This is a genomic window from Bradyrhizobium frederickii (assembly GCF_004570865.1).
In the GTDB taxonomy this organism is placed as follows: domain Bacteria; phylum Pseudomonadota; class Alphaproteobacteria; order Rhizobiales; family Xanthobacteraceae; genus Bradyrhizobium; species Bradyrhizobium frederickii.
The window spans coordinates 113172-168998 of the sequence record NZ_SPQS01000019.1 but is presented as its reverse complement, the minus strand read 5'-3'; the positions used below and the strand labels follow the sequence as shown (position 1 = coordinate 168998).

The following is a 55827-nucleotide window of genomic DNA, read 5'->3' as shown; positions in this document are numbered from 1 at the left end:
GCTGGTCGGGCTCGAGGTGAACCTGCGGGGCCTCGCCTTCAAGGACGTGAAGCTGTCCAGCGAGACCGTGGACGGTAAGCAGGTGTTGGTGATCGAGGGCGTGATCGTCGGCGAGGGCAAGAAGCCGCTCGACATCCCGCGGCTGCGCTTTGCCGTGCGCGACGCGCAAGGAGCGGAGATCTACGCCTGGAATGCGGTGCTGGAGCAGACCGTGCTGCGGCCCGGCGAGCGCGCCTTCTTCCGCTCGCGTCTCGCCTCGCCGCCGCCGGAGGGCCGCAATATCGACGTTCGCTTCTTCAACCGGCGCGACATTGCCGGCGGCAGCGTATAATCGGGCTCGCAAGGCCCGCGCGGAGCTGATCCCAAGGTTCGTCCCATGCCGAAAATCCTGATTGCCGACGACGAGGATTCGATGCGCACGCTGGTGGCGCGCGCCATCGCCATGGACGGCCACGAGACCGTCACCGCGCAAGACGGCGCCGAGGCGCTGGAGATCCTGAGCCGCGAGGACGGCGCCTTCGACCTGTTGCTCACCGACATCCAGATGCCCGTCATGGACGGCATCGCGCTGGCGCTCTCCGCCGCGCGCGACTTTCCCGATCTGACCATCTTGCTGATGACCGGCTTTGCCGACCAGCGCGAGCGCGCCTCGAACCTCAAGGCGCTCGTGCACGACGTCGTGACAAAGCCGTTCTCGGTCGCCGACATCCGCACCGCGGTAGCGGACGCGCTGGCGGCGAAGAAGGGGTGAGGCCTCGTTACAGCTGCACTTGATCCGTCATCCTGAGGTGCGAGCGGCGCGATGCCCAGCATCGCGCCGGGAGCCTCGAAGGATGTACGGCCGAGCTGCCAGCCGGGCCGTCGCCCTTCGAGGCTCGCCGAAGAGGCGAGCACCTCAGGGTGACGGTGATGGGTTGCGCGCGCTGAGCCCGCTCAAAAATCCTTCAGCAGGCGCTCGATGTAATCGAGCTCGATCTGCGGGCGCGAGCTGTCGCCGAGGCGGCGGCGGAGCTCTTCGAGGATGCGCCGGACGCGCTGGGCGTCGATCTCGCCGGGGATCTTGACGGTGTAGTCGTCGCTGAGATCGCGGCCGTGAAGCGGGCGTCCCAGCGGATCAGTCTGATTGCCGCCGCTCTGCTGACGGCCGGCCCGATTGCCGGGACCATCGCCCTGCCCGTCGCCGTCGCCCTGCTGCATCGCTTCGGCCATCTTCTGCGCGCCCTTGCGCATCGCCTCGAGAGCCTTGCCCTGCGAGTCGACGGCACCGTCGGCATTGCCCTCGCCGAGCTTCGAGCCCGCATCGCCCATGGCGCCGTCGGCGGCGTCGAGGCTGCCGTCGTCATCGCCCTGGTCGCCGTCCTGATCGCCGCTCTGACCGGGGTCGCCCTGCTGGCCTTTCTGACCCTGCTGCCCCTTCTGGCCCTTTTGTCCCTTCTGGGCGAGACCGCGCTTGGCGAGCTCATCCTGCAGCTTCTTCAGGCGGTCGCGCAGCGACTGCTGATCCTGCTGGAGGTCCGACATCGACTGATCGCCCTGCTGCTTGCCGCGCGAGCGGTCACGCCGCGAATCCTGGCCCTGCTTGAAGGTCTTGTCGCGCAATTGCTGCTGCTTGCGGATCATGTCGCTGAGCTCGTTGAGCGCCTGCTCCATCTCGCTCTCGCCGGATTGCCCGGGCTGCGCCATCTGGAGACTTTCCATGATCTGCGCGAGCTGCTCGAGCATGCGCTGGGCCGCCTCGCGATTGCCCTCGCGCGCCGCCTTCTCGATCTGCCGCAGGAGGTCGTCCAGATCCCGTTGCGTGATGACGGAACGATCGCGACTGGAGGATTGGCTCCTTTCCGTGGCCCGCTTGTATTCCTCGAGCTTCTGAATGGCGTCGGACTGGTTGCTCAGGCTCTTGCCGGATTCCTTCTGCCTGAGGCTGTCGCCGGACTCCTGCATCGCCTTTTCCGCGCTGTCGAGCAGAGCATCGGGATCCTGGTCCTGCTGGGCCACGACGGGGCTAACGCCTCCCAACAGGAAGGCGAGGCAGGCGATCGACATCGCCTTCAAGACTGGCACGCGTGCTAGCTTCCGCATTTCCGGTCCCGCGTAAACTGGTTGGTCCTGTCGTCCCCCGCCTTGTTGGCACGGCTGTTCGCCGACTTCCGATAGGCCTGAAGCTGCTCGCGCAAGGTGTCCTGCTGCTGCGCCAGTTCCGCAAGCTGCTCGGGCGTCGCATGCTGAGTCTTTTGTCGCAGCTCGATCGCCTTGTCGAGAATGAGCTGGACCTCGGCGGGGAATGGCTGCCGCGCACCGAGCGGATTCTGTTCGGCGCGCCGTGCGAGATCGCGCACCTTGCCGGCCATGGCCTCGCGAAGCTTCTGCGTCAGCACCCTGATCTCGTCCTCGCTGGCACCGCGGTCCAGCGCCGCCTTGAGCGCATCCTGCGCCGAGCGCAGCGCGGCGTTGACGCTGCCGGCGACGCCATCGTCCTCGATGGTGACCGCGAAGGCCCACATGCTCGCCACCACGTTGCGCAGGGCATCGTCGGTGCGGGCGGCCTCGAGCTGGGTCGCGAGGCTGCGGAGGCCGAGATAGCAGCCGGCGTCCGGCGTGAACAATTCGGGTGCGATCATCAGGGCGTCGAGCGCGGTGTAGACGTCCGAATTCCTGTTGGCATCGAGCGCGAGGATGCGGCGCTGCTCGATCAGCGCGCGCGCCAGCGAGTTGGTGAAGAGACGCTCGGGCAGCCGCATGTTGAAGGGTTCGCTTCTGGCCTCGTTGCCGGCCTCGTCCTTGGCGGTGAGCGTCAGCGTGACGTCGGCGCCGGCATAGGGATCCTCGCTGAGATCCTTCACCGTCTGGCCGACGCCGTTGCGGGTGCGCGCGTTCGGCAGCACGAGCGGGAATTGCGGCGGCTGGAACAGCGGCCGCGGCGCGGCCTTGCTGTCGGAATCCTTGCTGCCATCCTTGACGGCATTTTTGGCGTCGTCGGGGCGCAAGCCGATCTGCGCCTCCGCGCCGGTCACGCCGTAATCGTCCTCGATCTTGTAGGAGAGCTGGAGCCCGCCGCGCGCCTGGCGCTCGGGATCCTTGGCGAGCACGATCGTCGGCGCACGGTCCGGCGTGGCCGCAAACGCCCATTGCGGCTGGCCGGAGGGCGCGCGCACATGCGCGGTGCCGTCAGCGCTGATGGTGAAATGCTTCTCGTTGGTTCCCTTGGGCGCGGCTTCCGTGGGCGCGGCCTCCTTGAGGCCGCCGGAGACGGTGACGTCGAGGCTGCCGCCGGAGGAGCGCACGATCAGGGTCGAGCCGGCGGGAACGGCAAGCGGGCCGGAGGCGGGCAGCGCCGCGGCCTCCTTGTTGGCGGCCGACAGAATGACCGGCGGCTTGCCGGTGTAGAGCGGCGGGGTCACCCAGGCGTCGACGCGAACATTGGCGGGCGCCAGCACGCCATTCCAGTCGAAGGCGGCCCCGAGCCGCATCGCGCGCTCGTCGCCGGCGGCGAAGAAGGTCGCGACCAGCATCACCATGACCAGCGCGCGCAGCGCCCAGGGATCATGCAGCGCGAGCCGCGGATGCGGCAGGCCGGCGCGGATGCGCCTGATCGAGGCCAGCGTCCGTTCGCGCTGCGCCTGCCACAGCGCCTGTGCGACCGGATCCTGCGAGGACAGCGTGTCCGTCAGCGTCGTGGCCGGGCGGTGACGGATGCCGGAGCCACGATCGAGCCGGCTCAGTGCCTCTTCGCGGCTCGGCCAGCGGAAGCGAATCAGGGGCAACAGCACCGCAATCGCAACGCCGGCGAAAACGACGAGACCGATGGCACGGGCCATGAAAGGCAACGCCAGCCACAGGCCGGCCCAGGACACCACCAGGAACAGGCCGACGACAGTCAGAAGCCGCGCCAGATGCGGCCAGGCACGCTCCCACGCGATGGCATAGAGGGCCCGGTCGAGGGCCTGCGCCAGCTTCAGCCGCGACAGATCATCACTGTTGCGGATCGGGTCTGACGGGTCGGGGACGCCGTTCATCAACTCTCCAGGTTGCCCGGTAGAGAGGAGCCTATCACAACGGCAGCACTGAGGCATCCGTTCCGGTACGGGAGATACCCCTTTTCCCGCATAACACGAGGACGTGACTGGCCCGGCCCAACCCCGTAATTTCCGCGCGCCACCACCGGGAAACGCAGGGAAGCAAGGGAACGCCATGGACAAGAAGATGCACGACAAGGGCCTGGAAGTCCGCAAAGCGGTGCTGGGCGAGGCCTATGTCAACAACGCCCTGAAGAACGTCGACGACTTCAACCGTCCGTTCCAGGAGATGCTGAACGAATATTGCTGGGGCACGGTGTGGGGCCGCGAGGAACTGCCGCGCAAGACCCGCAGCATGCTCAACATCGCCATGATTGCGATCCTCAACCGCCAGCACGAATTCCGCGCACATCTGAAGGGCGCGCTGACCAACGGCGTCACCCGCGACGAAATCCGCGAGATCCTGATGCAGGTCGCGATCTATGGCGGCATGCCCGCCGCGGTCGACAGCTTCCGCATCGCGCGCGAGGTGTTCGCGGAGATCGACGGCAAGGCGTGAGATGCAGCGCCAATCTCCGCTGTCGTCCCGAGGCGCGCGGAGCGCGAACCCGGGATCCATAACAACAGGGAGATGTGGTTACGGGGACTCGGAGTGACCGCTTTCGCGGAACGACTCCTCCCTCGGATTATGGGTCCCGGATCTGCGCGCGCTGAGGGCGCGCTTGTCCGGGACGACAGCGGGGATGGAGCAAGCACTTTCCCGACAACGAAAAAGAAAGAAACAAGGAAACACCATGGACATCGGATTCATCGGCCTCGGAAACATGGGATTGCCGATGGCGCGGCGGCTGATCGAGGCGGGGCACAGGCTCGTCGTGTTCGACACGCGCAACGAGGTCACAGGCAAGCTCGTGGCGCTCGGCGCGACGGCCGCGACATCGCCGAAGGACGTCGCCGACCAGGTCGAGACGGTGATGGCAAGCCTGCCCTCGCTGCAGGCTTCGCTCGAGGTTGCAACCGGGGCCAACGGCGTGATCGAGGGCAGCCGGGCAAAACGCTTCATCGACCTCTCCACCGTCGGCTCGGCGATGGCCGCGAAAATTCACGGCCTCCTCGCCAAACGCGACATCGTGCAGATCGACTGCCCCGTCTCCGGCGGCGTCGGCGGCGCCGAGAAGGGCACGCTGGCGGTCATGGTCTCCGGCCCGAAGACGGAGTTCGATCTGCTCAAGCCCGTCCTCGACGTGATCGGAAAAGTGTTCTTCATCGGCGAGAAGCCCGGGTCGGCACAGACCATGAAGCTCGCCAACAATTTCCTGTCGGCCACCGCGATCGTGGCGACGTCGGAGGCCGTGGTGATGGGCGTCAAGGCCGGGCTCGACCCCGCCGTGATGATCGACGTCATCAATGCCGGCTCGGGCATGAACACGGCGAGCCGCGACAAGTTTCCGCGCTCGGTGCTGCCGCGCAGCTTCGATTTCGGCTTCGCCACGGGACTAATGGTGAAGGACGTGCGGCTGGCGCTGGAGGAGATGAAGCAGCTCGGCCTGTCGATGGAGGTCGCCGACGCGGTCGGGCGGTTGTGGGAGACCGTGATAGCCGCGGAAGGCGCCGAGTCCGATTTCACCGCCGCGATCAAGCCGATCGAGAAGAAGGCGGGGGTTATCGTTGGTGGCAAGGGAGGATTGGCGGGGAAGTAGCGCGACATTCTCCGCTGTCGTCCCAGACAAGCGAAGCGCAGATCCTGGACCCATAATAATCACAGGACAAGGTTTGGCGAGGATTCGGAGTTACAGCTTAGCCGAACAACTCCGCCCTGTGGTTATGGGTCCCCGCTTTCGCCGCTTTCGCGGGGACGACACCGAATTTGTTCAGCTAGCGTCGCATCTCACGATCAGACTACGATACAATCACAGCCACGGCGCCGGCGTGTCCATCGCGATCAACTGCTCGACCTCGATGCGCGGGCGCACCACGGCGTACTGATCGTCCTTCACCAACACCTCGGGCACCAGCGGCCGGGTGTTGTAGGTGCCCGCCTGCACCGCGCCATAGGCACCGGCGGTCATGATGGCGAGGAGATCGCCGGGCGCGGGCGTCGGCAGCGTGCGGTCGAGCGCGAGGTAGTCGCCGGTCTCGCAGACCGGGCCGACGACATCGGCCATGATGGTGGCGGCGCCGCTGGCGGGCTGCTTCACCGGCAGGATGTCGTGATGCGCCTCGTACAGCGTCGGGCGAATGAGGTCGTTCATCGCAGCGTCGATGATGACGAAATTCTTGCCGTCGCCGTGCTTCACATAGATCACCTTGGCGACCAGGATGCCGGCATTGCCGACGATCATGCGGCCCGGCTCGAACATCAGCGTGCAGCCGAGATTGTGGCTGACGCGCTTGACCATGGCGGCATAGGCCGCCGGCTCCGGCGGCGCCTCACGGTTCATGTCATAGGGAATGCCGAGGCCGCCGCCGAAATCGACATGGGAGATGTTGTGGCCGTCGGCGCGCAGCGTCTGCACGAATTCGGAGAGGATGCGGAACGCGGTCTCCATGCCGGAGAGTTCGGTGATCTGGCTGCCGATATGCACGTCGGTGCCGGTCACCTCGATGCCGGGCAGCTTGGCGGCGCGGGCGTAGACCTCGCGGGCATGCACGATCGGGATGCCGAACTTGTTCTCGGACTTGCCGGTGGAGATCTTGGCGTGGGTGCCGGCATCGACATCGGGGTTGACGCGGAGCGAGATGCGCGCGGTCTTGCCCATCTCGGTCGCCAAGCGCGACAGCAGCTCCAGCTCGGGCTCGGATTCGACGTTGAGGCAGAGGATGTCGGCGGCGAGCGCGGCGCGGAGCTCCGTCTCGGTCTTGCCGACACCGGAGAACAGGATCTTGTTCGGCGGAATGCCGGCGGCCAGCGCGCGCTTCAACTCGCCGCCCGAGACCACGTCGGCGCCGGCGCCCAGCTTGGCCAGCGTGCGCAGCACCGACTGGTTGGAGTTCGCCTTCATGGCGTAGCAGACCAGCACCTTCTCGCCGGCGAAGGCATCGGTGAAGACGCGATAGTGCCGCTCCAGGGTTGCGGTCGAATAGCAATAGAACGGCGTGCCGACGGTCGCGGCCAGCTCGGACAGGTTCACCGCCTCGGCGTGCAGCACGCCGTTGCGGTAGTCGAAATGGTTCATGGCTTAGGCTCGGTTGTCCCGGCTTATTTCTTGGCGGGAGGTTCGTCCAGGAGCGGGTCGAGAATAAACGATTTCTTCCGGCCCTTGGCCGCCGCGGGCGCGGCATCCGCACCATAGGTGGGGTTGAACACGCTCGGCGTCCTCTGGGCTTCGGTCTCGGTATCGACAGGCGCGGCACCGTTGGCCGTGGACGCATTGGCGGTCGGCGGCAGATCGAGCGGACCCTTGCGGCCGCAGCCGGCAAGCGCAAGCGCCGTCAGGCTCAAGACAATGATGGCCCACCCCGAACCGGCCGGGCGAAACTTTGACGTCACGACGAAATCCCCACTACGCGGGCCGCACCATACAGAGATTGGCGCACTCTGGCGAGAGCCGGATGACCATGAAACATCTCCGAAATTTTACCCTCAGCCCAATTTTCGCTCCTTTTCCAGCCGCTTCGCCCACGCCTTGGCCTGGGACGCCACGTTCTTCGGCGCGGTGCCGCCGAAGCTGGTGCGGCTCTTCACCGACGATTCGACCGAGAGCACGCCGAACACGTCCTTGGTGATTTTGGGCTCGATCGCCTGCATCTCCTCGAGCGGCAGCTCGTGCAGCGCCACGCCGCCCTCGGCCGCCTTGGCGACGATGCGGCCGGTGACATGATGGGCCTCGCGGAACGGCATCTTCAGCGTCCGCACCAGCCAGTCGGCGAGATCGGTCGCGGTGGCATAGCCCTCGCCCGCAGCGGTCTTCATCCTGGCTTCGTCGGGGACAAGGTCGCGGACCATGCCGGTCATGGCGCGGATCGCGAGCGACAGCGCGGCAAATCCCTCCATGGCGCCCTGCTTGTCCTCCTGCATGTCCTTTTGATAGGCGAGCGGCAGGCCCTTCATCACGATCAACAGGCCGTTGAGTGCGCCGATGACGCGGCCGGTCTTGGCGCGCACCAGCTCGGCGGCATCCGGATTGCGCTTCTGCGGCATGATCGAGGAGCCGGTGGTGAACTTGTCGCTGAGCCGAATCATGCCGACCAGCGGCGAGGTCCAGATCACGATCTCCTCGGCAAAGCGCGACATGTGCACCGCGCAGATCGAGGCCGCCGACAGCGTCTCCAGCACGAAGTCGCGGTCGGAGACGGCATCGAGCGAGTTCGCCATCGGACGATCGAACAGAAGCGCCTTCGCGGTGGCGTGGCGGTCGATCGGGAACGAGGTGCCGGCCAGCGCGGCGGCGCCGAGCGGGGATTCGTTCAGCCGCTTGCGCGCGTCCTGGAACCGGCCGCGATCGCGCGCGGCCATCTCGACATAGGCGAGCAGATGATGGCCGAACGTCACCGGCTGTGCGGTCTGCAGATGCGTGAAGCCGGGCATCACGGTTGCAGCGTGCTCCAGTGCACGCTCGACCAGCGCCTGCTGGAACGCCGCGAGCCCCGCATCCAGCTCATCGACGATGTCACGGACATAGAGCCGAAAGTCGGTCGCGACCTGGTCGTTGCGCGAGCGCGCGGTGTGCAGGCGGCCGGCGGCGGGGCCGATCAGCTCGGACAGGCGGCTCTCGACATTCATATGGATGTCCTCGAGCGCGCGCTTGAACTCGAAGCCGCCCTTGCCGATCTCTGACAAAATCGTGTCTAGACCCTTGGCGATATTTTTCGCATCAGATCCCGTGATGATGCCTTGGCTGGCGAGCATCGCAGCGTGGGCCTTGGACGCGGCAATGTCCTGGGCGAAGAGGTGACGATCGACGTCGATAGAGACGTTGATCTCCTCCATGATCTCATCGGGACGTTCCGAAAACCGGCCGCCCCACATCTTGTTGCTCATGATCCCCTGCTCACGCCTTGATTTGCCGCGCGTTTGCTGGCCGCCGCCAGCCGTATTAAGAGGCCCCTGATAGCCATATCTGCGACCGGATGACAAACGATATGCTCGACCAGAAGCCCTCCGCCACGCGCCGGGTCCCCCTCGTGATCGCCATCGTGGCGATCGGCGGCCTGGCCGGCTTTGCCGCGCTGTACGGGCTGGGCCTCGGCCGGTCGCCCTCAGGCGATTCGACGTGTCGGCCGGCGGTGGCCACGGCGCAAAAAATCGCCCCGCTCGCGCATGGCGAGGTGGCGGCGCTGACCATGGCGAGCGCCCCGCTCAAGCTGCCCGACCTCGCTTTCGAGGATGCCGACGGCAAGCCGAAGAAGCTGTCCGATTTCCGCGGCAAGACGCTGCTGGTGAACCTCTGGGCGACCTGGTGCGTGCCGTGCCGGAAGGAGATGCCGGCGCTGGACGAGCTCCAGGGCAAGCTGTCGGGCCCGAATTTCGAAGTGGTGGCGATCAATATCGACACCCGCGACCCCGAGAAGCCGAAAAACTTCCTGAAAGAGGCCAATCTTGTCAGGCTGAGCTACTTCAGCGATCAGAAAGCCAAGGTTTTTCAGGATCTTAAGGCCATCGGCCGGGCCCTGGGCATGCCGACCTCGGTGCTGGTCGATCCGCACGGCTGTGAGATTGCGGCGATCGCGGGGCCGGCGGAATGGGCGAGCGAGGACGCGCTCAAGCTGATCCGGGCGGCAACGGGCAAGGCCGCCGCAGGGCTCTAGATATTTTCAGGCGGTGACGTTGAGATTGCCGCCGACGCCCGGGCCGACATTGGCGAGCGAGGGCTGGCCGGCGCCGAGCAGCGTCAGGACGGTGGATTTCTCCATATCCGCGTTCTGCTTGGTCAGCGTCGCCGCGATATTCGACTGCAGCGCGCCTTGCTGAGCGGCCAGCATGGTGCTGACCATTGCCATCATATCCATTACGCGAACCCTCGTACCGGCCGTAACCTAGGCGGGAGAGGTTAACGCGACATGAAATGTCACACAGGGAGCCACGGCCGAGGTGCCGTAGGGTGGGCAAAGCGACTTGTCCGCCATAGCTCGAAGAGCGACGGCGGAAGCGTGCCCACGCATTTTTGGCTGCAATGGTGAGATGGTGGGCACGGCGCAAATGCGCCTTTGCCCACCCTACGGCACCAATCCACCCAACGGCGCCGCCGTCCTACCGCGTCGGAACCGGTTTGGCGCCGCGGTAATCGTAGAAGCCGCGCTGGGTCTTGCGGCCGAGCCAGCCGGCCTCGACGTATTTCACCAGCAGCGGGCACGGGCGGTATTTGGAATCGGCGAGGCCCTCGTGCAGCACCTGCATGATCGAGAGGCAGGTATCGAGGCCGATGAAATCGGCGAGCTCGAGCGGGCCCATCGGATGGTGCGCCCCGAGCTTCATCGCCGCGTCGATCGCCTCGACATTGCCGACGCCCTCATACAGCGTGTAGATCGCCTCGTTGATCATCGGCAACAGGATGCGGTTGACGATGAAGGCCGGGAAATCCTCGGAGACCGCGACCTGCTTGCCGAGCTTGGCGACGAATTCCTTGGACGCCTCGAAGGTCGCATCGTCGGTGGCGATGCCGCGGATCAGCTCCACCAGCTCCATCAGCGGAACCGGATTCATGAAGTGAATGCCGATGAAGCGCTCGGGCCGGTCGGTGGCGGCGGCGAGCCGCGTGATGGAGATCGAGGACGTATCGGAGGCGACGATCGCCTCCGGCTTCAGCACGGCGCAGAGCTCGTGGAAGATCTTGCGCTTGACCTCTTCCTTCTCGACCGCGGTCTCGATCACGAGGTCGCAATCGGCGAGGTCGTCGAGCTTTTCGGCCGGCGTGATGCGCGCCATGGCCTTGGCCTTGTCGTCCTCGGTAACAGCCTTCTTGGAGACCTGGCGCGCCAGATTGCCGTTGATGGTGGCCATGCCCGACTTGAGGCGATCGGCCGAGATGTCGTTGAGCACCACGTCGAAGCCGGCGAGCGCCGCGACATGCGCGATGCCGTTGCCCATCTGACCCGCGCCGATCACACCGACCTTCTTGATCACTGCCGCCATATTGCCATCCACCGGAACGGCGCGCGACGAGCGCGCCCTGCCACTACCCCTTGAGCCGGGAGGTCCGATTTAATCAGAACCTTGGCTCGAAACCTAGATTTGATCGCGTCGAAGGCGTGCCCCACGCCAAGAAAACGGCTCAAAAAAGCAACACCGGCCGGAGTTTATACCTCCGGCCGGTGTTTTCGACGTCTTTTACTTGCCGAGCTTGCCGAGTTCGGCCGTCAGCTCCGGAACCGCCTGGTAGAGATCGGCGACCAGGCCGTAATCGGCAACCTGGAAGATCGGCGCGTCCTCGTCCTTGTTGATCGCGACGATCACCTTGGAGTCCTTCATGCCGGCCAGATGCTGGATCGCGCCGGAAATGCCGATGGCGACATAGAGCTCGGGCGCCACCACCTTGCCGGTCTGGCCGACCTGCCAGTCGTTCGGCGCATAGCCGGCGTCGACCGCCGCGCGTGAGGCACCGACACCGGCGCCCAGTTTGTCGGCGAGCGGCTCGATGTACTTGGCAAAGTTCTCGCGGCTCTGCATGGCGCGGCCGCCGGAGACGATGATCTTGGCCGAGGTCAGCTCGGGACGGTCGCTCTTGGCGACCTCCTCGCCGACGAAGGTCGACAGACCCGGATCGGCCGCCGCCTGAACGGCCTCGACCGGCGCGCTGCCGCCCTCGCCCGCAGCAGCGAAGGTCGAGGTCCGCACCGTGATGACCTTCTTGGCGTCCTTGGACTTCACCGTCTGGATCGCGTTGCCGGCATAGATCGGGCGCTCGAACGTATCAGGGGCGACGACCTTGATGATCTCCGAGACCTGCATGACGTCGAGCAGGGCGGCGACCCGCGGCATCACGTTCTTGAAGCGCGAGGTCGCGGGCGCGACGATGGCGTCATAGCCGGGCGCCAGCGAGACGATCAGCGCGGCCAGCGGCTCGGCAAGATCGTGCGCATAGAGGTCGCCGTCGGCGAGCCGCACCTTCGTCACACCGGCGAGCTTGGCGGCGGCATCGGCTGCGGCCTTGGCGTTCTGGCCGGCAACGAGAACCTCGACATCCGCGCCGAGCGCGGCAGCCGCGGTCAGGGCCTTGTTGGTCGCATCCTTGAGCGACGCATTGTCGTGTTCGGCAATCAGAAGCGTCGTCATCAGAGCACCCCGGCTTCGTTCTTGAGTTTCGACACCAGCTCGGCGACGTCCTTGACCTTGACGCCTGCCTTGCGGCCCGCCGGCTCGGTCGTCTTGAGAACCTCGAGACGCGCGGCGACGTCGACGCCGTAATCGGCGACGGTCTTCTCCGCGATCGGCTTCTTCTTCGCCTTCATGATGTTGGGCAGCGAGGCGTAGCGCGGCTCGTTGAGACGGAGATCCGTGGTGACGATCGCCGGTCCCTTCAACTTCACGGTCTGCAATCCGCCATCGACTTCGCGGGTGACCTTGAAGTCAGAGCCTTCGACCTCGAGCTTGGAAGCGAACGTCGCCTGCGACCAGCCGAGCAGCGCAGCCAGCATCTGGCCGGTCTGATTGGAATCGTCGTCGATCGCCTGCTTGCCGAGAATGATCAGGCCCGGCTGCTCTTCCTCCGCGATTTTCTTCAGGATCTTGGCGACCGCGAGCGGCTCGACTGCGCCTTCCGCTTTCACCAGGATGCCGCGATCGGCGCCCATGGCAAGACCCGTGCGGATCGTCTCCGACGCCTGCGCCGGCCCAATGGAGACCACCACGACTTCGGTCGCCTTGCCGGCTTCCTTCAGGCGCAGCGCTTCCTCGACCGCGATTTCGTCGAACGGGTTCATCGACATCTTGACGTTGGCGAGTTCAACGCCCGATCCATCGCCCTTGACGCGGACCTTGACGTTGTAATCGACCACCCGCTTTACCGGCACTAAGACCTTCATCGATCCTCTTTCACTCAATTTGGGAAGGGGGTTATCAACTGGCGCGGAACCTAAAGGCCTGATCTGCCCCGGTCAACGCGCCAACGAGCCTAAATTTGGCTTCCCGAAATGCGGGAGGCGTGATGGTCAACGGTTCTGACCTGGAACCCAAAGCACGTCACCGGCACCATTGCCGTTGGCGGCGCGGCTGGCCACGAACAGGAAGTCCGAGAGTCGGTTCATATATTGGATGCCAGCCGCGCTGACCGGCTCGCCAGGCCGGGCCGCCAGTTCCACGATGACCCGTTCCGCCCTGCGGCATATCGTGCGCGCCACGTGGAGATGGGCCGCGGCCGGCGTGCCGCCGGGAAGCACGAACGAGGTGAGCGGGGCAAGCTTGTCGTTGAGCGCGTCGATGTCGCGCTCGAGCCGCTCGACCTGGCTCGCCACCACCCGCAGCCGCTCCGCCTTGCCTTCACGCTCGGGCACCGCGAGATCGGCGCCGAGGTCGAACAGATCGTTCTGGATGCGGCCGAGCATCGCGTCGAGCTCTGGCAGGTCTTGCGTGTGGAGCCTGACCACGCCGATCGCAGCGTTGGTCTCGTCGACGGTGCCGTAGGCCTCGATGCGCAGATCGTATTTCGGACGTCGCTCGCCGGTTCCGAGCGCGGTCGTGCCGTCGTCACCGGTTTTCGTGTAGATGCGATTCAATACGACCATTTTCAGCGCCCCATCGCCCAGACCGCGAGCATCGCAATGATGATCGCCACGAACTGAAGCAGCACGCGCCAGCGCATCAGCTTCTGCGAGGTGTTGGGCGAGCCGCCGCGCATCATGTTGATCAGCCCGAGCAGCAGCACCAGGGCCACGGCGCCGGCCGCCGCCGGCAGGATGAAAGTCGTCAAGAGGGATGCCATTGAGGGGTGATAACACCGTGCGCGCCGGTCCGCCATCTCCTCAGTTTCGTCATTCCGGGGCGATGCGCCGGGGCCGAGCGAAGCGAGGCGCGGCGCTTCGCGATCTGGCTTTTAAGCCAATAATGTCAGAAGCTGGCTGAATGATTTCCGATTTGCATCCGGCATCGGCCGTCTTCCCCTCTCCCCGCCTGCGGGGCGCGGGAGCAGTACAGGGCATACAGTGAAATCGATCCGCTACATCTACGTCGTGGTGATGGATGCCTTCTACACGTTCCTTGCCGATGACGGCTGGGCGATCGCGAGCCACATCGCGCTGTCGACGCTGATGGCGCTGTTCCCGTTCCTGATCGTGCTGACCTCGCTCGCGGGCTTCTTCGGCTCCAAGGAACTTGCCGACCAGGCCGCCAGCCTGATGCTTCAGGTCTGGCCCAAGCAGGTCGCCGATTCGATCTCGGGCGAGGTCCACGACGTGCTCACCACGACCCGGACCGGACTGCTGACCATCGGCGCGGCGCTGTCGCTCTATTTCGCCTCCAACGGTGTCGAGGCGCTGCGGATCGCACTCAACCGCGCCTATGCGGTGGTCGAGATGCGGAGCTGGTACTGGCTCCGGCTGGAATCGATCGCCTATACGATCATCGCGGCCTTCACTGCCCTCGCCATGGCGTTCCTGATCGTGCTCGGCCCGCTCATCATCGAGGCGGCGCGGCGCCACATTCCGCTGTTCGTCGAATCCAACGAAAGCATCCTCACCTGGGTGCGCTACGGCATCTCCATCGGCGCGCTGGTGGTGGCTCTAATCATCCTGCACGCCTGGCTGCCGGCGGGACGGCGCAGCTTCCTGCAGATATTGCCCGGCATCGTCTTCACCATTGTGGCGTCGCTGATCTCGAGCATCGTGTTCGGCCAATATCTGGCCCGCTTCGCCAACAACTACGTGACGATGTATGCGGGCCTCGCCTCGGTGATCATCGCGCTTGTGTTTCTGTACTTCATCGCCGCGATCTTCGTTTACGGCGGCGAGCTCAACGCCGCGATCATCAAGTCGCGGCTTCCTCACGGCGTGTCGCTTCAAGCAGCGCAGTCGCTAAAGCACGCGGAGACACGGGCTTGACCAGGAAGGCGTCTGCGCCGGCCTCGCGCGAGGCCGCTTCGTCCTCGCCGCGGCCGGACACGCCGATGATCGGGATCTGAGCCAACGGCGCGTCCATGGTGCGGATCCGCCTGATGGCCTCGACGCCGTCGATGCCTGGCAGCACCATGTCCATCAGCACCGCATCGAACCCGCCTTGCGCCAGCCGGCCGACCGCGTCCTCGCCGCGCCCGATGAACTCGGCATGATGGCCGAGCTCGGTCAAGATCGTGTTGAGCACGACACGGCCGAACGGATTGTCCTCGACGCTGAGGACGCGCAGCGCCGCGACCGCATCAGTCCCGGCTTCGTCCTTCGCCTTGCTGGATTTGCCCGGTCCGGTGGCATCCAGCGATACCGTCAGGGTGAAGGTGGCGCCGCCGCCGCGCCGCGGTGCGACGGTGATGTCGCCGCCCATCGCCCGCGCCAATTGCTTGACCGAGGAGAGGCCGAGGCCAGCGCCGCCGAAGCGCGAGGCGATGGTGACGTTGGCCTGGGTGAACGGGCGGAACAGCCGCTTGATCTCGCCCATGGTGAGGCCGATGCCGCTGTCGGACACCGCGAAGGCAACGCCGACCCTGTCTTTGCCTTTGGCTCTACCCTTCTCTTTGCCCTTGGTGGGAGCGACCGCGAGCGCCACGCCGCCCTGGTCCGTGAATTTCACGGCATTGTCGATCAGGTTCTCGAGCGCCGCGCGCAGGCGGACGGAATCGCCGACCACGAGGCCGGGGAGCTTGTCGGAGATCTCGACCTGGGCCTGGAGACCCTTGGCCGCGGCGCGCCCCGCAAGCGAATCGCCGGCGCTGCGGGCAAGCGTGCGCAGATCGAACAGATCCTGCCGCAGCGTGCTGCCGCCCTTCCCGGTCCCCTTGCCGCTTCTGGCGGCATCCACGAACAGCGTGGCAAGGCTCGCCAGATGCTCGGCACCGGCCTTGATGGTGTCGGCCCAGCGCCGCTCCCGTTCGCCGAGATCGGAGGTCGCGAGCAGGTCGCTGATCGCCAGAATGCCGGTCAGGGGGGTGCGAACCTCATGGGCAAAGGCGGCGAGCGCCGCCTGGACCACATCAGGCGCGACCGTCTTGGGACTGCGCTTGCGCACCTGCCCAGTCGCCCCGGACCGCTTCCGAGGCGGTCGGCTGGACGTCTTCGTGGTGCGCGCTGGGCGCTTCTTCGCCGCCATGAATCCCCTTCGAAGTATCCCCTTCGAGCCCCCGGGCTGTTTGCCGAGCATGGCACGGCGAAACACCCGGAGTCACGGCGACGTTTCGCTAACCCCCAGAGAAACTTAACCTAATCCCACCAGCTGGCGGATGCGGGCAGGCGTGATGCCGGCCGCACGCAAGGCGCGCAAACCGGTCGAGCGGCTCGATTTCGACAGCTTGCGCCCCTCATCGTCGCAAATCAGCCGGTGATGGCGGTAGGCGGGTTCGGGCAGGCCGAGCAGGACCTGGAGCAGGCGATGGACCGCCGTCGCATGAAACAAATCCTGGCCGCGCACGATCTCGCTGACGCCCTGGATCGCGTCGTCGACGACGACGGACAGATGATAGCTGGTCGGCGTCTCCTTGCGGGCCAGGATCACGTCGCCCCAGGCCTGCGGTCGCGCCGGGACGGTGCCGCGCTCGCCATCAGGCCCCTCGCCCAGCTCATTCCAGGTCAGGCCGGTGACGTGCCGGCAGGCCGCAATCATGTCGAGCCGCAGCGCGTAAGGCCTGCCCGATGCGAGGAGACGGTCACGCTCGGGCGCTGGGAGCGACTTCGCCTCGCCGGGATAAAGCGGCGCGCCATCGGGATCGCGCGGCCATGGCCCATTCGCCTCGCGCACGGCAACGAGCCTTGCGATCTCTGCCCGGCTCTCGAAGGCGGGATAGACGAGACCAAGCGCCGACAGCCTGTCCAGCGCGGCACGATAATCGGCGAGATGCTCCGACTGCCGCCGCACCGGCGTCTCCCAGTCAATTCCGAGCCAGGCAAGATCCTCGTAGGTCGCCGCCTCGTATTCCGGCCGGCAGCGCGTCGCGTCGATGTCCTCGATCCGCAACAGCAGCCGCCCGCCGGTCTTGCGGGCGCGCTCGAAATTCAGCAGCGCGGAAAAAGCGTGGCCGAGATGCAGGAAGCCGTTGGGGCTCGGGGCGAATCGGAAAACGGGTGGCATCAGGCGAGCCGGAACGGAAGAACAGCACCGCTTTCGCGTTCGAGGCGCTCCACCACGCCGCGGTAAAACTGTTGTGCCCGAATGATCATCTCTTCCGATGCGCTTGCTCCACTTCCTTCGAAGAGACCACGGGCAAGCTCGAACTCCGTATCGAGGAAGCTGGACACGGTTCGCGGCAGAGGCGCCGAACCGAGTTCGTGTGTGATCGCCTTTCGGGCCATGAGATCGATGACCTCCAACTTCAGTTCTCCCGGCGGGTCGCACTCCTCCATGAGGGTGGGAAAATGCATCGGCGCCACGGCTTCGGTCGGATGCAGGCGCAGCCATCGCAACGCGGCGGCCGGTCGAAGTGCATAGAAGATTTTCTTTTGCGCAACGCTTGTCCCGTCGCCGAAATAGACCCGTCGCTGCCGCTCACCGAGATGAAGATAATGGCGGCAGATGGCCTCACGACTTGCCGCCTCTCGGGCAAACGCCAGAAATTCGTCGCGAAACCATGCCTGCCCCCTGTAAACGACGGGCGAGCACAGCCATTCCACGATCACCGCATTGCCCTTCAACAGAAGCTGCAGCGCCTTGCGCAAATCCCAACCGTTCGCGTCGAGATCCCCCTCAAACGGCAGCTCGATGACGTCACGGCTGACCCACGGCGTAATGTGATCGACCGCACGACGCACATAGACGAAACGACAGTCGTAGTCGCTGTCAGGAGACGCGAAACCCCAGGCCCGACTTCCGCTCTCGATGGCCAGCGGCAGGAAGACGCGGTGCTCGTCGACGACGCGGTCCAGCATGGCATCGATCAAGCCGACTTTCTCGCCGTCCATCTCGACAGGAATACTTCTCAAAGTCATCGAACGCTTCCGGGATTTCGATAGTATGGTCTTAATCTTATCGTCCCAAGCCGTCCACAGGACGCCCAACCCGCATCGCGGCGAGCCGGTGATGTCATGACCATCCATCTCGAATCCCAGTCCGATCTCGAAGAGGCCGTCGACGCGCTGATCAAGCGCGATCCGCGTCTGAAACCGGTGCTCGAGATCGCGGGCATGCCGGCGTTGCGGCGGCGGGAGCCGGGTTTTGCGGGGCTTGCCCATATCGTCTGCGGGCAGCAGCTCTCGACCGCGAGCGCCGCGGCGATCTGGGGTCGGCTGGCGGCGGCCTTCGATCCGTTCGACCATGATGCGGTGCGCCGCGCCCGCGCCGACCGGCTGGGACGGCTCGGCCTCTCGGCCGCCAAGATCAAGACGCTGAAGCATCTTGCGCGCGAGATCGGCGCCCAGCGGCTGAACCTCGACGTGCTGGCCGAGGAAGACGCCGATGCCGCGCATCACACGCTGATCGCGCTGCCCGGCATCGGGCCCTGGACCGCGGACGTCTATCTGCTGTTCTGCCTCGGTCATGGCGATGCCTGGCCGGCCGGCGACCTCGCCGTGCAGGAGGGCATCAGGATCGGCCTCGGCCTGAAGGCGCGGCCGACGGAAAAGCAGATGGCGCCGCTCGCCGAACCCTGGCGTCCCTTTCGCGGCGCCGCCGCGCATTTGTGGTGGAGCTATTATCGCGCCGTGAAGAAGCGCGAGGGCGTGCTCGCGGGCTCAAACTAAAGCGCGATGCGATTAGGATGGAACGTCATCGCGCTTTAGCTTGTTGTTCAAGCATGATCTCTTCGGAAAACCGCTGCGCACTTTTCCGGATCATGCTTTAGCCCCGCAGCCGCTCGCGATCGGCGCGGGCGCATTCGGCCACGAAGTCGACCACGGCCCGCACCGCGGACAGTTCGACCAGATCGGGGTGGGCGAGCAGCCAGAGATCGGCGACGCTGACGAGCTTTTGCGGCGCGACGCGCACGAGGTCCGGATAGCTCTCCGCGACGAAGCAGGACAACGCGGAGATTCCGATCCCCGCGCGCACCGCCGCCAGCATGTCGCCCTGCGACGAGCAGCGCATCACCATTGTGCCCTGGCGCGTGATCGCATCGCTCCACCGCGCCAGTTGCGCGTTGGAGTCCTGATCTGCAAAGCCGATGATGCTATGGCCCTTCCACTCGCCGCTGCGTTCCGGCAAGGACCGGCCCGCCGCATAGTCGCGCGAGGCATAGAAGCCGGTGCCGAGACGGCCGATCTTGCGGCCGACCAGGTTCTCCTCGCCGCTGTCGACCGGACGCAGCACCACGTCGGCTTCGCGGCGCCACACGCTGGCCGGAAACGGATGCGTGATGATCTCGAGCCGGATGTGATGGTGCGCATCGAGGAAGGATCGCAGCCGCGGCATCAGCCAATGCGAGGCCAGTGTTGCCCCGATCGACAGCTTGACCGTGCCGCGCGCCTTGCGCCCGCCGGCGCCAACGGCGGCCTCGGCCCGCAGCGCGGCGGAGGCCATCGCCTCGGCATGCTCGCGCAAAGTGCGGCCGTCGGCGGTGAGCACGAAGCCGTCGGCGGCGCGCGCGAACAGTTTGGTGCCGAGCTGGGCTTCCAGCGCCGTGATCTTGCGGCTCACGGTCGGATGGCTGCTGTGCAGCCGCCGCGCCGCCGCGGTGAAGCTGCCGCTATCGGCGACCGCGACGAAGGTCTTGCAGAGATCCCAATCCACCGGCGTCCTCGTTCAAAGCTGAAGAGCTACATGTTCAATATTGAACGATACCCCGGCCGCCGTCCAACCCTATAGTGAGATCAAACCGCAGGCGGACACCCGCCGGCGCGACAATCGACATGGAAGCGCTCGATCATCGGCCGGCAGGCCGCCGATGCGCGTTGTCAGGAGGATCGGATGGCACTGCCCGCCTTGCTCAGGAATTCCCTGGAGCTGCCCGTCGTCGGCTCACCCCTCTTCATCGTTTCCGGCCCGGAGCTGGTGATCGCGCAGTGCAAAGCGGGCGTCGTCGGCTCGTTTCCCGCACTCAACGCCCGTCCGGTCGAGAAGCTCGACGAATGGCTGAGCCGGATCGAGGACGAGCTCGGCGAATACAAATCGCGCAATCCCGGCAAGAAGGTCGCGCCCTACGCCGTCAACCAGATCTGCCATGCCTCCAATGACCGGCTGATGAAGGACATGGAGACCTGCGTCAAGCACAAGGCGCCCATCATCATCACCTCGCTGCGGCCGCCGGCCGAGATCGTCGAGGCCGCGCATTCCTATGGCGGGCTGGTGTTCCACGACGTCATCAACGTCAAGCACGCGCGCAAGGCCGCCGAGCAGGGTGTCGACGGCCTGATCCTGGTCTGCGCCGGCGCCGGCGGACATGCCGGCACGCTGTCGCCCTTCGCGCTAGTGCGCGAGGTCAAGCAATGGTTCGGCGGCGCGATCCTGCTGTCGGGCGCGATCAGCGACGGCTTCGGCATCGCCTCGGCGCTGACGCTGGGCGCCGACCTCGCTTATATGGGCACGCGCTTCATCGCCACGAAGGAAGCCAATGCCGACGAGGCCTACAAATCCGCGCTGACGCAGCATGCCGCGCACGACATCGTCTACACCAACCTGTTCACCGGGGTGCACGGCAATTATCTCGGCCCTTCGATCGCCGCCGCAGGTCTCGATCCGGACAATCTCCCGGTCGCCGACAAGTCGAAGATGAATTTCGGCTCCGGCGGCAACATGAAGTCGAAGGCGTGGCGCGACATCTGGGGATCGGGCCAGGGCATCGGCCAGATCCTGGATGCGCCGCCGGTCGCCGAGCTCGTGGACCGGATGAAGGGAGAATTCGATCAGGCCCGGCAGGATTTCCTGATGCGCGCGAGCGCCTGACGACGCGGTCCGACGACGAGATTGGACTGACAACGAAAAACGGGAGGACACCATGAAGCTGGCAGCCGCACTGATCGGCCTATCCTTGCTGGCGCTCGCCACCGACAGCGCCCAGGCCGAAGGCAGCGATGAGATCCGGATCGGGCAGACCCTGCCCTATAGCGGTCCGGCGTCCGGCTTCGGGGCGATCGGACGGACGCAGGAGGCGTTCTTCGAGAAGGTGAATGCCGAAGGCGGCATCAACGGCCGCAAGGTCAGGTTCATCACGCTCGATGACGCCTACTCGCCGCCGAAGACGGTCGAGCAGACCCGCAAGTTGGTGGAGCAGGACGAGGTGCTGATGATGTTCGGCTCGCTCGGCACCGCCACCAACAGCGCCGTGCAGCGCTACCTCAACGGCAAGAAGGTGCCGCAGCTGTTCGTGCTCTCAGGCGCGACGAAATGGGCCGATCCGCAGAAATATCCGTGGACCATGCCCGGCATGGCCGCCTACGAGTCCGAGGGCGTGGTCTATGCCAAGCACGTGCTGCGGACCAAGCCCGGCGCCAAGATCGCCATCCTGTCCCAGAACGATGATTTCGGCCGCGACTATGTCGCCGGCTTCAAGCGCGCGCTCGGCGACAAGGCCGCGGGCATGATCGTCGCGGAGCAGACCTACGAGACCAGCGCGCCGACGATCAGCTCGCAGCTCTCGACCCTGAAGGCATCGGGTGCCGACGTGCTGTTCGGCGTCGTGCTCGGCAAGTTCACCTCGCAGATGATCAAGGGCGTGGCCGAGATCGGCTGGAAGCCCGATCTGTTCTTCGTGCCGACGTCGGCTTCGTCGATCTCGTTCCTGGAGCCCGCCGGACTGGACAATGCGGTCGGCCTGATCTCGTCGAGCAACCAGAAGGACACGATGGACCCGCAATGGGCCGGCGATCCCGGCGTGAAGGAATACTTCGCCTTCATGAAGCAATACATGCCGACCGCAGACCTCTCCAATTCCAACTACGCGGCCGGCTACCATTACGCGACGCTGCTGATGACGGTCCTCAAGGCGTGCAAGGACGATGTCAGCCGCGACAACATCATGCGCCAGGCCGCATCGCTGAAGGACGTCAAGCTACCGCTGCTGCTGCCGGGCGTGTCGGTCACCACCGGCTCCGACGACTATCTTCCGTTCCAGCAGCTGCAGCTCCGCCGCTTCAACGGCAAGAGCTGGGTCGGGTTCGGCGACGTGCTGGACGATCGCTAGACACGAGCGAAAGGGACACGCCATGATCATCAGCGGCGAACGCCGAATCGGCCATGACGAGATCCAGGCGCGCATCAGGCGTGCGGCGAGCGGGCTTCGCGAGCTCGGTCTCGTCGAGGGCGCCCCGGTCGCCATGATGCTGCGCAACGATTTCGCGCTGTTCGAGGTGGTCGCGGCCTCCGCCGCTCTGGGCAGTCCGGTGGTGCCGATCAACTGGCATCTCAAGGCGGAAGAGGTCCGCTATATCCTGACCGACAGCGGCGCGAAGATCCTGGTTTGCCATGCCGACCTGCTGCCGCAGATCCGCTCCGGCGTGCCGGAGGACGTCCGTCTCTTCGTGGTCCGGACGCCGCCCGAGCTCGCGGCGACCTTCGCAATTCCCCCTGAGCTGACTGAGGTCCCCTCGGGACTGACGGATTGGGACCGCTGGCGCGACGGCCATCCGGAATCGCGGGAGCCGCCGCGCCGGGCCGCGGCGATGATCTACACGTCGGGAACCACCGGCCTGCCGAAGGGCGTGCGACGGATGCCGATGCGACCCGAGCAGGCGGCGGCCTCCGAGCGCGTCGGCGCCATCGCCTATGGCATCAAGCCGCGCGACAATCAGGTCGTGCTGATCAACGGCCCGATGTATCACTCGGCGCCGCACTCCTACGGCATGCTGGCCTTCCGCTGCGGCTGCACCATCGTGCTCCAGGCGCGGTTCGACGCGGAGGAGCTGCTTGCGCTGATCGAGCGTCACCGCGTCACCCACATCCACATGGTCCCGACCATGTTCGTCCGGCTGCTGCGGCTGCCCGAGACGATAAGAGATCGCTACGACCTCTCGTCACTGCGTTTCGTCGTGCACGGCGCCGCGCCCTGCCCGCCCGAAGTCAAGCGGGCCATGATCGAGTGGTGGGGACCGGTCATCAACGAATATTTCGGCTCGACCGAGACCGGGATCCCGGTGTGGCACTCCGCAGAGGAAGCCCTGAAGAAGCCCGGCACGGTCGGCCGCGCCATCGAAGGCGGCATCGTCAAGATCTTCCGCGACGACGGCGGTCTCTGCGGCGTCGGCGAGGTCGGCGAGATCTACATGCGCCAGACCGCGGTGCCCGACTTCGACTATCACGGCAAGGCGCAGGCCCGGGCGGAGGCCGGGCGCGACGGCCTCGTCAGCGTCGGGGACGTCGGCTATCTCGACGAGGACGGCTATCTGTTTTTGTGCGACCGCAAGCGCGACATGGTGATCTCGGGCGGCGTCAACATCTATCCCGCCGAAATCGAGAACGTGCTGATCGGAATGCCGGGCGTGCGCGATTGCGCCGTCTTCGGCATCCCCGACGCCGAATATGGCGAGCGGTTATGCGCCTGCATTGAGCCCGACACCGGCGCGGAGCTCTCCGCCGGTGCAGTGCAAGCCTGGCTGCGCGACCGGCTGGCCAACTTCAAGGTGCCGAAGGAGGTTCAGTTCCTGGATGCGCTGCCCCGCGAGGCGACCGGAAAGATCTTCAAGCGCAAGCTGCGCGATCCCTATTGGGCGGATCGGAGGGCGGGCGGGCCTTAGCCACCCGTCGCCGGAGCCTCCCTGAAGCATCTCCTGCACATAGCAGTGCCATATGCCGGCATTGCGCGGGTCACCGGCTTTTGGCGGCCTGCAAAACCGTATAGCTTCGACCAGAGGAAACGCCGCGAAGACGGCCACGAGGTCGCGCATGCTGGACAGGACCAAGGATATTGCCGCATCCGCGCAAGGCTGGCTCGACGCGTTCGAGCAAACGCTGAGCAAGCCCGAGCCCGCCGCGCTGGACCATCTCTTCCTCGCCGACAGCTTCTGGCGCGACGTGCTGGCGCTGAGCTGGAACCTGCAAACGCTCGCCGGCCGCGACACGATTGCCCATGCGCTGGCCGCACTCGCGCCCAAGGCGGCACCGGCCAGTTTCAAGATCGCGCCCAACCGCGCACCGCCGCGCTGGGTCACGCGCGCCGGCTGCAACTGCGTTGAGGCGATCTTCGATTTCGAAACGGCAATCGGGCGCGGCAGCGGTATCGTCCGGCTCGCACCCGAGGGCACCGACGACGACGGTCTGAAGGCCTGGACGCTGCTGACCGCGCTCGACGAGCTCAAGGGATTCGAGGAGCAGCTCGGCACCTCGCGCCCGCGCGGCCAGGCCTATTCGCGCGATTTCCGCGGACCGAACTGGCTCGATTTGCGCAACGCCTCGCGCGACTATGCCGACCGCGATCCGGCCGTGCTGGTGGTCGGCGGCGGCCAGGCCGGACTTGCGGTCGCAGCGCGATTGAAGCAGTTGCAGGTCGACACGCTGATCGTCGACCGCGAAATGCGGATCGGCGACAATTGGCGCAAGCGCTATCATGCGCTGACGCTGCACAACCAGGTGCAGGTCAATCATCTGCCCTACATGCCGTTTCCGCCGAGCTGGCCGACCTATATTCCCAAGGACAAGCTCGCCAACTGGTTCGAGGCTTACGTCGATGCGATGGAGCTGAATTTCTGGACCGGCACCGCGTTCGAAGGTGGCTCCTATGACGAGACGAAGCGATGCTGGGCGGTGACACTGCGGCGCGCCGACGGCAGCGAGCGGACCATGCATCCGCGCCATGTCGTCATGGCAACCGGCGTCAGCGGGATCGCCAACATTCCGGACATTCCGAGCCTCGCCAATTTCAGGGGGACGCTGGTGCATTCCAGCAATTACCAGGACGGCGAGACCTGGACCGGCAAGCGCGCGATCGTCATCGGCACCGGCAACAGCGGTCACGACATCGCGCAGGATCTGTATTCCAGCGGCGCCGAGGTGACGCTGGTGCAGCGCTCGCCCACACTGGTCACCAATATCGAGCCGTCGGCACAGCTCGCTTATGCGATCTACAATGAAGGCACGCTCGAGGACAACGACCTGATCGCGGCCTCGATGCCGACGCCGCTCGCGAAGAAGACGCATGTCATGCTGACCGAGCAGTCGAAGCAGCTCGACAAGGAGCTGCTCGACGGCCTTGCCCGCGTCGGCTTCAAGCTCGACTTCGGCGAGGCCGGCACCGGCTGGCAATTCAAATACCTCACCCGCGGCGGCGGCTATTATTTCAACGTCGGCTGCTCCAACCTGATCGTCGAGGGCAAGGTCAAGCTCAGGCAGTTCGCCGACATCGAGAGCTTCGTCGCCGAAGGCGCCCGGATGAAGGACGGCTCGACCATTGCGGCCGATCTCATCGTGCTCTCCACCGGCTACAAATCGCAGGACTATCTGGTGCGAAAGCTGTTCGGCGATGCCGTGGCCGACCGCGTCGGCCCGATCTGGGGCTTTGGCGACGGTCTTGAGCTGCGCAACATGTATGCGCGCACCAGGCAGGCCGGTCTCTGGTTCATCGCCGGCAGCCTGGCGCAGTGCCGGATCAACTCGAAATATCTGGCGCTCCAGATCAAGGCGATCGAGGAAGGGATTTTGGGACGGACGTAAACCTAGTGGTCATTCCGGGGCGCGCGTAGCGCGAGCCCGGAATCCCTCCAACCACGAAATGCGCCGCACAATGGATTCCGGGCTCACGCTACGCGTGCCCCGGAATGACAGAAGGAGAGACCACCCATGCCAGCCATTCTCGGCAGCGGCGAGCACCGCTATCGCGTCGTCGAAAACTTCGCAAAGCTCCCGGACGGCTGGCAGCTCACCGACGTCGCCTCGGTCGCGGTCGACAGCCGCGACCAGATCTACGTCTTCAATCGCGGCGCCCATCCGATGGTGGTGTTGGACCGCGAGGGCAATTTCCTCCGCAGCTTTGGCGAAGGCCTGTTCTCGCGCGCGCACGGCCTCCACATCGATGCCGACGACAATCTCTATTGCACCGATGACGGCGACCACACCGTGCGCAAATGCACCACCGACGGCAAGGTGCTGCTGACGATCGGCATTCCCGAGAAGCCGTCGCCGTTCATGAGCGGCGAGCCGTTCCACCGCTGCACGCACACCGCGCTGTCGCCGAAGGGCGAGATCTACGTCTCCGACGGCTATGGCAATGCTCGCGTGCACAAGTTCACGCCGGACGGCAAGCTCATCAAGAGCTGGGGCGAGCCTGGCACCGATCCCGGCCAATTCAACATCGTGCACAATATCGCCACCGATGCCGACGGCTGGGTCTACGTCGCCGACCGCGAGAACCACCGCGTCCAGGTGTTCGATGGCGAGGGCAAGTACGAGACGCAGTGGAACAACCTCCACCGTCCCTGCGCGCTATGCTGCTGCGGCGGGGCGCAGAGCCCGACCTTCGTGATCGGCGAGCTCGGCCCCGGCTTAGCCGTCAACCGCAAGGTGCCCAATCTCGGCCCGCGGCTGTCGATCGTGGACGCCAGGGGCAACCGTATCGCACGGCTCGGCGGCGAGGCGGGGCCGGGCGTCGCCAGCGGCAAATTCCTGGCGCCGCACGGCATCGCGCTGGATTCGCAGGGCGACATCTATGTCGGGGAGGTCGGCGTCACCGACTGGAAGACGAGCTTTCCGGACGCGGAAATGCCGGCCGTGGTGCGCGCAACGCGATGCTTGCAGAAGCTGGAGCGGGTACGGGAGTAGCTGCTACGGCACGCCGCGCCCCCGCGGACAAAGCCGGTTCCGCCCGCCGCGTGCTCTCCCCAAATCGCGGCGTTTTGAGCGCTTTTGCCACCCCGGCGCCGCATTGCTTGCGCCTGAATAAGTCGCTCAACGGGCTTCACAATCCCGTCACGCTGCATGTAGTATGTCAACACATGCTGCTTCGCAGCGTATATTGGAGGCCGGGAGCGTTACTTGAACGCACATGTCTCGCAAGGCAGTTGGCCGGTGTTGGTGCTGAATGCGGACTTCCGGCCGCTGAGCTACTACCCGCTGTCTCTTTGGTCGTGGCAGGACGCGATCAAGGCGGTGTTTCTCGACCGCGTCAACATCGTCGCTCACTACGATCAGGCGGTCCACAGTCCCACGCTGCAAATGCAGCTGCCGAGCGTCGTCTCGCTCAAATCCTTCGTCAAGCCGACCACCCATCCGGCCTTCACCCGTTTCAACGTCTTCCTGCGCGATCGTTTCGCCTGCCAATATTGCGGCTCGCCCGAGGACCTCACCTTCGATCACATCATCCCGCGCAGCAAAGGCGGCCAGACCACCTGGGAGAACGTGGTCGCGGCATGCTCGCCCTGCAACTTACGCAAGGGCAACCTGACGCCGGCGCAAGCCAGGATGTTTCCGCGCCAGAACGCGTTCGCGCCCACCGTGCATCAGCTGCACCGCAACGGCCGCCTGTTTCCGCCGAACTATCTGCACGACAGCTGGCTGGACTATCTCTACTGGGATACGGAGCTGGATCCGTAAGGGGGGCGAGGTCTCGCCTCATCCCCGCTGCAAGGCAAGCGTCACGCCGCCGAGCGTGAGCGCCATTGCTGTCCATTCGCGATAGCCCAGCGGCTCGCCGAGAATGATGGCGGCGGAGACCACGCCGATCACGGGCACGATCAGCATGCCGGTCGAGGCCGTCGTCGGTGGCAGCCGGCGCAGCGTCTCGAACCAGGTGACGTAGCAGACGCCCATCGGCACCAATGTCATGTAGACGAAGCAGCCGAGCCCCAGCGGGGTGATCGCGGTGACGTCGGGACGCTCGAACGCGACGCCGAGAACCAGCATCGTGGCGCAACCGAGCCCGACCTGCCAGGCGACGACGACCAAGGGCGGCATCGGCAAGGGCTTGCGGTTGAGCACGTTGCCGAGCGCGAACAGGATGGCGCAGAGCATTGCAAGGGCAATTCCAACCAGCTTGTCGGCGCTGAACGCAAAACCACTACCGCTCAGGAGCAGCGTGACGCCGGCAACGCCAAGGACCAGCCCGAAAATATCCCTTGCGGTTGGCCGCGTATGCAGCACCGGCCAGGCGAACAGCATCGCCCAGATCGGCATCGTGTAGGCGAGCAGAGCGCCCTCGCTCACCGTCACATATTTCATTGCGACCGTGCCGAGCCCCATCCAGGCAAAGACATTGGTGAAGGTCGCGAACGCCAGCCGTGGGATGGCCTCGCGCGGGACGGCAAACGACTCCTTCCGGCTCAGCACCAGAGTACCGAGAATCAGCGAGGCGCAGACGCCCGCAAGCCCGCGCGCGAACAGGGGTGGCCATTGCTGCAGCAGCAGCTTCATCAGCGGCCAGTTCAAAGCCCAGCCGAACGCCGTCACGCCGAGGCAGAGAGAGCCGATCGTCCTGTCGCGGCGCGCCGAATCCATGGCTAGCGCTTAGCAGGCGGACGCCGGCTGCTCCACCTCGGCCGGCGCATGCAAGCCATGGCGCAGGGCGGAACTGGACCGCCTGGCGCTCGTTCACATGGGAGCACAACGCGACCGCGCGTGCCGCAGCGCAACCGAGGGAGGCCATCATGCCTGCAGATGAGAAAGACCACGTCTACAAGATCCTGGACCTCGTCGGCTCGTCCGAAACCTCGATCGAGGACGCGATCAAGAATGCGATCGGCCGCGCGTCGAAGACCATTCGCGAGATGAAATGGTTCGAGGTGGTGCAGACCCGCGGCCACATCGAGAACGGAGCCGTGCGCCACTACCAGGTGACGCTGCGCGTCGGCTTCACGCTGGAGGGATGACGGCGCTCACCAGCCGTAGCGAACGCTACCCTTGCCGGCGTAGCTGCGGGTAACGCTGGAGAACTCGCCTTCGAAGGTGGCCGCCGTCGACCAGCCGTTCGTCCATCTCATCTCGACCGAAGCCGTGGCGAGCGCGGCGTCGCGCGCCTGCGCTGCGCCGTTGACGACGAAGCTTGCGAGCGGCAACGCCTGAAAGGTTGCGGCGGCCGAGCGATCGGGGGTGAAATCATGCGCCCAGGCGACGCGGCCGCGCAGGACCAACGCACCGCCCTGCATCGCAAAGGACCTGTCGGTACGCAGGCCGAGCTCGCTGCGGCTGTCGGTCACGCTTTTCGCGGCGTAGCTCAAGGCGAATGCCGACGAGCCGGAGACGACTTGCTCGGCATAGCCAGGGAGGTCGAGCGTCGTCAACTGCATCGCGCCGTAGGGTGTAAGGCCGATTCCGCCGAGCCATTCCGACGGCGCGCCCCCGCATGACGCGCTCGCATTCCAGCAACGGGAGAGTCTCTAACAGGATGGCAGGCCGGACGATGTGCCCGGTGTCTCAGCGAGACAAAATCCATGCGGATCTCGCATGCGTTGCATGACTCCACCAGCGCGATCCGACTCGCTCTTGCTTGCGCACTGATTTCCGAATGGCTACATGCAGAGCCGAGATCGGCTTGCCGCCGATCTCGGGAAATCAATTGCGTGCGGTCTTTCCGCATCGTGAGGGGATGTGGACGACACAGCCTTGACCGGGAGCATGGCGGCCGACATTCCCGGGCGCGGTCCGGAGGCCCTCGCGCGGCTGCGGGCCATGACGGCCGACATCTGCGAGGTCGTCCCGCGTACCGCGGAGAACGATTTCCATGTCACCACGGTGACATGGATGACCCGCAACGCCTTGCTGATCGACACGCGGGCCTCCGACCAGGACTATGACCGCACGCCCGCGCACGTCGCCCGCGGCGTCATGGATCATTTTCAGATCACCCTCTGCGTCGAGGGCGAGATGCAGTTCAGCTCGGGCCGGCGCGAGGTCACGCTGCGGCCCGGCGACATCGTTCTCATCGACATGGCGCAACCGAACCGGACCGCGCTGCGCGCCGGCGGCGGCCGCACCCATCTGAGGACGATCGTCCTGCAGCGCGCGATGCTGGCGCCGCGGCTCGCATATCCGGATGCGGCGACGGCAACCCTGTTGCCGTCGGACCACCCTCATGCCCGCCTGCTTGCGAGCCACTATGCCGCGCTTGGCCTGCCGTCCGAGCCCGGAGCGGAAACCGGGATCGGCCATGCCGAGGCCACGGTCGAGGCGATCGCCGACCTCGTGGCGGCCGCGGCCGGCGGGACGGCCGAAATCGTCGCGGGCCTCGAACGCGCCGAGCGCCATCTTTACATCACGATGATCAAGCGCCACATCGCGAACAATCTCGAAACCGATGCGCTCGCCGCCGAAGAGCTCTGCCGCCATTTCCATATCTCGCGCGCGACCCTCTACCGGCTGTTCGAGGCCGAGGGCGGGCTTGCGCATTATGTGCGGGAGCAGCGGCTCAATCTCGCGTTTCGGCGATTGCTATCGCCATCCGCGCAGGACGGTCGTCTGATCGAGCTCGCCGTCGACATGCGCTTCAGCAGCGATTCCACCTTCATCCGCGCATTCCGCCGCAAGTTCGGCCTGACGCCGGGCGAATTGAGGGAATTGGCCGACACATGGCTGCGCGAGACCGGAGCGGTGCCGGCCATCGACACGGTGCTGCACCAGCTGGCCCGACGGCGCGCATCGCAGCCCTAATCTAGTCAGCCAACCCTTCCGTCCCGCCTACCGCGCTGCCAGCTTCTCTTCGGCGGTGCACGCAGCTTTCCCAAGTCTGTGAGAACGTCTGCATATTTGCTGCGCTGCGACACGCGACGATTGTGCGGCTTCTGCAAACCAAAAGCTCGCCGACATCCAAAATGCGACATCGCGCAGCTTGTCGGATGCCGACAATGCGTCCAGACTGTGATCAAAGTCGCTGGAATGCGGCATGCCCCCAGCGGTTAAAAGCGAAGCGCACCGAAACGCGTTCGAAGAACCAGGCCGCCAGGGAGGATGTCCATGACTGCAAAGTCTGAAAAGACCAGAACCACTCGTCGCAAATTCTTGCTGACCGCCGGCGCGGCCGGCGCTGCCACCATCGCCATGCCGCAAGTCAGCCGCGCGCAAACGGCGACCCTGAAGATGCAGGGCTCGTGGGGCAAGGCCGATGTCTTCAACGAGATGGCCGAAGACTATGTGAAGCGAGTCAACGAGATGGCCGGGGGCCGGCTCCGCATAGACTATCTGGTCGGCGGCTCGGTCGTGCATCCGTTCCAGGTGTTCGACGGCGTTCATGGCGGCCAGATCGACGCAGCACACACGGTGACGGTCTACTGGTACGGCAAACACAAGGCAGCATCGCTGTTCGGGACAGGTCCCGTGTTCGGCTTCAACGCCAACGAAGGCCTCGGCTGGATCCACAACGGCGGCGGCAAGGAGCTGTTTGAGGAGCTCCAGACCAAGATCATGAACGTCAACATCAAGAGCTTCTTCGCCATGCCGATGCCGACCCAGCCGCTCGGCTGGTTCAAGAAGCCCATCACCAGCGACGCGGATCTCAAGGGCTTGAAGTATCGCACGGTGGGCCTTGCCGCCGATCTCTTCCAGGCGATGGGTGCATCCGTCGCTCAGCTCCCCGGCGGCGAGATCGTGCCTGCGATGGAGCGCGGCGTGATCGACGGGTTCGAGTTCAACAATCCGACCTCGGACCGGCGCTTCGGCGCACAGGATGTCGCCAAGAACTATATGATGGGCAGCCACCATCAGGCGACGGAATATTTCGAGATCATGTTCAACCGGACCAAATTCAACGCGTTGCCGAAGGAACAGCAGGCGATCCTGCAATACGCCGCCGAAGCCGTGTCCTCCGCCAACGAATGGAAGGCCATGGACTATTATTCGAAGGACCTGCAGGAGCTGATCAACAAGGACAAGGTCAACGTCCAGCGGACGCCGAAGTCGGTGTTCGACGCGCAGATCAAGGCGTGGGACGGTCTAATCGCCCAGCTCGGCTCGGATCCGTTCATGAAGAAGGTGATGGACTCGCAGAAGGAATGGGTGCGCCGCGTGGTTTACTACAACATGAACAACGCGACCGACTACCGCGGCGCCTTCGAGCATCACTTCCCGGGCGTGCTCAAGGTGTGACGGCTGTCGCGGCGCATCGCGTGAAGCCGTATCGTGAGGGGCGGCGCATTGAAGCGCCGCCCGCGAGTTGGGAGGGGGACGTCCGGATGTACTGCGCGCAGCGAGTTCAGCTCGCATGACGAAATTCCTGTTCTTCATCGACGCGCTCAGCACGTGGGTCGGCAAGGCGTTCGCCTGGCTGATTCTCGTCCTTACACTGGGCGTCAGTTACGAGGTATTCGTGCGCTACGTGCTGCGTGCGCCGACCACCTGGGCTTTCGACATCAGCTACATCACCTATGGCGCGATGTTCCTGATGGCCGGCGCGTATACCCTCTCGCGCAACGGCCATGTGCGTGCCGACGTGGTCTACCGCCTCTGGTCGCCGCGCACCCAGGCGACGATGGACCTCGTCCTGTATATCCTGTTCTTCCTGCCGGCGATCGCCGCGCTGATGTATTCGGGCTGGAACTACGCCCAGATGTCGGTCCGCTTCCGCGAAGTCAGCATCTTCAGTCCGGCCGGCGTGCCGGTGTTTCCGCTGAAGGCGCTGATCCCTCTCACCGGTTTCCTTCTGTTTCTGCAAGGGGTCGCTGAGGTCATTCGCTGTGTGCTGTGCATCCGCACCGGCCGATGGCCGCAACGCTTGCACGACGTGGAAGAGACCGAGAGCCTCGTCATCCGCGAACATCAGCAGCACGCGGCTGAGCCGCAGGGTGGGAAGGGACCAGGCGCATGACCGATCCTCAACTCGGCATGCTGATGCTGGGCCTATTCATCTTCATCATCATGCTCGGCTTCCCGATCGCGTTCACGCTGATGGCGATGGGCGTCTCGTTCGGCTATTATGCCTACTACACCCCCGGTCAGGACTTCTTCCAGAACCGCATCTTCACGCTTCTGGTGCAGAAGACGTTCGAGGTCACATCCAGCGATGTGCTGGTTGCGGTTCCGCTGTTCCTGTTCATGGGCTATCTGATCGAGCGCGCAAACATTCTCGACCGCCTGTTCTACTCGCTGCAATTGTCGATGAAGAACGTGCCGGGCGCGCTGGCGGTGGCAACGCTGATCACCTGCGCGATGTTCGCGACCGCGACCGGCATCGTCGGCGCGGTTGTCACGCTGATGGGCCTGCTGGCCTTGCCGGCGATGCTGCGCGCCGGTTACGACGTCAAGCTGTCGGCAGGCGTCGTCTGCGCCGGCGGCTGCCTCGGCATCCTGATTCCGCCGAGCATTCTCCTGATCGTCTATGCGGCGACCGCCGGCGTTTCGGCGGTCAAGCTTTATGCGGCCGCGTTCTTGCCGGGGTTCCTGCTGGCTGGGCTCTACGTCCTCTATGCCATGGCGCGCGCGATCATCAATCCTGCGTTGGCGCCGAAGCTGCCGCCCGAGCAGACCAACGTGCCGCTCAGCACGGTAATCTGGGCGCTCGCCACATCGTTCCTGCCGCTGGCGCTACTGATCGTTTCGGTGCTCGGCGCGATCCTGTTCGGCCTGGCGACGCCATCCGAGGCGGCCGCGGTGGGCGCCCTCATGAGCATCGTTCTGGCCGCCGCCTATCGTTCGCTCAACTTCACGATGATGCGCGAATCGGTCTATCTGACCGTGCGTGCCACCGCGATGGTCTGTTACCTGTTCATCGGGTCGTGGACGTTCTCCGCGGTGTTTGCCGTCCTCGGCGGACAGACCGTGGTCGAGCAGTTCTTCGCCGCGCTGAACCTGTCGCCTATCGGCTTCCTGCTGTTGACCCAGGTGATCATCTTCCTGCTCGGCTGGCCGCTGGAATGGACCGAGATCATCATCATCTTCGTGCCGATCTTCCTGCCGCTGCTGCCGCAATACGGCATCGATCCGATCTTCTTCGGCATCCTGGTGGCACTGAACACGCAGACGGCGTTCAATACGCCGCCGGTCGCGATGGCGGCCTTCTATCTGAAGGGCGTGGCGCCGCCTCAGGTGAAGCTGACCGACATCTTCTCCGGCGCGCTTCCCTTCGTTGGCCTGGTCTTCCTCACCATGGCACTGGTCTACATCTTCCCGGGGATCGCATTGTGGTTGCCCGCCTATCTCTATGGATCGCGATGAGCGCGCCCGGCAAACCGCCGAAAGGCCGCGCATGAGTCTCAGCGCGCTCGGCCTCATGGAGGCTGCGGCCGGCATCCGCGACGGCCAACTCAGTTCGGCGGAGCTCGTCGGCGACTGCCTCAAGCGCATCGATGAGGTCGATCGCGATATCCAGGCATGGGCGTTTCTCGATCGCGACCACGCGATGCGGCAGGCCGAGGCTGCTGACGATCGTCGCAAGCAGGGCCAGGCTGTAGGCCCGCTGCATGGCGTGCCCGTGGGCATCAAGGACATCTTCGACACCGGCGACATGCCGACGGAATTCGGATCAGAGCTGTGGGCCGGACGCACGCCGCGGCGCGATGCGGCGGCCGTGGCGCGTCTGCGGGCGGCCGGCGCCGTGATCCTCGGCAAGACGGTGACCACCGAGTACGCGTACTACAATCCCGGCAAGACCCGAAATCCGCACGACGCGGATCGCACACCCGGCGGATCGTCCTCCGGCTCCGCCGCGGCCGTCGCGGCGCTGATGGTGCCAGGTGCTGTCGGCTCGCAGACCAACGGCTCGGTGATCCGTCCTGCCGCCTTCTGCGGCGTGGTCGGTTTCAAGCCCTCGCATGGCCTCATTCCGCGCAGCGGCGCGCTCGAATTGTCGCGCACACTCGACCATGTCGGCGTGTTCGGGCGCAGCGTGGAGGACGTGGCCCTGCTGTCCGAGGTCATGGTCGACTTCGACCGGGAGGATTTGGACACGCGGCCTGTTGCGCGCCCGCCATTCTCTGCGGTAGCGGCGAGCGAGCCGCCGTTGCCGCCGCGATTTGCCTTCGTGCGCTCTCCGGTCTGGGATCAGGCCGAGCCGGTGACCCGTGAGGCCTTTGCTGAGCTCGTCGAGGCTTTGGGCGAGGCGTGCAGCGAAGTCGAGCTTGGGCCGAGCTTCGATAGAGCCGTCGATATGCACCGTATCATCATGGAAGTTGATATGGCGCACAATCTGCGGCGCGACTACCAGCGAGGCGGCGACAAGCTGAGCACGCCTCTACGCCAGGCGATCGAGCGCGGCCGCACGCATCTCGCGGTGGATTATTGCAGCGCTCTGGCCGGGATTGCGCCGCTCAACCAGGCTCTGGACCACATTTTCGACGAATACGACGCCGTCCTGACGCCTGCGGCGCCGGGTGCGGCGCCCGGCATTGAAACGACCGGCAACCCGGTTTTCTGCACGCTCTGGACCTATCTCGGCGTACCCGCCATCAGCCTGCCATTGATGCGTTCGGAAGCCGGCCTTCCGCTGGGCGTCCAGCTCGTCGGCCGCCGCGGCAACGATGCCCGCCTCTTGCGCACGGCGTGCTGGCTCGTCAAGAATACGGGCGCACTCGTGGCAGCGCTCGGCGCAACGTCCCAAGCGCCGGGACGAACTCGGCTCCCTACGCGGAGAAAAGGAAAGTGCGATGACCAATCTGATCACCGGACTCATCGGCCTCGCGCTTATGATGACATTTCTTGGGTTTCTGGTGGTTTGGATCAAGGCCATTCCGCTCATCGTCATTGTGGTTAGCGTGGTGATCCTGGCGGTGGTCGATTTCATCCATTCACTGCGGACGACGAACGGCCCGCCCCGCTGAGCGCCGGCGTAAAATCCTCCTCGCGCGGCACCTTCAGGCCAGATGGCACGCCACGAAGTGCCCGCCCGCCCCCTCCTTCAGCACCGGCGCGCTCTCCGCGCAACGCGGTTGGGCGATCGGGCAGCGGGTGTGGAAGTGGCAGCCCGACGGCGGCTTCATCGGGCTCGGCACGTCGCCCTTGAGCCGGATGCGCTCCCGCTTCAGCTTGGGATCGGGCACCGGCACCGCCGACAACAGCGCCCTGGTGTAGGGATGCTGCGGATTGCGGTAGAGATCGCTCGCCTTCGCCAGCTCCACGATGCGTCCGAGATACATCACCGCGACGCGGTCGGAGATGTGTTCGACCACCGAGAGGTCGTGCGCGACGAAGAGATAGGTGAGGTTCAGCTCAGCCTGGAGGTCTTCCAGCAGATTGATCACCTGGGCCTGGATCGACACGTCGAGCGCCGATACCGGCTCGTCGCAGACGATCAGCTTCGGCTCGACCGCGAGCGCCCGCGCGATCACGATGCGCTGGCGCTGGCCGCCGGAGAATTCGTGCGGATAGCGCCGCATGTGCTCGGCCTTGAGCCCCACCTTGACCAGCAGGCTGGCGACGCGCTCCTCGCGCTCCTTTGCCGAGGATCCGAGCTTGTGGATGATCAGCGCCTCGCCGAGAATCGCACCGACCGTCATGCGCGGATTGAGCGAGGCGAACGGGTCCTGGAACACCAGCTGCATGTTGCGCCGCATCGCGCGCAGATCATTGCCGCTGAGCTGACGCACGTCCTGGCCGTCGAAGGTGACCTCGCCGTCGGTCGGCTCGATCAGGCGCAGCACGCAGCGTCCCGTGGTCGACTTGCCGCAACCGGATTCGCCGACGAGACCGAGCGTCTCGCCGCGGTTGACCGAGAACGACACGCCGTCGACCGCATAGACGGTGCCGACCTGGCGCGACAACAGGCCGCCGAGCACGGGGAAATGTTTCTTCAGGCCGCTGACGCGGAGCAAGGGTTCGCTCATGACGCAGCTCCCACGCTCATATCTCCCAAGTGACAGGCCATGCGATGGCCGGGCGCGATCTCGCGCAGCAGCGGCTCCTTCTCGGTACAGACATTCATGGCGAACTTGCAGCGCGGCGCGAAGCGGCAGCCGACCGGCGGATTGATCAGGATCGGCACCGAGCCGCCGATCGCCTCCAGCCGCGTCTTGTGCTCGCTGTCGAGGTCGATGCGCGGAATCGAGCGGATCAGGCCCTGGGTATAGGGATGGCGGGGATCGCCGAACAGATCGTCTACGGGAGCTTCCTCGACCACCTTGCCGGCATACATCACGACGACGCGCTGCGCGGTTTCGGCGACGACGCCCATGGCATGGGTGATCAGCATCACCGCCATGCCGAAACGTTCCTTCATGTCCTGGAGCAGATCGAGGATCTGGGCCTGGATGGTGACGTCGAGCGCCGTGGTGGGCTCGTCGGCGATGATCAGCTTCGGCTTGCAGGCGAGCGCCATTGCGATCATCACGCGCTGGCGCATGCCGCCCGAGAACTGATGCGGATAATTGTGCACGCGGCCCTCCGCGTTCGGGATCTGCACCAGCTTCAGCATCTCGATGGTGCGCTCGAGCGCCTGCTTCCTGGTTAGCGCTTCATGCCGGCGCAGGCTCTCCGCGATCTGCTCGCCGACGGTGAGCACCGGGTTGAGCGAGGTCATCGGCTCCTGGAAGATGAAGCCGATCTCCTTGGCCCTGATCTCGTCGAGCTGATTGCTGGTCAGCGGCACCAGATCGCGGCCCTCGAAGATGATCTGGCCTGCCGCGATCCGCCCCGGCGGCATCGCGATCAGCTTCAGGATCGACATCGCGGTGACGGTCTTGCCGCAGCCGGACTCGCCGACGACGCAGAGCGTCTCGCCGCGGTTGATGGAGATATCGACGCCGTCGACGGCCTGCAGGATGCCGTCGTCGGTGGAGAAATGGGTTTTCAGGCCCTTGATCTCGAGCAGCGGCGCCATCAGATCACCCGTCGCGCATCGAGCGCGTCACGCAGACCGTCGCCGATGAAGTTGATGGCGACCACCGCGATGAAGATCGCGCCGCCCGGAAACAGCGCCCAGTGCGGGCCGATGTCGAGAAAGTCCTTGGCGTCGTAGAGCAGCCGGCCCCAGGTCGGGGTGTCCGGCGGGAAGCCGAGGCCGAGGAAGGATAGGGTCGATTCCGCGATGATCGCGGCGGCGACGTCGATGGTGCCGGCGATGATCACGGGGCCGAGCGCATTGGGCAGGATGTGCCGCACCACCTGCCGCACCGGGCTGGCGCCGAGCGCGCGTGCAGCCTCGACGAACTCCTTCTCGCGGATCGACAGGAACTGCGCGCGCACGAGCCGCGCCACCGGCATCCAGCGCAGGCCTCCGATCACGAGCACGATCAGGATGAAGATGCCGCCCTCGGGTCCGAACGTCTGCTTCAGCCCGTCGCGGAACAGATAGATCAGCAGCAGCAGCAACGGTAGTTGCGGCAGCGACAGGAACAGGTCGGTCAGCCACATCAGGCCGTGACCGAGCGCACCACGCGACATGCCGGCGAGCGCGCCGATCAGCACGCCGACCAGGACCGAGACCAGCATGGCGGCGAGACCGACCGCCAGCGAGATGCGCCCGCCATAGATCATGCGGGCCAGGATGTCCTGCCCCAGATCGTCGGTGCCGAAGGGATGGGCCAGCGAGGGCCCCTGCATGCCCGCAACGATATCGATGTCGTCGATCTTGACGCGCCAGACGAAGGGGCCGAGCACCACTGCCAGGATCAGAATGAGGAGCAGGCCCGCACTCACCACCGCGAGCTTGTGCCGGCTATAGCGCCGCCACGTCTCGCGCCAGGGCGAGTAGACGCGCCGCTCAGCGGAAGGAGATGCGAGGGTCAAGCCAGCCATAAAGCACGTCCGCGATGAGGTTGAACAGCACGACGAGGCACGCGAAGACGAAGGTGACGGCCATCACCACCGGCGTGTCGTTGGAAAGAATGGAAGAGATCAGCAGCGAGCCGATGCCGGGGATACGGAAGATCTGCTCGGTGACGATCGCGCCGCCGAACACCGCCGGCATCTGCAAGGCGATCAGCGTCACGACCGGGATCATGGCGTTGCGCATCACGTGCTTGACGATGACCTTGGCCTGGCCGAGGCCCTTGGCGCGCGCCGTGGTGACATAATCAAGACGGATCACGTCGAGCATCGCCGAGCGCACGAAGCGCGTCATGGACGCAGCCTGGAACAGGCCGAGCACCGCCACCGGCATGATCGCCTGGCGGATCATTTCCAGCACCCAGCGGATCCCGGTCGCCTTGATGTCGGTGGTATAGACGAACGGCAGCCAGTCCAGCGTGATCGAGAAGATCAGGATGAACAGAATGCCGGTGAAGAAGGTCGGAAGCGAGAAACCGACGAAGGCGAGCGTGTTCGCGACCTGATCGAACAGCGAATAGGGCTTCGTCGCGGCGTAGACGCCGACGGGAATCGCGATCAGCAGTGCCAGGAGCTGCGCCGAGCCGATCACGTAGAGCGTGGCCGGCAGGCGCTGGAGGATCAGCTGGTCGACGTCCATCCGGCTGACGAAGGAAAAACCCCAGTCGCCGTGCAGCATGGCGCTGAGCCAGTGCAGGTAACGGAGATAGATCGGATCATCGAGACCGAATTTGGCCCGAAGCGACGCGGCCACTTCCGGCGGCACGTTCGGATTGGTCGTCAGCTCCGAAAAGGGATCGCCCGGGGCAAGCGCCAGCACCACGAATAGCACCAGCGAAATGCCCAGCAGGCTCGGAACGGCGATCAACAGGCGACGCAGGACATACTGACTCATGGGGAAAATCCCGTCTATGTCTGCGCGATCATTCCTCCCGGTACCAATCGAACAGGTTGTCGGTTTCGTTGGCCCAGCCGCTGATGATGCAACGCAGATTATTGGCCGCAGCTTCCACCTTGAGGCGGTGCTGCACCGGGATGAACACCGTGTCGCGGATCAGCAGATCATTGGCCTTGATGTAGAGCGAGGCACGCTTGACCGGATCCATCTCGCCTTCCGCGGCCTCGATGGTCTGGTCATACTCCTTGTTGACGTAACGCGGGAAATTCTGGCCCTGCCATTTGTTCTCCTTGGTCGCCACGTTCGCCGAAACGTAGCGGCGCATGTGCTGCGAGGGATCCGGCTGACTCATCGGGATCTGGAACATCTGCATATCGGCGTAGAACTTCGGATAGGTATCGGGATTGCCGACGTCGGATGAGAAGAACACGGTGGCGACCACCGATTTCAGTTCGACTTCGATGCCCGCCTTCTGGCAGGCCTGCTTGACGATGGCCTGGGTCTTCTGGCGCGGTCCGTTGATCGAGGTCTGGTAGAGCAGCTTCAGCTTCTTGCCGTCCTTCTCGCGGATGCCGTCCGCGCCCGGCTTCCAGCCGGCGTCACCCAGAATCTTGCTGGCCTTTTCGATGCTGAATTCCCAGCTCGTGTTCTTGGACACGAACTTTTCGGGGCCATTGAGAAAGTTGGCCGTCGTGCGGCCGGCGCGGCCGTAGATCGCCTTCTTGACGGACTCGCGGTCGACCAGCAGCGACAGCGCCTTGCGCACGGCGGGGTCGGAGAACAGCGGATGCTTGGTCTTGATCGACGAGCGTTCACCGTCGACCTCGGTGTTGGGATCGGTCGAGTTCAGCGCGATGAATTCGGTGTCGCCGCCGACGGCGTAGATCGCCTTGCCCTTGCCGCCCTTCTCGAGCCGCAGCAGGACGTCGTCTTCCACCTGGATGTTGTATCCGAAGTCATATTCGCCGGTCTGGATCACCGCGCGCGCCGCTGAGACGGCATCGCCGCCGCCCTTCATCTCGAGGGTGTCGAAATAGGGGCGGTTGGGCATGTGGTAGTCGGGATTGAGCACCCCGCGGACGAGATCGCCCGGCTTGAACTCGACGAACTTGTAGGGGCCGGTGCCGACCGGCGCCAGATTGTTCGGCGCCTCTCGGGATTTGCTGCCCTTGTACTCGGCAAAGAGATGCTTGGGGATGATGCAGTTCGGAGCACCGACGAAAGCCTCGGCCCAGAACGGTGTCGGCTTGGGGAAATTGATGCGCACGGTGAGATCGTCGATCTTTTCGACGACGATGTCGCGATGAACGCCGACGGTGATCGCGGAGGTCGCCGGGTCCTTGGCGTATTCCCAGTTGAACACCACGTCATCGGCCGTGAACGGCTTGCCGTCATGCCATTTCACGCCGGGCTTCAGCTTCCACGTCACCGACTTGCCGTCGGCGGCGAGCAGGCCGTTCTGGATCGACGGGATCTCCGCCGCCAGCACCAGCTTCATGTTGCCGTCCGGATCCCAGCAGGCGAGCGGTTCGTAGAACAGGCGCGAGCCGTCCTGGTCCTTGGTGCCGGTGGCGAAATGCGGATTGAGCAAGGTCGGTCCCTGCCACCACAACAGCTTCAGCGCACCGCCGCCGCCGCGCTTGGTCGGCTTGTAGGTCGAGGCGCCCTCGGCCATGGCGACGCCGCCGAGCGCGAGGATCTGATTGGCCAGAGGGGCGGTGAGACCGACCGCGGCCATGCGCTTGATGAAGGCGCGGCGATCCATCCGTCCGTCCTTCACCTGCCCGATCATCGAACGCAGTTCTTTATCCAGCATGGTTGTCCCCCGTCTGGTTCCCATCGTGATGAAGACGGCCGACAGAGGCGGCCGCCCAAATAGCTGGCAGTAGATGGCACACCGAATGGGGGGCGCGTCAACTGGGACCGTGTGTATGCAAACGGTCTTCTGGCTGTCTGTTGGGCAAAACTGCGTTCCGCAGCCCATCCGTGCGGCAATCCAGCATCAAAACACGCTGGATTGCTCGCTGCACTGCGGAAAATTTGTTCGTCCGATCAGACGAAGTATCGAGGCAAAATTTTACGCGATGGACATGTCGAGCGGCGGCTCGACGTGATCCGGCAGCGGACAGACATACGGTGTTCTCGCCGTCCGCTTCTTCAGGTCGGCCTTGGCCGCCTTGATCAGTTCCGGATCCGTCAGCGCCTTGATGCCGAGACCGGCCATCGCCTTGGCCGCCTGCACCATGGCCTTGTGGGCATGCGGGCTCTTGCCCTGCGCCACCACCTGCCAGGTGTGGAACGGCGTGCCGATCGCAACCGTGGGTGCGTGAACCTGCACGGTCGGCACCACCCAGCTGACGTCGCCGACGTCGGTCGAACCGACCAGCGGATTGCGCTTGGCATCGAGCGGCACCAGGAAGTCGGCCAGCGGCCGATCGGTCGGCTCCATGCCGATCGCGTAATAGACCGACGCAATGTCCTTGTCGCTCAGCGTCGCGCGGATCTGGCCGGCAAAGCTCTTGTCAGCATCGTCGAAATGCGGCGGTCCGAGCTCTTCCATGACCCGGTGCAGCGCCTGCTCCAGCGGCGCGTTCGGCAGGATGTTGGAGACTGCGGAGATGATCTTCATCTCCACCTTGGTTTCCGTCATCAGCGCCGCGCCTTGCGCGATCTTGGACACGCGCTCGACCAGCTCGTTCATGCCGGGCAGATCACGGGCGCGGATCGAATAGCGCACCCGCGCGTGGGCCTGCACCACGTTCGGTGCGATGCCGCCGGTATCGAGCAGCGCGTAGTGCACGCGCGCGTCGCTCGGCATGTGCTCGCGCATGTAGTTCACGCCGACATTCATCAATTCCACCGCGTCGAGCGCGGAACGGCCGAGATGCGGCGAGGCCGCGGCATGCGAGGTCCGGCCGGTGAAGATGAAGTCCGCGCGCGTGTTGGCGAGCGACGGCGTCACCGCGACCTCCCAGAAGCTGTGCGGATGCCAGGTGATGGCGATGTCGGCGTCCTCGAACGCGCCGGAGCGCACCATGAACGCCTTGGCCGCGCCGCCTTCTTCAGCCGGGCAGCCATAATAACGCACGCGACCGGGCACCTTGTTCTCGGCGAGCCAGTCCTTCACCGCGGTCGCGGCGAGCAGCGCGGCGGAACCGAGCAGGTTGTGACCACAGCCATGGCCGTGCCCGCCGGCTTCGACCGGACGATGTTCGGCGACGCCCGCTTCCTGGCTGAGGCCGGGCAGCGCGTCATATTCTCCCATGAAGGCGATGACGGGACCGCCCTCGCCCCACTCGCCCATCACCGCGGTCGGAATGCCGGCGACGTTCTCGGTGACGCGGAAACCCTGATGACGCAGCTCGGCGAGATGCTCGGCGGCGGACCGCGCCTCGGTGTAGCACACCTCGGGCATGCCCCAGACCCTGTCGCTGAGGTCGATGAAACGCGCCTTGATCGTGTCGACGCCACGCCAGATGTCGCTGCGGTTATCCATGCTTCGATCCGTGATCCCTTGGTCAAACGAAGCGGCAATGGTTAGCAGCTTCATTGCACGGCGCCTAGCGCCGCGCCGGACACCAGCCATGCGGCGCATGCCGGATTGAGGGGGTGCCCGCCGCCGGCGCACGAGGTGCCTATGTGCCTTTCGAAGATTTCACGCGGCGCTCTCGCGAATAGTTGGGAACGAGGCTTTCAAGACGGCCTCTCCCGGCCTAAATTGTCCATGCATCGTACGTCGTTCCGCCAGCACGGCAGCGATGTTCTCAGCCAGGAGAAACTCCATGTCCACCCTGACCGAATGGAGAGTGCCGCCGGCCAATCAGCCGCGTGCGAGCGACTACGGATTCGACCTCGACCGCGCACTCGGATCCATCGTCGGCCTGCACGCCATCATCCCGCCGGACGCCTTCAGCGCCGAGACGCTGGGCACCGAACGCGCCGGCAACGGCGTCGTGATCGACGACGGGCTGGTGCTCACAATCGGCTATCTCATCACCGAGGCGGAATCGGTGTGGCTGCACCGCGCGGACGGACGCGTGGTCGAGGGTCATGCGCTCGGCTTCGATGCCGAGACCGGCTTCGGCCTGGTGCAGGCGCTCGGTGAGCTTGACGTCGAGCCCCTGGCGCTAGGCAACTCGGCAGACACCCGGATCGGCGACCGCGTCGTGGTCGGCGGCGCCGGCGGCCGCACGCGCTCGGTCGCGAGCCAGATCGTGGCCAAGCAGGAATTCGCCGGCTATTGGGAATATCTGCTGGATGAAGCCATCTTCACCTATCCCGCGCATCCGAACTGGGGCGGCACCGCACTACTCAACGAGCGCGGCGAGTTGATCGGCATCGGCTCGCTTCAGCTGGAGCGTGAACGCGGCGGCAAGGCCGAGCACGTCAACATGATCGTCCCGATCGACCTGTTGAAGCCGATCCTGGAGGACTTGCGCAAGTTCGGCCGCGTCAACAAGCCGGCGCGGCCCTGGCTCGGGCTCTACTCGACCGAGATCGACAATCGCGTGGTGGTGATCGGAATCTCCGCCAACGGTCCGGCCGCGCGCGCCGAGCTCAAGGCCGGCGACGTCATCCTCGCCGTCGACGGCGACAAGGTCACCAGCCAGACCGCGTTCTACAAGAAGATGTGGGCGCTCGGCGCCGCCGGCGTCGACGTGCCGCTCACCGTGCACCACGAAGGCGTCACCTTCGATGTCACGGTGGCCTCGACCGACCGCTTCAAGCTGCTGAAGGCGCCGAAGCTGCATTGACTATCCGCTGAAGGAAGCCGCGATGAGCGAGGCCGTGATCGACGACATCGTGGCCGTGCTGCCGCCGCTGCTCAATGCGCTGGAGGCGCTCGGGTTCTTCGCCCGGCATCTGCATCCGCCGGCCTTTGCGTCCGTGATGAACGCGGTCGGCGCACCGGACGAGGTGCTGCGGACGGCACGGGCTACGACCGGAGATTGGCCGGACCAGTTCGCCGGCCTGCGCGTTCGGCTCGATACGGCCTGCGACGAGACGCTCGCCGCCTTTGCCGGCATCCGTGAGGTCGAGCGCGGCAACGGCGATCTCGTCGCGGTGTTCCGCGCGTTGCGCCACCTGCCGCGCGCGCAGGAGGCGCTTTATCCGCTGGCGATGCAGTTTCCGCCGGTGAGCAACTTCTTCCTCAACGCCGCCAATCGCGACAATGCGGACATGCTGTCTCGGCTCGAAGCCCGCGCAGGCGAAGATACCGGCATCTTCCACGATCACAACGAACCCGGCAGCCGCGGCGGCTTCTCGGTCTACGTGCCCGAATATTACACGCGAGGTCGGGCCATGCCGCTGGTGATGGCGCTGCATGGCGGCAGCGGCAACGGACGCGGCTTCCTGTGGAGCTGGCTGCGCGACGCCCGCAGCCTCGGTGCCATCCTGGTAGCGCCGACCGCGACCGGCCCGACCTGGGCGCTGATGGGGGATGATGCCGACACGCCCAATCTCATGCGTATCCTGGAGACCGTGCGCAGCCGCTGGGCCGTCGACGCTTCGCGCATGCTGCTGACCGGCATGAGCGACGGCGGCACCTTCTGTTACGTGAGCGGGCTCGACGGTGCCTCGCCCTTCACCCATCTGGCGCCGGTGTCCGCAACCTTCCATCCGCTGATGGCGGAGATGGCGAACGCCACGCGCCTGCAGGGGCTGCCGATCTTCATCACTCACGGCAAGCTCGACTGGATGTTTCCGGTGCAGACCGCGCGCCAGACGCAAGCGGCGCTCGCAGCCGCCGGCGCTGACGTCACCTATCGCGAGATCGGCGATCTCAGCCACACCTATCCGCGCGAGATCAACGCGGAGCTGGTGCAGTGGCTGAATGCGGGATGAACGACCTCTCCTTATCCGCGCCGCAGTGCCGGGGAACCATCTGACCGGGCCGACGTTATCGCCCGTCACCGGAGGTTCGCCATGCAGACTTTTTTCGGAATGATTTTGGGCGCGCTGCTGCTCGCGGGCGGCGTCTATGTCTATGATTCCATGCAGACGTCCTCCGTCGCCAATGGCCAGGTCGCGGTCACCAATCGCACCATCGTGAACTGGGACGTCGCCAAGGCGGATTGGGATGCGCTGCGCGATCGCGCGCACAAGGACTGGGTCCGGATCTCGTCGAAGTAACGCAGCATCATGAACAGGGCGCCGTCGTGAACGCCACGGCGGCGCCTTTGTGTTGGCTGCGATCAACGCTGCGCGTCAGTTCATCTTGGCCTTGCGGGCATCGGCGATGACCTGCTCGAACTCGGCCATGCTGAGCACGCCCGGCACGCGGTACTTGCCGACGATGAAGGACGGGGTGCCGCGGAAGCCGAAGGCTTCAGCCTGATCATTGTTGCGCTTGAGCAGCGCATCGATGTCGCTGCCACGGCCGGCAAGATCGCGTTTCAGCCGGTCCATGTCGACGCCGGCCGACGCCAGCAGCTCGTTGATGCGCGGCTCGGTCAGGCGCGAGCTGACGCCGATCAGAGCGTCATGGGCCTGGTGATACTTGTCCTGGAATTTCGCGGCGAGCGCGGACCGCGCCGCCGTGACCGAGACCGGCCCAAGGATCGGCCAGTCCTTCAGCACCAGCCGCACCTTGCCGTCGTCCTGGACCACCTGGCGCAGCTCGGGCTCGAGCTTGCGGCAATAGGGGCAGTTGTAATCGGACCATTCGACGATGGTGATGTTGCCATTGGGATTGCCGGCGACGGGCGTGTCGGGGTCGCGCAGCACCTTGGCCTCGGTCAGCACCTCGTCGTCACCGGCGGCTGCCAGTGCCGGGGTGATGCGGCCTGCCGCGAGGGCGCCCGCTCCGATCAGCGTCAGCGCCGCGCGCCGCGTCGGCACAAGGCCCCTATTTCCAGATCCAGCCATATCTCGTCCCGTTCGGTTCCATCTTCCCGAATACGGTTCGGGACCGGGAATTGTTACTGGTCATATAGAGCGTCGCGGCGGCGATGTCATCGCACCAGCTGCGTGACCGCTTTTTTGCTTTTTGAGTCTCTGAATCTGATACGGTAGCGTATCAAGGGCGCGAGGGGGTAGCAATACGGCACCGTATCAAAGACCCGAGAGGCTTCCTTCATGAGCGACGGCAAGGGCGATGTCTGGGTCGAGGCGGGGCTTGCCGAGCTCGCCCGCGCGGGGGTCGAGGGTGTCAGGGTCGAGGTGCTCGCCAAGAATCTCGGGGTCACCAAGGGCGGCTTCTACCGTCGCTTCGCCGACCGCGCGGCACTGCTCGATGCCATGCTGCAACGCTGGCGCGAGGGGCGCGCGGCGTCGATCGGGCAGCAGACCCGCCTCGATGGTCAGACGCCCCGCGAGCGGCTGAGGGCCGTGATCCAGCTCTATTCGGAGCGGCTCAATCCGGAAGCCATGGCGATCGAACTCGCGATCCGGCAATGGGCCCGCTCGGACGAGAACGCCGCGGCGGCGGTGGCCGGCGTCGACGCCGCGCGACTCAAGCACGTCACTGAACTCTATCGCGCCACCGGGCTTGCGGCCGAGGAAGCCGAGGCGCAGGCTTTCCTGTTCTACTGCTTCATCTTCGGCCAGAGCCTCTTGTTCGTCGAGCGCAGCCCGCGCAAGCGGTCGCAGCTCGTGGCGAAATCGGCCGAGAAACTGCTGGACTAAAGCATGATCCGGAAAAGTGCGCAGCGGTTTTCCGAAAAGATCATGCTCAAACAATAACCTAAAGCGCGATGACGATTCTTCCTCATCTCATCGCGCTTTAGACGACGAGGCCGGAGCGTCGCCCCGGCCTCGGCATCACCTCCAGGCTCAGGCGGCGCCCTTCAGCTTCTTGGTGCATTCGCTGTAATAGCCGCCGCCCTTCTGGATCCACTTCAAGCCGCCATTGCCGTTGGTGGTCTTGTTGGCATTGTACTGGTCGACGCAGGTGTGCAGGCGCGCCTTGCCGGGGGTCTCCTTGGCATATTTCGGATCGACCGCGTTCGGATAGATGGCGGGACCGGCCGGCAAGGTCGGCGCGGCGGCAGGGGCCGCCTCCTTCTTCGCCTGCTTCGGCTCGGCGGGAGCCGCGGGAGCGGCGGGCGCAGCCGCGGCCGGCGCAGCGGCCGGCGTCGCATCCGCGCCGCACTGGGCCTTGCGGAAGTCATTCCACTTCATGGTGCCGAGCGAGCCGTCCTTCTTGGCCGCCTGGTATTTCGCGCTGCACTCCTGCGCGGTCAGCGCCTGCGCCGGCGCCGACAGCGTGAGCGCAGCAAATCCCGACAGAGCAATCGCGCACAGCAATTTCGATTGGATGGTCATCCCTGGGTCTCCTCGTTGAACTTCCCCCGATGGGGCAGTGAAATAACAATTGCTATCCTAGCGTGCCGGCCATCTGCGACAAGAACACGACGGCGCTTGCTGCCAAAATATAGTGAGCGCCTTGCTCGGATTATTCATGTCGCGTTCAGCAAGGCGAGCCGACGTTCGCAACCCTCGCAATCTCGCAAGATGAGTGCAACGCCATGACCCTCGCCTCTCGCCTCGCCGCCGTCGCCCTCGCCTCCCTGCTCGTCACCGGCACCGCCTTCGCGCAGACCGCCGCGCCGGCCGCCAAGAGCGATGCGAAGACCGACGCCGCGGCTACCAAGACAACGAAGGAGCGCACGGCCGAGTCGATCGAATGCTCCAAGCAGGCGGACGCCAAGGGGCTGAAGGGCAAGGAGCGCAAGAAATTCCGTCGCGAGTGCAAGAAGGAAGCGAAGGCCGGCAGCGCCGCGCCCGCCGCCCCGGCCGCCGCCGACAAGAAGTAATCCCCTCGCGTCCGCCCCTCGTGTCCGCGAGAGGCGCACGCATTGCGGCATGACGAGCCTGCAATTGTGCGCCTCCCGCTGATTTGCGATAAGGCGGCGTGAAGCAGATCACCGCCTCCCTGCCGTTCGAATGGCCGAGCCGTGCCAGGCTCCTGAGCACGGCGGAGACGCTCGTCATCGGCACCGCCGGTGGCCTGGTGTTTCTCCTCGCCGGGCTTCCCGGCGGGCTGATCTCGGGCTCGATGATCGCGGTCGCGATCGCCGCCATCGCCGGCCGCCAATTGTCCCTGCCGCCGCTCCTGACCCAGACCGTGCTGGTGCTGCTCGGCATCTCGCTGGGCTCGGTGGTCTCGCGCCATCTGCTGCAGCAGGTCAGTGCCTATCCTCTCACCATCGGGCTGCTCGCGCTCGCGACCTTCTGCTCCACCTTCGGCTCGAGCTATTACCTCCAGCGCGTCCATGGCTGGGACCGCACCTCGGCCTTGCTGGCCGGCAGCCCCGGCGCGCTGTCGCAGATCACGATTCTGGCCGTCGAGCGCGGCGCCGACCTGCCGGGCATCGCGGTGGTGCAGACCATGCGCGTCATCATCCTCACCGCGGCGCTGCCGATGGTGCTCGCGATCGCGGGCGTGGTCCCCTCCGCCGCGCCGTCGCTGACGACGACGACGATCGCTTCGCCGCTCGACCTCGTGGAGCTGGCCGCGGCCTCGCTGGCCATGGCGCTGGTGTTGCGGCTGATCAAGTTTCCCGCGAGCTGGATGTTCGGCGCGATGCTCGCCTCCAGCGTGCTGCATGGCGCCGGCTGGGTCGAGGGCGGCCTGCCGGACTGGGTGCGCGGCGTGGCGCTGGTCGGCATCGGCGCGCTGATCGGCAGCCGTTTCGCGCGGATGCGGATCAAGACGCTCGCCGGCCACATCAATGCGGCGCTGGGCTCGTTCACGGTCGCGATCGCCGTCTCCGCCATTTTCGTCGGCATCGTCGCGCTCACCACGCAGGTCAAGTTCTCCGACATCGTGGTCGCCTTCGCGCCGGGCGCGATGGACGCCATGCTGGCGCTGGCCCTGACGTTGCACATCGACCCGATCTTCGTCGGCGCCCATCATTTGTCGCGCTTCGTGTTCGTGACGATCGCAACACCGGGCATCGTGCATCTGTTCGGGCGCACCCAGGACGATGTGGACGATTAGCAGAGCGCCGCTCTTGTAGGGTGGGCAAAGGCGCACTTGCGCCGTGCCCATGATCTATCTCAATCGTTAATGGTGGTGGGCACAGCGCGCGAAGAGCGCGCCTTTGCCCACCCTACGGCAACTACGAACGCTTCGCCGTCTTCGCAAATCCCCACGCGGCGATCGCGGCCATCAGCAGCGAGATCAGCACGTTGTAGCCGGCGAGCGAGAGGCCGAGGAAGCGCCACTGCACCTCGTCGCAGCGCACCACCTTCACGGTGTCGAGCCGTGAAAAGAGATCGCCGGCATTGCCGAGATTGACGACGGGACCGCTGCAATCGGTCGGCCCCTTCCAAAAACCCCACTCGACGCCCGAATGGTAGGCGCCGAGGCCGGCATTGGCGAGCGTCACCAGCGCGAGGATCGCGAGCCCCGCCAGCAGCAACGGCCGCGGCGCGCGATTCTTCGCCGCAAGAGCCGTGAGCGCACCGAGCGGAATCGCGAGGTAATAGGCGTAGCGCTGCTCCAGGCAGAGCGGACAGGGCAGGATCTCCAGCACGAGCTGGAAGAACCAGGCGCCCGCGATGGTCGCAGCCGCGATCAGCGTGACGAGCAGCGAGGCCGTCAGCGCGGGGCTCGCGGCCCCCGGCCTGAATGCAGGTAATGCGGCACTCTGGGTGGTCACGGCGGCCTCGTTCGGATGGGTCGTGGCCTTAGCCTCTAGCCCCGGTCCAGGCAGCTGTCGAGAACGGCAGACATCACTTTGGCGCGGGTTGACCCCGCTTTGTCCATGGCTATAGTCCGCCGGCTTCGCGACGCTCCCCTCAAGGGCCGACCGAGGGCCCCTGTGGCGGAACTGGTAGACGCGCTCGACTCAAAATCGAGTTCCGCAAGGAGTGCTGGTTCGATTCCGGCCAGGGGCACCACGCTTCGCCCTTCGGGCTTCGCGTGGCGCGGCCACGCAAAGCCGAGAGGCGATTGGCGTCCGGGGGCGACCTGGCCCGAAGACGGACTCTCTCCGCCAGACTCAAGCAGCAAGACACGCTTCCACGGCCTCGCGGCGCCTGACGCCCGAGCTTTGGGCTTCTCGCGACGCCCCTTGCTTGGAAAGGGCGCAGGGAAGGCCGGGCGCCGGCTGGCACCCACGGTCCGCTGTGCGCAGATTGCGCGAAGACAGATGCACAGCGGCATACAGGGCAGCCCGGACATCCCGGCCTTTCCCTGCGCAGTGGTTTGACGGCTTATGGCGCGCTCTCCCCGGGGAGCGATGCACTATTGCCCCCGTCGTCCTGCGGATGGCTGGTGCGCGCGCCCGGTCGGGCCGCTTCACCACCGCAAGCCTTGACGCACAGACCCCGGGCGTCAGGACCACACGCTTTTGCCGTACGCTGGAACCGCACCGGTCGTGTGCGCGCCGGTCAACCGCTCACGGGCCAAGCCCGCCCTGCATTGCCGCCGCGCCGATGCGCTCCACGTCCACCGCCACCCGGCCCGCGTATCGTGACGATCGCGAAACGCCCCTTGTCCATGGGCCGGGATGGACGCAAACCTACGATATTTCCGAATTTCGGTCAAGCAGAATTCTAAAAAAGAGCAATCGCCCCGACCGCGATTTCCTTCCGGCCATCCTTCGAGACGCCCGCTTTGGGCGGGCTCCTCAGGATGAGGACGGCGTTTTGCGGCACAGCCTCAACGGGAGCGATCGCTGCCTAACCTCATCCTTGAGGGGACCGCCACCGGGTCCGCGCAAGAGCGCGGCCCGATGACAGGCTCCGCGGGGGTCTCGAAGGACGAGGGCGCGCTCTGATCGCCCGGCAGGCCATGCGCGGCTGCCTGCCCCGACCCACTGCGGCGTTCGACTTCGCCGCGCCACTCCCTATATTCTCTCGCAACCGACCTGATGCAGCGGACAGTTTGATGGCCAGGAGACGCACGACGGACGCCGAGGACCTTCCCCGCTATTTCGTCTGGGTGCGGGGGCTCGAGGGACCCGAGCCGCAGAAATGGATGACGATGGATTTCGGCGTCAGTGACTGGAAGCGGCCGCTCGTGCTGGCGTACCTCGAGTTGCCAGAAGACGAACGGCACCTGTCGCTATCGATGCTGGCCCGGCGCTATCCGCCGCCGCGGGTTGATCTTTCGTGAGGCGGCCAGGATGCGCACTTCGCCGCGGAGGCGGAGTCACTCCAAACCGAGAAAGTAGCGCCACTCGGTGCCCATATTGTCGTCGGTAACGAGGGTTTGGCCGGTGGTAGCCTCCAGCAGCTGCGGACATGGTTCGATCGTGGGACTATCCTGACGGAAGTCGGCTATCAGTGCATCGAGCCGAGCGCGGTCAGCGTCATCGGAAGCAAATTCGGGTTTGCCGTCGATGCTGTAATTTTCCAGCGTTCGTCGCCAGCGATCATGATCCCACGCGATCGGGGTCTGCGACACCACCATATGGTTCAAGAACCGGGCGCCGTGGGAAAATGCGGTGCAGCCTGTGCGCTGCGCGCGCCGCGAATTGGTGGTGTTGTAGAAGAAAATTCCGCCGGGCTTCAGGTGTTGCTGCACCAGGCCAAGGAATTCCGACGACAGCAGATTGGTGGCGTTCGCGCGGAAATGCCACGTCGTGTTGGAGACTACCGCATCGAAACGTGCGTCGGGCTGGTGGCGGAGCCAACGGCGTCCGTCGTCCTCGACGATCCTGATCTTGGGGTTGTTCAGGATCGACCTGACATCCTCGTGCTTTGCGATCAACTCAAGATATCCGCGATTGATCTCGACGATCGTGAGCGATTCCACGTCGGGATTGTTGGCGATGACCTGAGCCCATGAACCGGATGAGAGACCGATCATCAGAACCTGTCGTGGCGCGGGGTGGAAGAGACTGAGCGCGTACGGCCGGATGATGCCATTGCGATCGGACTTCAGATCCGTGTTGAAGCGGCCGTCATACATGCCGTTGCCAAAGACGGTGCCGTCGGCATCGACAGTGATGATGCCGCTATGGTTCTCGACAATATGCGGGAAGTCGTGATCAGCGAGCGTCTTTCCCTGCAGATTCTCCAGCAGCCGCTGGCTCAACAAGGCGCTTGCGCCGAGGCCGAAGACGAGAACCGCGATGGCAAGATAACCAAGACGATTTCGCTCCTGCGCCGTGGTCTGGCCAAGCGCAATCAATGCAAGTGCGGCCATCGTGCCACCGACAAGCAGCATCGCCGCGATCTGTCTGATTCCAAGATAGTCCGTCAGCACGAAGCCGGTGAGGATCGCCCCGCTGGCGCAGCCCGCGATGTTGGCGAAATACAAGAGCGCCGTCCGCTGACCGACTTGTTCGTCGGTCGCGATACCGAATTGCGAAAGATAGGGGAGCAGTGCACCCCACTGCCGCGCGATCAGGTAGGTGATCGCGACGGCGATGCCGATCACGCCGGCGCCGACCCATGCCAATTGCGCCATCAACGGAAGGAACATCGCGCCGAACACATTGGCCCAGATCAGATCGCGCGCGGCCTGGCGCAGCGCATCTTGCGGCGCGAGCGTCCTGCAGGACTGTCCGGCCTTTCGAGCGCCGACGGCGATTCCTGTCAAGAAAGCATAGAGCGTCATCGCAAATGCCAGCGAACTCGATCCCGAGGCAAACGACATCACGCGAAACAGGTAGATCTCGTAGGACAACGAGATGAACCCACCCGTCATTGCGAGCAGGACGACAGGACCCATGCCGAGGATTGGCTGGGTGTCCGGAGCCTTGGTCGACGTCTGTGGGGCCGGCCTCGCGCCGGGACCGGAGAGGATGTGCGCCGCGATCGCACCGGCGCCGACCGCGAGATTGATTCCAGCCGCAATCGTGATCGCCTCATGCATGCCGAGAAAAGGGAAGATCAGGGTGGCGCATATAAGGCACGCGGCACCGGCGCCGAGCGTATTGACAAAATAGAGTGTGCCGACGGCGTCGCCGATCTGGCCGGTCATTCGTGCCAGATATGAGACCAGGATCGGCAGCGTTGCGCCCATCAGAAGGGTGGGCAGCAGCACCAGGACGAGGTTGATGGCGGCAAGGGCGGGCAGCGGCAGGTCTGCCACCATAGCGCCCACCTTCTCGAAGATCTGGAGTGAGGCCAATCCGAATGCGGCGGTAGCAAGCTCGATCACTCCGAGCAGCAACAACGGCTTGACGTTGGTGCGTCGGGATATCCAGCCACCACACAGGCTGCCAAGCCCGAGCCCGACCATGAAGGCGGTCACGATGATCGTGACTGATTCCGAATTGACGCCGAAGATCCGGAACAGGCTTCGTTGCCAGGTCAGTTGATAGATCAGCGCCGGAAAACCGGAAAAGAAGAAGAGGATGCAGAGAACGCGGACACCGGGCGCAGCGAATCTCTGCGCTGGCGCATCCGCGGGCAACTCGACAGCCGTCATTTCAATGGATCCCTTCTCCCACGCTCTCGCAACCTGCAAGAGAAAGGTAAGTAAAGGTTGCGGTTGGTTGGCTGAACGAGGCTGGATTAACGGTCCAATCCGGCAACTCGGTGCGCAGGGTTAAGCCATGGTGAACAACGGATCAGAACGGCCACTTTGGTACGTGTACCAGAGGTCGATCGAGGGCGCCGAAGGTCAGATCCCGGCCCTTCGCTGCTGTTGATGCGGTGCCGCGACGGGGCCGTTCAGAGGGGCAGACCGGACGTTCGCGGTCGAGCGCCAAACCGACGCTTTTGACCCATCGCGGACGCATATGCTCAGCTCCGCGTGGCGGCTTCATGGTTCAATGATCTTGTCGCGAACAGCGATCATCACAGCTTGGGTGCGGGTCGCTGCATCAAGCTTTCGACAAATATTCTTGATGTGTTCTTTGACTGTTCGGCTGCTGATGTGAAGCACCACGCCGATCTCCCAGCTTGACTTGCCGTTGGCGGCCAATGTCAGGATTTCCCGTTCACGCGATGTCAGACTTGCTTGGTGCTGGGCGGGCGAGCCATTAAGTTTGAGGCTTCGGTCAAATGCATAGATCGCCATGAGGTGCAGGGCTGGCAATTGGTCCTGCGGCAGATCGAGCGTCCGACCTCCGAACCATACCTGACCCATCCGGCCTGCAGGCGAGACTACCGGGATCACGAAGCCATCGAGCATGCCGAAGTCGCGGGCACTCTGCACCACCTCGACGGCGCGCGGCTCGCGCTCGGCATCATAGGGCGCTTCCCTGAACCATCGAAATGGCCGCATCGTCGTCTTGCAATAGCGAAGAGCCGGATCGTCGTATACGTATTTCCTTTCGTGGTAGAGATCTAGAAACCCGGCCGGTAGTCGCTCAGCAAGCACGCCCTCCTGGCGGCGCTCAATCGATATCGGGACGACAAAGGTGCAGCAGAAATAGTCGCAGCCATGCTGGCTCAACACCGAACCTAGCGCATCCATAATCTCGCCGGTCGAGGAAACGCGCTGGATGTTCTCAACGAACTCGAACGCGTTACGGCGGATATTAGCGACACGCCGATCCATCTGGCTTCCCTTCTGAGCGCGTCCGACCTACACCTAAGATCGGCAAGTATAGGCCGTTGCAAGTCGAACGGGTAGGTCAGTACGCTCACATCTCCGTCGCCCGCCCAGCGTTTGCCATTGGCCCAACCCTGATGTCCGACGAGCCGCCGCGATGGGCCGACATGAGGGGCGGAGCTGACCCCTTGCGCGCCCCGAGCGCAGCGCGAACCATGAGGGCGCGCGCTCGCCCGGGTGCAACCGACGCTCCGCGCTGCCCTCGCGACCGTGCCACTTCCGCCCCCATGATTATGGGTGTCACCGCATCCCCGCTGCGGCTAAACTTGCCCTTGCGCCGCGGGGGACACGCGGGTGCGGGACCATGATCATGACCGAACAGGGCGAGACGGGTGACATGATTACCATCCTCCTCGTCGAGGACGACGCGCCGACCTGCTGGCGGCTTCAGGATGCGCTGGCCAAGGCCGGCTACGAGGTGCGCAGCGCCGGCACGCTCGGCGAAGCCCGTGCCGCGCTCGCCGGCGGCGCGCCGCGCGTGCTGCTGACCGACCTGCGGCTGCCCGACGGCCACGGCATCGAGCTGATCCGCGAGATGAGGCAGCGCTTCCCCGACACCGAGATCATGGTGATCTCGGCCCTCGGCGACGAGGAGAGCGTGATCTCCGCGATCACGGTCGGCGCCACCGGCTATCTGCTCAAGGACGCCTTTCCCACCGACATCGCCACCACGGTGCGCGATCTGGTCGCCGGCCATTCGCCGATCTCGGCCTCGATCGCCCGCTTCATCGTGCGCAGAACCCAAGGCGCCGCGCAGAATTCGGCGGAGCCGCCCCCCGGCCCCGCGCTCAATACCGCCAGGCTGACACCGCGCGAGATCGACATCCTCTGGGGCATCGCCAAGGGCTTCAGCTATGCCGAGATCGCGAGCCATCTCGGCCTGTCCAAGCAGACCGTGCCCGGCCAC

The 55827-nt window shown here is 65.1% G+C and carries 54 protein-coding genes, 1 tRNA gene and 1 pseudogene (2 of these 56 running past the window's edge); 28 read left to right on the top strand and 28 right to left on the bottom strand.

Annotation, left to right across the window (positions count from 1 at the left end):
- Window positions 1-331 carry the 3' end of an MJ0042-type zinc finger domain-containing protein gene (locus E4K64_RS28835; RefSeq protein ID WP_167772314.1) on the top strand. The gene continues 545 nt to the left of window position 1, outside the view, so only the last 331 of its 876 coding nucleotides appear in the window; its start codon lies off the left edge, out of view; the stop codon is at window positions 329-331.
- 45 nt (window positions 332-376) lie between these two features.
- Window positions 377-751, top strand: coding sequence for a response regulator (locus E4K64_RS28830; protein ID WP_126259378.1), 375 nt, complete (start codon window positions 377-379; stop codon window positions 749-751).
- A 182-nt stretch (window positions 752-933) separates the two neighbouring features.
- Here E4K64_RS28830 and E4K64_RS28825 read toward each other — a convergent pair whose 3' ends face one another.
- Together E4K64_RS28825 and E4K64_RS28820 are read right to left on the bottom strand one after the other, a co-directional pair.
- Window positions 934-2079 (bottom strand): DUF4175 family protein, encoded by a 1146-nt coding sequence (locus tag E4K64_RS28825; RefSeq protein ID WP_126259377.1) that lies wholly within the window; start codon window positions 2077-2079, stop codon window positions 934-936.
- Complete coding sequence (locus E4K64_RS28820; RefSeq protein WP_135166495.1) at window positions 2067-4013, bottom strand: TIGR02302 family protein; 1947 nt, start codon at window positions 4011-4013, stop codon at window positions 2067-2069. The genes E4K64_RS28825 and E4K64_RS28820 overlap by 13 nt, the downstream gene beginning before the upstream one ends.
- 175 nt (window positions 4014-4188) lie before the next feature.
- Between E4K64_RS28820 and E4K64_RS28815 the strand changes: the two genes are divergently transcribed.
- Together E4K64_RS28815 and E4K64_RS28810 are read left to right on the top strand one after the other, a co-directional pair.
- Window positions 4189-4572: a carboxymuconolactone decarboxylase family protein gene (locus E4K64_RS28815; RefSeq protein WP_008567285.1), complete on the top strand. Its 384-nt coding sequence runs from the start codon at window positions 4189-4191 to the stop codon at window positions 4570-4572.
- Between the two features lie 235 nt (window positions 4573-4807).
- Window positions 4808-5713 carry an NAD(P)-dependent oxidoreductase gene (locus E4K64_RS28810; RefSeq protein WP_135166494.1) on the top strand — a complete coding sequence of 302 codons (906 nt, stop codon included), beginning with the start codon at window positions 4808-4810 and terminating at the stop codon, window positions 5711-5713.
- Window positions 5714-5923: 210 nt separating this feature from the next.
- Here the strand turns inward: E4K64_RS28810 and lysA are convergent, their stop codons facing one another.
- The 3 genes from lysA to argH all read right to left on the bottom strand — a co-directional run bounded on the left by lysA (window position 5924) and on the right by argH (window position 8994).
- Window positions 5924-7189, bottom strand: a complete 1266-nt coding sequence (lysA, locus tag E4K64_RS28805) for a diaminopimelate decarboxylase (protein WP_135166493.1) — start codon at window positions 7187-7189, stop codon at window positions 5924-5926.
- Window positions 7190-7212: 23 nt separating this feature from the next.
- Entirely contained in the window at window positions 7213-7503 is a 291-nt protein-coding gene (gene lptM, locus E4K64_RS28800) for an LPS translocon maturation chaperone LptM (RefSeq protein ID WP_135166492.1), read from the bottom strand.
- Between the two features lie 93 nt (window positions 7504-7596).
- A complete protein-coding gene (gene argH, locus E4K64_RS28795; protein ID WP_135166491.1) occupies window positions 7597-8994 on the bottom strand; it encodes an argininosuccinate lyase in 1398 nt (465 codons plus the stop codon).
- A 101-nt stretch (window positions 8995-9095) separates the two neighbouring features.
- Here argH and tlpA point away from each other — a divergent pair, with 101 nt between their 5' ends.
- A complete protein-coding gene (gene tlpA, locus E4K64_RS28790; protein ID WP_135166490.1) occupies window positions 9096-9761 on the top strand; it encodes a thiol:disulfide interchange protein TlpA in 666 nt (221 codons plus the stop codon).
- A gap of 6 nt (window positions 9762-9767) precedes the next feature.
- Here the strand turns inward: tlpA and E4K64_RS28785 are convergent, their stop codons facing one another.
- From E4K64_RS28785 to E4K64_RS28760, 6 genes are all read right to left on the bottom strand, one after another.
- On the bottom strand, window positions 9768-9962 hold the full coding sequence (locus E4K64_RS28785; RefSeq protein ID WP_008543352.1) for a hypothetical protein: 195 nt from the start codon (window positions 9960-9962) through the stop codon (window positions 9768-9770).
- Between the two features lie 241 nt (window positions 9963-10203).
- Window positions 10204-11085: a 3-hydroxybutyryl-CoA dehydrogenase gene (locus E4K64_RS28780; protein ID WP_126259370.1), complete on the bottom strand. Its 882-nt coding sequence runs from the start codon at window positions 11083-11085 to the stop codon at window positions 10204-10206.
- 195 nt (window positions 11086-11280) lie between these two features.
- Window positions 11281-12225 (bottom strand): electron transfer flavoprotein subunit alpha/FixB family protein, encoded by a 945-nt coding sequence (locus E4K64_RS28775; RefSeq protein WP_135166489.1) that lies wholly within the window; start codon window positions 12223-12225, stop codon window positions 11281-11283.
- Window positions 12225-12974, bottom strand: coding sequence for an electron transfer flavoprotein subunit beta/FixA family protein (locus tag E4K64_RS28770; protein WP_135166488.1), 750 nt, complete (start codon window positions 12972-12974; stop codon window positions 12225-12227). The genes E4K64_RS28775 and E4K64_RS28770 overlap by 1 nt, the downstream gene beginning before the upstream one ends.
- Before the next feature lie 126 nt (window positions 12975-13100).
- Window positions 13101-13673, bottom strand: a complete 573-nt coding sequence (locus E4K64_RS28765; protein ID WP_135166487.1) for a cob(I)yrinic acid a,c-diamide adenosyltransferase — start codon at window positions 13671-13673, stop codon at window positions 13101-13103.
- A gap of 2 nt (window positions 13674-13675) precedes the next feature.
- Window positions 13676-13870, bottom strand: a complete 195-nt coding sequence (locus E4K64_RS28760; RefSeq protein ID WP_028134126.1) for a twin transmembrane helix small protein — start codon at window positions 13868-13870, stop codon at window positions 13676-13678.
- A 220-nt stretch (window positions 13871-14090) separates the two neighbouring features.
- Between E4K64_RS28760 and E4K64_RS28755 the strand changes: the two genes are divergently transcribed.
- Entirely contained in the window at window positions 14091-14984 is an 894-nt protein-coding gene (locus E4K64_RS28755; RefSeq protein ID WP_135166486.1) for a YihY/virulence factor BrkB family protein, read from the top strand.
- Here E4K64_RS28755 and E4K64_RS28750 read toward each other — a convergent pair.
- The 3 genes from E4K64_RS28750 to E4K64_RS28740 all read right to left on the bottom strand — a co-directional run bounded on the left by E4K64_RS28750 (window position 14911) and on the right by E4K64_RS28740 (window position 18011).
- On the bottom strand, window positions 14911-16182 hold the full coding sequence (locus E4K64_RS28750; RefSeq protein WP_135166485.1) for an ATP-binding protein: 1272 nt from the start codon (window positions 16180-16182) through the stop codon (window positions 14911-14913). The genes E4K64_RS28755 and E4K64_RS28750 overlap by 74 nt on opposite strands.
- 105 nt (window positions 16183-16287) lie before the next feature.
- The gene (gluQRS, locus tag E4K64_RS28745) at window positions 16288-17157 is read right to left on the bottom strand and encodes a tRNA glutamyl-Q(34) synthetase GluQRS (protein WP_209311997.1); all 870 of its coding nucleotides are present in this window, start codon (window positions 17155-17157) and stop codon (window positions 16288-16290) included.
- The gene (locus E4K64_RS28740) at window positions 17157-18011 is read right to left on the bottom strand and encodes a nucleotidyltransferase domain-containing protein (protein WP_135166484.1); all 855 of its coding nucleotides are present in this window, start codon (window positions 18009-18011) and stop codon (window positions 17157-17159) included. The genes gluQRS and E4K64_RS28740 overlap by 1 nt, the downstream gene beginning before the upstream one ends.
- 96 nt (window positions 18012-18107) lie before the next feature.
- Here E4K64_RS28740 and E4K64_RS28735 point away from each other — a divergent pair, with 96 nt between their 5' ends.
- Entirely contained in the window at window positions 18108-18761 is a 654-nt protein-coding gene (locus tag E4K64_RS28735; RefSeq protein ID WP_135166483.1) for a DNA-3-methyladenine glycosylase family protein, read from the top strand.
- A 97-nt stretch (window positions 18762-18858) separates the two neighbouring features.
- Here E4K64_RS28735 and E4K64_RS28730 read toward each other — a convergent pair whose 3' ends face one another.
- A complete protein-coding gene (locus tag E4K64_RS28730; protein ID WP_135166482.1) occupies window positions 18859-19746 on the bottom strand; it encodes a LysR family transcriptional regulator in 888 nt (295 codons plus the stop codon).
- A gap of 177 nt (window positions 19747-19923) precedes the next feature.
- Between E4K64_RS28730 and E4K64_RS28725 the strand changes: the two genes are divergently transcribed.
- The 6 genes from E4K64_RS28725 to E4K64_RS28700 all read left to right on the top strand — a co-directional run bounded on the left by E4K64_RS28725 (window position 19924) and on the right by E4K64_RS28700 (window position 27471).
- The gene (locus tag E4K64_RS28725; protein ID WP_126259361.1) at window positions 19924-20898 is read left to right on the top strand and encodes an NAD(P)H-dependent flavin oxidoreductase; all 975 of its coding nucleotides are present in this window, start codon (window positions 19924-19926) and stop codon (window positions 20896-20898) included.
- Between the two features lie 52 nt (window positions 20899-20950).
- A complete protein-coding gene (locus E4K64_RS28720) occupies window positions 20951-22135 on the top strand; it encodes an ABC transporter substrate-binding protein (protein WP_135166481.1) in 1185 nt (394 codons plus the stop codon).
- Window positions 22128-23684 carry an acyl-CoA synthetase gene (locus tag E4K64_RS28715; protein WP_283812339.1) on the top strand — a complete coding sequence of 519 codons (1557 nt, stop codon included), beginning with the start codon at window positions 22128-22130 and terminating at the stop codon, window positions 23682-23684. The genes E4K64_RS28720 and E4K64_RS28715 overlap by 8 nt, the downstream gene beginning before the upstream one ends.
- 148 nt (window positions 23685-23832) lie before the next feature.
- Entirely contained in the window at window positions 23833-25596 is a 1764-nt protein-coding gene (locus E4K64_RS28710) for a flavin-containing monooxygenase (protein ID WP_135166479.1), read from the top strand.
- Window positions 25597-25722: 126 nt separating this feature from the next.
- Window positions 25723-26700, top strand: a complete 978-nt coding sequence (locus tag E4K64_RS28705) for a peptidyl-alpha-hydroxyglycine alpha-amidating lyase family protein (RefSeq protein WP_135166478.1) — start codon at window positions 25723-25725, stop codon at window positions 26698-26700.
- 213 nt (window positions 26701-26913) lie between these two features.
- Window positions 26914-27471, top strand: a complete 558-nt coding sequence (locus E4K64_RS28700) for an HNH endonuclease (protein WP_061880676.1) — start codon at window positions 26914-26916, stop codon at window positions 27469-27471.
- A gap of 18 nt (window positions 27472-27489) precedes the next feature.
- On the opposite strand, the gene E4K64_RS28695 is transcribed toward E4K64_RS28700, so the two are convergent.
- Entirely contained in the window at window positions 27490-28371 is an 882-nt protein-coding gene (locus E4K64_RS28695; RefSeq protein ID WP_135166477.1) for a DMT family transporter, read from the bottom strand.
- 149 nt (window positions 28372-28520) lie between these two features.
- On the opposite strand from E4K64_RS28695, the gene E4K64_RS28690 reads away from it, so the two are divergent.
- Window positions 28521-28742, top strand: coding sequence for a dodecin (locus E4K64_RS28690; RefSeq protein ID WP_126259356.1), 222 nt, complete (start codon window positions 28521-28523; stop codon window positions 28740-28742).
- A gap of 6 nt (window positions 28743-28748) precedes the next feature.
- On the opposite strand, the pseudogene E4K64_RS28685 reads toward E4K64_RS28690, so the two are convergent.
- A pseudogene (locus E4K64_RS28685) lies at window positions 28749-29195 on the bottom strand (autotransporter outer membrane beta-barrel domain-containing protein); the annotation flags it as partial.
- 280 nt (window positions 29196-29475) lie between these two features.
- Here E4K64_RS28685 and E4K64_RS28680 point away from each other — a divergent pair.
- From E4K64_RS28680 to E4K64_RS28660, 5 genes are all read left to right on the top strand, one after another.
- Complete coding sequence (locus tag E4K64_RS28680) at window positions 29476-30519, top strand: helix-turn-helix domain-containing protein (RefSeq protein ID WP_135166476.1); 1044 nt, start codon at window positions 29476-29478, stop codon at window positions 30517-30519.
- Window positions 30520-30822: 303 nt separating this feature from the next.
- A complete protein-coding gene (locus E4K64_RS28675; protein WP_057029011.1) occupies window positions 30823-31950 on the top strand; it encodes a TRAP transporter substrate-binding protein in 1128 nt (375 codons plus the stop codon).
- Between the two features lie 115 nt (window positions 31951-32065).
- A complete protein-coding gene (locus tag E4K64_RS28670; RefSeq protein WP_135166475.1) occupies window positions 32066-32668 on the top strand; it encodes a TRAP transporter small permease subunit in 603 nt (200 codons plus the stop codon).
- The gene (locus E4K64_RS28665; protein WP_135166474.1) at window positions 32665-34014 is read left to right on the top strand and encodes a TRAP transporter large permease; all 1350 of its coding nucleotides are present in this window, start codon (window positions 32665-32667) and stop codon (window positions 34012-34014) included. Before E4K64_RS28670 ends, E4K64_RS28665 begins: the two co-directional genes overlap by 4 nt.
- Window positions 34015-34045: 31 nt before the next feature.
- Window positions 34046-35548: an amidase gene (locus E4K64_RS28660; protein WP_135166473.1), complete on the top strand. Its 1503-nt coding sequence runs from the start codon at window positions 34046-34048 to the stop codon at window positions 35546-35548.
- A 100-nt stretch (window positions 35549-35648) separates the two neighbouring features.
- Here E4K64_RS28660 and E4K64_RS28655 read toward each other — a convergent pair whose 3' ends face one another.
- The 6 genes from E4K64_RS28655 to E4K64_RS28630 all read right to left on the bottom strand — a co-directional run bounded on the left by E4K64_RS28655 (window position 35649) and on the right by E4K64_RS28630 (window position 42950).
- Window positions 35649-36617, bottom strand: a complete 969-nt coding sequence (locus E4K64_RS28655; RefSeq protein ID WP_135166472.1) for an ABC transporter ATP-binding protein — start codon at window positions 36615-36617, stop codon at window positions 35649-35651.
- Complete coding sequence (locus tag E4K64_RS28650) at window positions 36614-37609, bottom strand: ABC transporter ATP-binding protein (RefSeq protein WP_135166471.1); 996 nt, start codon at window positions 37607-37609, stop codon at window positions 36614-36616. The genes E4K64_RS28655 and E4K64_RS28650 overlap by 4 nt, the downstream gene beginning before the upstream one ends.
- Window positions 37609-38526: an ABC transporter permease gene (locus E4K64_RS28645; protein WP_135166470.1), complete on the bottom strand. Its 918-nt coding sequence runs from the start codon at window positions 38524-38526 to the stop codon at window positions 37609-37611. The genes E4K64_RS28650 and E4K64_RS28645 overlap by 1 nt, the downstream gene beginning before the upstream one ends.
- The gene (locus E4K64_RS28640) at window positions 38492-39451 is read right to left on the bottom strand and encodes an ABC transporter permease (protein WP_135166469.1); all 960 of its coding nucleotides are present in this window, start codon (window positions 39449-39451) and stop codon (window positions 38492-38494) included. Before E4K64_RS28640 ends, E4K64_RS28645 begins: the two co-directional genes overlap by 35 nt.
- A gap of 28 nt (window positions 39452-39479) precedes the next feature.
- Window positions 39480-41270 carry a peptide ABC transporter substrate-binding protein gene (locus tag E4K64_RS28635; RefSeq protein WP_135166468.1) on the bottom strand — a complete coding sequence of 597 codons (1791 nt, stop codon included), beginning with the start codon at window positions 41268-41270 and terminating at the stop codon, window positions 39480-39482.
- Between the two features lie 261 nt (window positions 41271-41531).
- Entirely contained in the window at window positions 41532-42950 is a 1419-nt protein-coding gene (locus E4K64_RS28630) for a M20 family metallopeptidase (protein WP_167772311.1), read from the bottom strand.
- A 286-nt stretch (window positions 42951-43236) separates the two neighbouring features.
- On the opposite strand from E4K64_RS28630, the gene E4K64_RS28625 reads away from it, so the two are divergent.
- From E4K64_RS28625 to E4K64_RS28615, 3 genes are all read left to right on the top strand, one after another.
- On the top strand, window positions 43237-44208 hold the full coding sequence (locus E4K64_RS28625; protein WP_135166466.1) for a S1C family serine protease: 972 nt from the start codon (window positions 43237-43239) through the stop codon (window positions 44206-44208).
- Window positions 44209-44230: 22 nt separating this feature from the next.
- Window positions 44231-45301, top strand: coding sequence for a dienelactone hydrolase family protein (locus E4K64_RS28620; RefSeq protein WP_135166465.1), 1071 nt, complete (start codon window positions 44231-44233; stop codon window positions 45299-45301).
- A gap of 81 nt (window positions 45302-45382) precedes the next feature.
- Window positions 45383-45589, top strand: coding sequence for a hypothetical protein (locus E4K64_RS28615; RefSeq protein ID WP_126259341.1), 207 nt, complete (start codon window positions 45383-45385; stop codon window positions 45587-45589).
- 75 nt (window positions 45590-45664) lie between these two features.
- Here the strand turns inward: E4K64_RS28615 and E4K64_RS28610 are convergent, their stop codons facing one another.
- Window positions 45665-46324, bottom strand: coding sequence for a DsbA family protein (locus E4K64_RS28610; protein WP_135166464.1), 660 nt, complete (start codon window positions 46322-46324; stop codon window positions 45665-45667).
- Between the two features lie 210 nt (window positions 46325-46534).
- Here E4K64_RS28610 and E4K64_RS28605 point away from each other — a divergent pair, with 210 nt between their 5' ends.
- Entirely contained in the window at window positions 46535-47083 is a 549-nt protein-coding gene (locus tag E4K64_RS28605; protein ID WP_135166463.1) for a TetR/AcrR family transcriptional regulator, read from the top strand.
- A 147-nt stretch (window positions 47084-47230) separates the two neighbouring features.
- Here the strand turns inward: E4K64_RS28605 and E4K64_RS28600 are convergent, their stop codons facing one another.
- Window positions 47231-47722 (bottom strand): hypothetical protein, encoded by a 492-nt coding sequence (locus E4K64_RS28600; protein WP_135166462.1) that lies wholly within the window; start codon window positions 47720-47722, stop codon window positions 47231-47233.
- A 203-nt stretch (window positions 47723-47925) separates the two neighbouring features.
- Between E4K64_RS28600 and E4K64_RS28595 the strand changes: the two genes are divergently transcribed.
- Window positions 47926-48213 carry a PsiF family protein gene (locus E4K64_RS28595; protein WP_135166461.1) on the top strand — a complete coding sequence of 96 codons (288 nt, stop codon included), beginning with the start codon at window positions 47926-47928 and terminating at the stop codon, window positions 48211-48213.
- Window positions 48214-48311: 98 nt separating this feature from the next.
- On the top strand, window positions 48312-49400 hold the full coding sequence (locus E4K64_RS28590; protein WP_135166460.1) for an AbrB family transcriptional regulator: 1089 nt from the start codon (window positions 48312-48314) through the stop codon (window positions 49398-49400).
- 121 nt (window positions 49401-49521) lie between these two features.
- Here the strand turns inward: E4K64_RS28590 and E4K64_RS28585 are convergent, their stop codons facing one another.
- The gene (locus E4K64_RS28585; protein WP_135166459.1) at window positions 49522-50064 is read right to left on the bottom strand and encodes a disulfide bond formation protein B; all 543 of its coding nucleotides are present in this window, start codon (window positions 50062-50064) and stop codon (window positions 49522-49524) included.
- A 156-nt stretch (window positions 50065-50220) separates the two neighbouring features.
- On the opposite strand from E4K64_RS28585, the gene E4K64_RS28580 reads away from it, so the two are divergent.
- Both E4K64_RS28580 and E4K64_RS28570 read left to right on the top strand, forming a co-directional pair.
- Window positions 50221-50305 (top strand) — tRNA-Leu (locus E4K64_RS28580).
- A gap of 991 nt (window positions 50306-51296) precedes the next feature.
- Window positions 51297-51524 (top strand): hypothetical protein, encoded by a 228-nt coding sequence (locus E4K64_RS28570; protein WP_135166457.1) that lies wholly within the window; start codon window positions 51297-51299, stop codon window positions 51522-51524.
- Between the two features lie 36 nt (window positions 51525-51560).
- Here the strand turns inward: E4K64_RS28570 and E4K64_RS28565 are convergent, their stop codons facing one another.
- Window positions 51561-53789, bottom strand: a complete 2229-nt coding sequence (locus E4K64_RS28565) for a fused MFS/spermidine synthase (protein WP_135166456.1) — start codon at window positions 53787-53789, stop codon at window positions 51561-51563.
- Window positions 53790-54125: 336 nt separating this feature from the next.
- Window positions 54126-54866, bottom strand: a complete 741-nt coding sequence (locus tag E4K64_RS28560) for a LuxR family transcriptional regulator (RefSeq protein WP_135166455.1) — start codon at window positions 54864-54866, stop codon at window positions 54126-54128.
- A gap of 364 nt (window positions 54867-55230) precedes the next feature.
- Between E4K64_RS28560 and E4K64_RS28555 the strand changes: the two genes are divergently transcribed.
- Window positions 55231-55827: the 5' portion of a response regulator transcription factor gene (locus tag E4K64_RS28555; RefSeq protein WP_167772310.1), read on the top strand. 87 nt of this gene lie beyond the right edge of the window; only the first 597 of its 684 coding nucleotides appear in the window; its start codon is at window positions 55231-55233; its stop codon lies off the right edge, out of view.

What these genes read in the sequence shown, in the direction of transcription:
- E4K64_RS28820 (WP_135166495.1), bottom strand. Translation starts at nt 4,013, where the DNA reads ATGAACGGCGTCCCCGACCCGTCAGACCCGATCCGCAACAGTGATGAT.
- E4K64_RS28810 (WP_135166494.1), top strand. Translation starts at nt 4,808, where the DNA reads ATGGACATCGGATTCATCGGCCTCGGAAACATGGGATTGCCGATGGCG.
- E4K64_RS28760 (WP_028134126.1), bottom strand. Translation starts at nt 13,870, where the DNA reads ATGGCATCCCTCTTGACGACTTTCATCCTGCCGGCGGCGGCCGGCGCC.
- E4K64_RS28720 (WP_135166481.1), top strand. Translation starts at nt 20,951, where the DNA reads ATGAAGCTGGCAGCCGCACTGATCGGCCTATCCTTGCTGGCGCTCGCC.
- E4K64_RS28595 (WP_135166461.1), top strand. Translation starts at nt 47,926, where the DNA reads ATGACCCTCGCCTCTCGCCTCGCCGCCGTCGCCCTCGCCTCCCTGCTC.
- E4K64_RS28570 (WP_135166457.1), top strand. Translation starts at nt 51,297, where the DNA reads ATGGCCAGGAGACGCACGACGGACGCCGAGGACCTTCCCCGCTATTTC.
- E4K64_RS28655 (WP_135166472.1), bottom strand. Translation starts at nt 36,617, where the DNA reads ATGAGCGAACCCTTGCTCCGCGTCAGCGGCCTGAAGAAACATTTCCCC.
- E4K64_RS28565 (WP_135166456.1), bottom strand. Translation starts at nt 53,789, where the DNA reads ATGACGGCTGTCGAGTTGCCCGCGGATGCGCCAGCGCAGAGATTCGCT.
- lysA (WP_135166493.1), bottom strand. Translation starts at nt 7,189, where the DNA reads ATGAACCATTTCGACTACCGCAACGGCGTGCTGCACGCCGAGGCGGTG.
- E4K64_RS28815 (WP_008567285.1), top strand. Translation starts at nt 4,189, where the DNA reads ATGGACAAGAAGATGCACGACAAGGGCCTGGAAGTCCGCAAAGCGGTG.
- E4K64_RS28640 (WP_135166469.1), bottom strand. Translation starts at nt 39,451, where the DNA reads ATGAGTCAGTATGTCCTGCGTCGCCTGTTGATCGCCGTTCCGAGCCTG.
- E4K64_RS28825 (WP_126259377.1), bottom strand. Translation starts at nt 2,079, where the DNA reads ATGCGGAAGCTAGCACGCGTGCCAGTCTTGAAGGCGATGTCGATCGCC.
- E4K64_RS28785 (WP_008543352.1), bottom strand. Translation starts at nt 9,962, where the DNA reads ATGGATATGATGGCAATGGTCAGCACCATGCTGGCCGCTCAGCAAGGC.
- E4K64_RS28615 (WP_126259341.1), top strand. Translation starts at nt 45,383, where the DNA reads ATGCAGACTTTTTTCGGAATGATTTTGGGCGCGCTGCTGCTCGCGGGC.
- E4K64_RS28560 (WP_135166455.1), bottom strand. Translation starts at nt 54,866, where the DNA reads ATGGATCGGCGTGTCGCTAATATCCGCCGTAACGCGTTCGAGTTCGTT.
- E4K64_RS28780 (WP_126259370.1), bottom strand. Translation starts at nt 11,085, where the DNA reads ATGGCGGCAGTGATCAAGAAGGTCGGTGTGATCGGCGCGGGTCAGATG.
- E4K64_RS28735 (WP_135166483.1), top strand. Translation starts at nt 18,108, where the DNA reads ATGACCATCCATCTCGAATCCCAGTCCGATCTCGAAGAGGCCGTCGAC.
- E4K64_RS28600 (WP_135166462.1), bottom strand. Translation starts at nt 47,722, where the DNA reads ATGACCATCCAATCGAAATTGCTGTGCGCGATTGCTCTGTCGGGATTT.
- E4K64_RS28630 (WP_167772311.1), bottom strand. Translation starts at nt 42,950, where the DNA reads ATGGATAACCGCAGCGACATCTGGCGTGGCGTCGACACGATCAAGGCG.
- E4K64_RS28765 (WP_135166487.1), bottom strand. Translation starts at nt 13,673, where the DNA reads ATGGTCGTATTGAATCGCATCTACACGAAAACCGGTGACGACGGCACG.
- E4K64_RS28675 (WP_057029011.1), top strand. Translation starts at nt 30,823, where the DNA reads ATGACTGCAAAGTCTGAAAAGACCAGAACCACTCGTCGCAAATTCTTG.
- E4K64_RS28660 (WP_135166473.1), top strand. Translation starts at nt 34,046, where the DNA reads ATGAGTCTCAGCGCGCTCGGCCTCATGGAGGCTGCGGCCGGCATCCGC.
- E4K64_RS28610 (WP_135166464.1), bottom strand. Translation starts at nt 46,324, where the DNA reads ATGGCTGGATCTGGAAATAGGGGCCTTGTGCCGACGCGGCGCGCGGCG.
- E4K64_RS28740 (WP_135166484.1), bottom strand. Translation starts at nt 18,011, where the DNA reads ATGACTTTGAGAAGTATTCCTGTCGAGATGGACGGCGAGAAAGTCGGC.
- tlpA (WP_135166490.1), top strand. Translation starts at nt 9,096, where the DNA reads ATGCTCGACCAGAAGCCCTCCGCCACGCGCCGGGTCCCCCTCGTGATC.
- E4K64_RS28605 (WP_135166463.1), top strand. Translation starts at nt 46,535, where the DNA reads ATGAGCGACGGCAAGGGCGATGTCTGGGTCGAGGCGGGGCTTGCCGAG.
- E4K64_RS28650 (WP_135166471.1), bottom strand. Translation starts at nt 37,609, where the DNA reads ATGGCGCCGCTGCTCGAGATCAAGGGCCTGAAAACCCATTTCTCCACC.
- gluQRS (WP_209311997.1), bottom strand. Translation starts at nt 17,157, where the DNA reads ATGCCACCCGTTTTCCGATTCGCCCCGAGCCCCAACGGCTTCCTGCAT.
- E4K64_RS28705 (WP_135166478.1), top strand. Translation starts at nt 25,723, where the DNA reads ATGCCAGCCATTCTCGGCAGCGGCGAGCACCGCTATCGCGTCGTCGAA.
- E4K64_RS28695 (WP_135166477.1), bottom strand. Translation starts at nt 28,371, where the DNA reads ATGGATTCGGCGCGCCGCGACAGGACGATCGGCTCTCTCTGCCTCGGC.
- E4K64_RS28775 (WP_135166489.1), bottom strand. Translation starts at nt 12,225, where the DNA reads ATGACGACGCTTCTGATTGCCGAACACGACAATGCGTCGCTCAAGGAT.
- E4K64_RS28750 (WP_135166485.1), bottom strand. Translation starts at nt 16,182, where the DNA reads ATGGCGGCGAAGAAGCGCCCAGCGCGCACCACGAAGACGTCCAGCCGA.
- E4K64_RS28770 (WP_135166488.1), bottom strand. Translation starts at nt 12,974, where the DNA reads ATGAAGGTCTTAGTGCCGGTAAAGCGGGTGGTCGATTACAACGTCAAG.
- E4K64_RS28635 (WP_135166468.1), bottom strand. Translation starts at nt 41,270, where the DNA reads ATGCTGGATAAAGAACTGCGTTCGATGATCGGGCAGGTGAAGGACGGA.
- E4K64_RS28710 (WP_135166479.1), top strand. Translation starts at nt 23,833, where the DNA reads ATGCTGGACAGGACCAAGGATATTGCCGCATCCGCGCAAGGCTGGCTC.
- E4K64_RS28625 (WP_135166466.1), top strand. Translation starts at nt 43,237, where the DNA reads ATGTCCACCCTGACCGAATGGAGAGTGCCGCCGGCCAATCAGCCGCGT.
- E4K64_RS28620 (WP_135166465.1), top strand. Translation starts at nt 44,231, where the DNA reads ATGAGCGAGGCCGTGATCGACGACATCGTGGCCGTGCTGCCGCCGCTG.
- E4K64_RS28670 (WP_135166475.1), top strand. Translation starts at nt 32,066, where the DNA reads ATGACGAAATTCCTGTTCTTCATCGACGCGCTCAGCACGTGGGTCGGC.
- E4K64_RS28725 (WP_126259361.1), top strand. Translation starts at nt 19,924, where the DNA reads ATGGCACTGCCCGCCTTGCTCAGGAATTCCCTGGAGCTGCCCGTCGTC.
- E4K64_RS28690 (WP_126259356.1), top strand. Translation starts at nt 28,521, where the DNA reads ATGCCTGCAGATGAGAAAGACCACGTCTACAAGATCCTGGACCTCGTC.
- E4K64_RS28645 (WP_135166470.1), bottom strand. Translation starts at nt 38,526, where the DNA reads ATGGCTGGCTTGACCCTCGCATCTCCTTCCGCTGAGCGGCGCGTCTAC.
- E4K64_RS28665 (WP_135166474.1), top strand. Translation starts at nt 32,665, where the DNA reads ATGACCGATCCTCAACTCGGCATGCTGATGCTGGGCCTATTCATCTTC.
- E4K64_RS28830 (WP_126259378.1), top strand. Translation starts at nt 377, where the DNA reads ATGCCGAAAATCCTGATTGCCGACGACGAGGATTCGATGCGCACGCTG.
- argH (WP_135166491.1), bottom strand. Translation starts at nt 8,994, where the DNA reads ATGAGCAACAAGATGTGGGGCGGCCGGTTTTCGGAACGTCCCGATGAG.